The sequence below is a fragment of the Acidithiobacillus sp. TH-A117 genome (assembly GCF_057473465.1).
In genome coordinates this window covers 1-53,189 of sequence record NZ_JBYCKQ010000016.1, presented here as the reverse complement: position 1 = coordinate 53,189, position 53,189 = coordinate 1, and the positions used below count along the sequence as shown (strand labels likewise).

Annotated in this window: 46 protein-coding genes; 25 read left to right on the top strand and 21 right to left on the bottom strand. The window is 58.0% G+C overall.

What is annotated here, in order from left to right; genetic code table 11:
- Positions 1–86: 86 nt before the first annotated feature.
- The 6 genes from purH to AC2VLR_RS03435 all read left to right on the top strand — a co-directional run bounded on the left by purH (position 87) and on the right by AC2VLR_RS03435 (position 5,727).
- Positions 87–1,652, top strand: coding sequence for a bifunctional phosphoribosylaminoimidazolecarboxamide formyltransferase/IMP cyclohydrolase (purH, locus tag AC2VLR_RS03460; protein WP_486880862.1), 1,566 nt, complete (start codon positions 87–89; stop codon positions 1,650–1,652).
- Positions 1,653–1,666: 14 nt separating this feature from the next.
- The gene (gene purD / locus AC2VLR_RS03455) at positions 1,667–2,926 is read left to right on the top strand and encodes a phosphoribosylamine--glycine ligase (RefSeq protein WP_486880861.1); all 1,260 of its coding nucleotides are present in this window, start codon (positions 1,667–1,669) and stop codon (positions 2,924–2,926) included.
- A gap of 15 nt (positions 2,927–2,941) precedes the next feature.
- Positions 2,942–3,502 (top strand): L-threonylcarbamoyladenylate synthase type 1 TsaC, encoded by a 561-nt coding sequence (tsaC, locus tag AC2VLR_RS03450; protein WP_486880860.1) that lies wholly within the window; start codon positions 2,942–2,944, stop codon positions 3,500–3,502.
- A 5-nt stretch (positions 3,503–3,507) separates the two neighbouring features.
- Positions 3,508–4,398, top strand: a complete 891-nt coding sequence (gene hemF / locus AC2VLR_RS03445; RefSeq protein ID WP_486880859.1) for an oxygen-dependent coproporphyrinogen oxidase — start codon at positions 3,508–3,510, stop codon at positions 4,396–4,398.
- The gene (locus AC2VLR_RS03440; protein ID WP_486880858.1) at positions 4,395–5,489 is read left to right on the top strand and encodes a quinone-dependent dihydroorotate dehydrogenase; all 1,095 of its coding nucleotides are present in this window, start codon (positions 4,395–4,397) and stop codon (positions 5,487–5,489) included. Before hemF ends, AC2VLR_RS03440 begins: the two co-directional genes overlap by 4 nt.
- Before the next feature lie 109 nt (positions 5,490–5,598).
- Positions 5,599–5,727 carry a hypothetical protein gene (locus AC2VLR_RS03435; RefSeq protein WP_486880857.1) on the top strand — a complete coding sequence of 43 codons (129 nt, stop codon included), beginning with the start codon at positions 5,599–5,601 and terminating at the stop codon, positions 5,725–5,727.
- A 20-nt stretch (positions 5,728–5,747) separates the two neighbouring features.
- Here AC2VLR_RS03435 and AC2VLR_RS03430 read toward each other — a convergent pair whose 3' ends face one another.
- A complete protein-coding gene (locus AC2VLR_RS03430) occupies positions 5,748–7,142 on the bottom strand; it encodes an MFS transporter (protein ID WP_486880856.1) in 1,395 nt (464 codons plus the stop codon).
- A gap of 72 nt (positions 7,143–7,214) precedes the next feature.
- On the bottom strand, positions 7,215–8,054 hold the full coding sequence (locus tag AC2VLR_RS03425) for a pirin family protein (RefSeq protein WP_486880855.1): 840 nt from the start codon (positions 8,052–8,054) through the stop codon (positions 7,215–7,217).
- A 92-nt stretch (positions 8,055–8,146) separates the two neighbouring features.
- Here AC2VLR_RS03425 and AC2VLR_RS03420 point away from each other — a divergent pair, with 92 nt between their 5' ends.
- The 11 genes from AC2VLR_RS03420 to AC2VLR_RS03370 all read left to right on the top strand — a co-directional run bounded on the left by AC2VLR_RS03420 (position 8,147) and on the right by AC2VLR_RS03370 (position 22,139).
- Complete coding sequence (locus tag AC2VLR_RS03420; RefSeq protein WP_486880854.1) at positions 8,147–8,491, top strand: winged helix-turn-helix transcriptional regulator; 345 nt, start codon at positions 8,147–8,149, stop codon at positions 8,489–8,491.
- Between the two features lie 311 nt (positions 8,492–8,802).
- Positions 8,803–9,474, top strand: a complete 672-nt coding sequence (locus AC2VLR_RS03415) for a tetratricopeptide repeat protein (RefSeq protein WP_486880853.1) — start codon at positions 8,803–8,805, stop codon at positions 9,472–9,474.
- Positions 9,461–11,521, top strand: a complete 2,061-nt coding sequence (locus tag AC2VLR_RS03410; RefSeq protein WP_486880852.1) for a phosphocholine-specific phospholipase C — start codon at positions 9,461–9,463, stop codon at positions 11,519–11,521. Before AC2VLR_RS03415 ends, AC2VLR_RS03410 begins: the two co-directional genes overlap by 14 nt.
- A 93-nt stretch (positions 11,522–11,614) precedes the next feature.
- A complete protein-coding gene (locus AC2VLR_RS03405; RefSeq protein WP_486880851.1) occupies positions 11,615–11,932 on the top strand; it encodes a type II toxin-antitoxin system PrlF family antitoxin in 318 nt (105 codons plus the stop codon).
- Entirely contained in the window at positions 11,932–12,393 is a 462-nt protein-coding gene (locus tag AC2VLR_RS03400) for a type II toxin-antitoxin system YhaV family toxin (RefSeq protein WP_486880850.1), read from the top strand. Before AC2VLR_RS03405 ends, AC2VLR_RS03400 begins: the two co-directional genes overlap by 1 nt.
- A gap of 5 nt (positions 12,394–12,398) precedes the next feature.
- A complete protein-coding gene (locus AC2VLR_RS03395) occupies positions 12,399–13,865 on the top strand; it encodes a TolC family protein (protein WP_486880849.1) in 1,467 nt (488 codons plus the stop codon).
- Positions 13,862–14,959, top strand: a complete 1,098-nt coding sequence (locus AC2VLR_RS03390) for an efflux RND transporter periplasmic adaptor subunit (RefSeq protein WP_486880848.1) — start codon at positions 13,862–13,864, stop codon at positions 14,957–14,959. The genes AC2VLR_RS03395 and AC2VLR_RS03390 overlap by 4 nt, the downstream gene beginning before the upstream one ends.
- Before the next feature lie 199 nt (positions 14,960–15,158).
- Positions 15,159–18,269: an efflux RND transporter permease subunit gene (locus AC2VLR_RS03385; RefSeq protein ID WP_486880847.1), complete on the top strand. Its 3,111-nt coding sequence runs from the start codon at positions 15,159–15,161 to the stop codon at positions 18,267–18,269.
- A 23-nt stretch (positions 18,270–18,292) separates the two neighbouring features.
- Positions 18,293–20,239, top strand: coding sequence for a DUF3857 domain-containing protein (locus tag AC2VLR_RS03380; protein ID WP_486880846.1), 1,947 nt, complete (start codon positions 18,293–18,295; stop codon positions 20,237–20,239).
- A 17-nt stretch (positions 20,240–20,256) separates the two neighbouring features.
- Positions 20,257–20,445, top strand: coding sequence for a hypothetical protein (locus tag AC2VLR_RS03375; RefSeq protein ID WP_486880845.1), 189 nt, complete (start codon positions 20,257–20,259; stop codon positions 20,443–20,445).
- A 2-nt stretch (positions 20,446–20,447) separates the two neighbouring features.
- Complete coding sequence (locus tag AC2VLR_RS03370) at positions 20,448–22,139, top strand: DUF3857 domain-containing protein (protein WP_486880844.1); 1,692 nt, start codon at positions 20,448–20,450, stop codon at positions 22,137–22,139.
- Positions 22,140–22,196: 57 nt separating this feature from the next.
- Here AC2VLR_RS03370 and AC2VLR_RS03365 read toward each other — a convergent pair whose 3' ends face one another.
- Positions 22,197–22,493, bottom strand: a complete 297-nt coding sequence (locus AC2VLR_RS03365; protein WP_486880843.1) for a hypothetical protein — start codon at positions 22,491–22,493, stop codon at positions 22,197–22,199.
- A 690-nt stretch (positions 22,494–23,183) separates the two neighbouring features.
- Between AC2VLR_RS03365 and AC2VLR_RS03360 the strand changes: the two genes are divergently transcribed.
- The 4 genes from AC2VLR_RS03360 to AC2VLR_RS03345 all read left to right on the top strand — a co-directional run bounded on the left by AC2VLR_RS03360 (position 23,184) and on the right by AC2VLR_RS03345 (position 26,652).
- Entirely contained in the window at positions 23,184–25,694 is a 2,511-nt protein-coding gene (locus AC2VLR_RS03360) for a heavy metal translocating P-type ATPase (RefSeq protein WP_248885793.1), read from the top strand.
- 27 nt (positions 25,695–25,721) lie between these two features.
- A complete protein-coding gene (locus AC2VLR_RS03355; RefSeq protein WP_215880204.1) occupies positions 25,722–26,117 on the top strand; it encodes a DUF302 domain-containing protein in 396 nt (131 codons plus the stop codon).
- A 62-nt stretch (positions 26,118–26,179) separates the two neighbouring features.
- Complete coding sequence (locus AC2VLR_RS03350; RefSeq protein WP_064218044.1) at positions 26,180–26,386, top strand: CopZ family metallochaperone; 207 nt, start codon at positions 26,180–26,182, stop codon at positions 26,384–26,386.
- Positions 26,387–26,406: 20 nt separating this feature from the next.
- Positions 26,407–26,652: a glutaredoxin family protein gene (locus AC2VLR_RS03345; protein ID WP_014003716.1), complete on the top strand. Its 246-nt coding sequence runs from the start codon at positions 26,407–26,409 to the stop codon at positions 26,650–26,652.
- Between the two features lie 1,439 nt (positions 26,653–28,091).
- On the opposite strand, the gene AC2VLR_RS03340 is transcribed toward AC2VLR_RS03345, so the two are convergent.
- The 5 genes from AC2VLR_RS03340 to AC2VLR_RS03320 all read right to left on the bottom strand — a co-directional run bounded on the left by AC2VLR_RS03340 (position 28,092) and on the right by AC2VLR_RS03320 (position 33,095).
- The gene (locus tag AC2VLR_RS03340) at positions 28,092–28,919 is read right to left on the bottom strand and encodes a hypothetical protein (protein WP_215861471.1); all 828 of its coding nucleotides are present in this window, start codon (positions 28,917–28,919) and stop codon (positions 28,092–28,094) included.
- A gap of 143 nt (positions 28,920–29,062) precedes the next feature.
- Positions 29,063–29,278: a hypothetical protein gene (locus AC2VLR_RS03335; protein WP_064217748.1), complete on the bottom strand. Its 216-nt coding sequence runs from the start codon at positions 29,276–29,278 to the stop codon at positions 29,063–29,065.
- A 10-nt stretch (positions 29,279–29,288) separates the two neighbouring features.
- A complete protein-coding gene (locus tag AC2VLR_RS03330) occupies positions 29,289–30,665 on the bottom strand; it encodes an NRAMP family divalent metal transporter (protein ID WP_215861472.1) in 1,377 nt (458 codons plus the stop codon).
- A gap of 373 nt (positions 30,666–31,038) precedes the next feature.
- Positions 31,039–31,665, bottom strand: a complete 627-nt coding sequence (locus tag AC2VLR_RS03325) for a cation diffusion facilitator family transporter (protein ID WP_215861473.1) — start codon at positions 31,663–31,665, stop codon at positions 31,039–31,041.
- Between the two features lie 473 nt (positions 31,666–32,138).
- Positions 32,139–33,095, bottom strand: coding sequence for a cation diffusion facilitator family transporter (locus tag AC2VLR_RS03320; protein WP_215861474.1), 957 nt, complete (start codon positions 33,093–33,095; stop codon positions 32,139–32,141).
- Positions 33,096–33,155: 60 nt separating this feature from the next.
- Here AC2VLR_RS03320 and cadR point away from each other — a divergent pair, with 60 nt between their 5' ends.
- A complete protein-coding gene (cadR, locus tag AC2VLR_RS03315; RefSeq protein ID WP_343205851.1) occupies positions 33,156–33,656 on the top strand; it encodes a Cd(II)/Pb(II)-responsive transcriptional regulator in 501 nt (166 codons plus the stop codon).
- 277 nt (positions 33,657–33,933) lie between these two features.
- Here cadR and AC2VLR_RS03310 read toward each other — a convergent pair whose 3' ends face one another.
- From AC2VLR_RS03310 to AC2VLR_RS03270, 9 genes are all read right to left on the bottom strand, one after another.
- Positions 33,934–34,140, bottom strand: a complete 207-nt coding sequence (locus AC2VLR_RS03310) for a cation efflux protein (RefSeq protein ID WP_014003705.1) — start codon at positions 34,138–34,140, stop codon at positions 33,934–33,936.
- A gap of 560 nt (positions 34,141–34,700) precedes the next feature.
- Positions 34,701–35,009 (bottom strand): hypothetical protein, encoded by a 309-nt coding sequence (locus AC2VLR_RS03305; RefSeq protein WP_215861798.1) that lies wholly within the window; start codon positions 35,007–35,009, stop codon positions 34,701–34,703.
- 126 nt (positions 35,010–35,135) lie between these two features.
- On the bottom strand, positions 35,136–35,498 hold the full coding sequence (locus AC2VLR_RS03300; protein WP_215861797.1) for a copper-binding protein: 363 nt from the start codon (positions 35,496–35,498) through the stop codon (positions 35,136–35,138).
- A gap of 214 nt (positions 35,499–35,712) precedes the next feature.
- On the bottom strand, positions 35,713–36,474 hold the full coding sequence (locus AC2VLR_RS03295) for a cytochrome b/b6 domain-containing protein (protein WP_255789834.1): 762 nt from the start codon (positions 36,472–36,474) through the stop codon (positions 35,713–35,715).
- A gap of 58 nt (positions 36,475–36,532) precedes the next feature.
- Positions 36,533–37,228, bottom strand: coding sequence for an AIM24 family protein (locus tag AC2VLR_RS03290; protein ID WP_215880323.1), 696 nt, complete (start codon positions 37,226–37,228; stop codon positions 36,533–36,535).
- Between the two features lie 68 nt (positions 37,229–37,296).
- Entirely contained in the window at positions 37,297–40,407 is a 3,111-nt protein-coding gene (locus tag AC2VLR_RS03285; RefSeq protein ID WP_486880842.1) for an efflux RND transporter permease subunit, read from the bottom strand.
- Positions 40,400–41,842, bottom strand: a complete 1,443-nt coding sequence (locus AC2VLR_RS03280) for an efflux RND transporter periplasmic adaptor subunit (protein ID WP_255789831.1) — start codon at positions 41,840–41,842, stop codon at positions 40,400–40,402. The genes AC2VLR_RS03285 and AC2VLR_RS03280 overlap by 8 nt, the downstream gene beginning before the upstream one ends.
- Entirely contained in the window at positions 41,839–43,149 is a 1,311-nt protein-coding gene (locus AC2VLR_RS03275) for a TolC family protein (RefSeq protein WP_255789830.1), read from the bottom strand. Before AC2VLR_RS03275 ends, AC2VLR_RS03280 begins: the two co-directional genes overlap by 4 nt.
- Positions 43,150–43,691: 542 nt before the next feature.
- Entirely contained in the window at positions 43,692–43,874 is a 183-nt protein-coding gene (locus tag AC2VLR_RS03270) for a hypothetical protein (RefSeq protein WP_255789829.1), read from the bottom strand.
- 46 nt (positions 43,875–43,920) lie between these two features.
- Between AC2VLR_RS03270 and AC2VLR_RS03265 the strand changes: the two genes are divergently transcribed.
- The 3 genes from AC2VLR_RS03265 (at position 43,921) to AC2VLR_RS03255 (ending at position 46,864) form a co-directional block, all read left to right on the top strand.
- Positions 43,921–44,046, top strand: coding sequence for a hypothetical protein (locus AC2VLR_RS03265; RefSeq protein WP_486880841.1), 126 nt, complete (start codon positions 43,921–43,923; stop codon positions 44,044–44,046).
- A gap of 242 nt (positions 44,047–44,288) precedes the next feature.
- Entirely contained in the window at positions 44,289–44,552 is a 264-nt protein-coding gene (locus AC2VLR_RS03260) for an SHOCT domain-containing protein (protein ID WP_255789828.1), read from the top strand.
- A 287-nt stretch (positions 44,553–44,839) separates the two neighbouring features.
- The gene (locus tag AC2VLR_RS03255; RefSeq protein ID WP_255789827.1) at positions 44,840–46,864 is read left to right on the top strand and encodes a heavy metal translocating P-type ATPase; all 2,025 of its coding nucleotides are present in this window, start codon (positions 44,840–44,842) and stop codon (positions 46,862–46,864) included.
- A gap of 34 nt (positions 46,865–46,898) precedes the next feature.
- On the opposite strand, the gene AC2VLR_RS03250 is transcribed toward AC2VLR_RS03255, so the two are convergent.
- From AC2VLR_RS03250 to AC2VLR_RS03235, 4 genes are all read right to left on the bottom strand, one after another.
- Positions 46,899–47,501 (bottom strand): hypothetical protein, encoded by a 603-nt coding sequence (locus AC2VLR_RS03250; RefSeq protein ID WP_325757980.1) that lies wholly within the window; start codon positions 47,499–47,501, stop codon positions 46,899–46,901.
- Between the two features lie 606 nt (positions 47,502–48,107).
- The gene (locus AC2VLR_RS03245; RefSeq protein WP_486880840.1) at positions 48,108–49,730 is read right to left on the bottom strand and encodes a hypothetical protein; all 1,623 of its coding nucleotides are present in this window, start codon (positions 49,728–49,730) and stop codon (positions 48,108–48,110) included.
- 28 nt (positions 49,731–49,758) lie between these two features.
- On the bottom strand, positions 49,759–51,582 hold the full coding sequence (locus AC2VLR_RS03240) for a TnsD family transposase (protein ID WP_486880839.1): 1,824 nt from the start codon (positions 51,580–51,582) through the stop codon (positions 49,759–49,761).
- Positions 51,583–51,592: 10 nt separating this feature from the next.
- Positions 51,593–53,189, bottom strand: a 1,597-nt coding sequence (locus AC2VLR_RS03235) for an ATP-binding protein (RefSeq protein ID WP_486880838.1), incomplete at its 5' end; no start/stop codon positions are given.

The window sequence follows — 53,189 nt, the reverse complement described above, 5'->3', positions numbered from 1 at the left end:
CGCTCCCTCCATCAGGAGGTTTGGGTACGACAGGTCTCCTGATCGTACCTTTTTTAATTTTAGGCTGGCAAAGGTGGCATGGCTTTATGGGTGAAATCACAAGGGCGCTCATCAGCGTTTCTGACAAGCGCGGGGTCGTGGAATTTGCACGACGGTTGCGGGACTTCGGAGTGGAAATCCTGTCCACGGGCGGCACCGCCAAGGTGCTGATGGCTGACGGGATTGCCGTCCAGGAAGTAGGCGATTACACCGGCTTCCCGGAAATGCTGGAGGGACGCCTGAAAACCCTGCATCCCAAAATTCATGGGGGCCTGCTGGCCCGGCGCGGCAACGCCGACCATGACCGGCAGATGGCCGAACACAAAATTCTTCCCATTGATCTGCTCTGCGTCAATTTATACCCCTTTGCCGAAACCGTGGCACGCCCTGATTGCACGCTGGAAGATGCCATTGAAAACATTGACATCGGTGGTCCCACCATGCTCCGGGCCGGGGCCAAAAACTGGGAGAGCGTCACCGTTCTGGTGGACCCCGATGACTACGCCCGAGTCCTCCAGGAAATGGAGCAAAGTCATGGCGGCGTGGGAGCGGCTACCCGCTTTCATCTGTCCACCAAAGTATTCGCCCACACCGCGCAATATGATGGTGCCATTGCCAATTATCTCTCCAGCCGGAGTCTGGAAGGTAACCAGAGCGCATTTCCCCAGACGCTTTCTCTGCAGTTCGAGAAGGTGCAGGAATTACGTTATGGAGAGAATCCGCATCAGGCCGCGGCTTTTTATCGCGATGGTCTGGGTGGTGGGCTGGCCGATGCCCACCAGTTGCAGGGTAAGGAACTGTCTTACAACAATATTGGTGATGGTGATGCGGCAGTTGCGCTGGTCATGGAGTTTCAGGAACCCGCCTGCTGCGTGGTCAAACACGGCAACCCCTGCGGCGTGGCGCTGGGACAGGATCTGCTCAGTGCCTTTCAACGGGCCTGGGCGGGTGATCCGGTGTCGGCCTTTGGCAGCATCATCGCTTTCAATGCGCCATTGGATGCCCAGACTGCTGAACTGATCAGTGCCCAGTTTGTGGAAATGGTGCTGGCCCCCACCATTCTGCCCGATGCCCGCCCGATTCTCGCCAAAAAGAAAAATCTGCGGGTGCTGGCTTTTGAAGATGGCCGGGCCTGGCAACGTCCGGGCTGGGAATACAAGCGGGTACGGGGCGGTTTGCTGGTCCAGGAATTTGATCAGGCCATGGAAATGGAAAATGACTGGACCGTGGTCAGCGAACGGGCACCCACCGCGCAGGAACAGCGTGATCTCGCCTTTGTCTGGCGGGTCGGCAAGTATGTGCGCTCCAATGCCATCGTCTATGGCCGTGAAGGGCAGACGGTTGGTATTGGCGCCGGGCAGATGAGTCGGGTGGATGCCGCCCGTTGCGGAGCTGCCAAGGCTCTGGATCTGGGCTTTGATCTGCACGGCGCGGCGCTGGCTTCCGACGCGTTTTTCCCCTTCCGGGATGGCGTCGATGCAGCAGCGGCGGCGGGAGTAAAAGCCATCATCCAGCCCGGCGGCTCCATTCGCGATGAAGAAGTGATTGCCAGCGCCAATGCCCATGGTATCGCCATGGTATTTACCGGCGTACGCCATTTCCGGCACGGTTGAAAGGAGACATCAGGATGGCACAGGTTTTGGTATTGGGCGGCGGTGGTCGGGAGCACGCCATTGCCTGGAAGCTCGCGCAATCGGCAGAGGTCGAAACCGTTTATTGCGCGCCCGGTAATCCCGGTACGGCTGCCGAAGAAAAGCTGATCAATTTGCCCCTCAACCCCAACCATCCCGAGGCGGTAGTCGCTGCGGCCCACGCCCTCGCTGTGCAGTTGGTGGTGATCGGCCCGGAAGCGCCGCTGGTGGCGGGTGTAGCGGACGCGTTACGGCGCGCCGGCATTCCGGTTTTTGGTCCCAACCAGGCGGGGGCCATGCTGGAAGGCAGCAAGGCCCACGCCAAGGCCTTTATGCTGCGTCATGGTTTACCTACTGCACGCTACGAGCGTTTCAACGATACGCCTGAAGCCCTGGCGTATCTGCGTGCGCACCCACTGCCGGTGGTGGTCAAGGCGGACGGTTTGGCGGCGGGCAAAGGAGTTGTCGTCGCCAGCAGTCTTGCGGAAGCGGAAGCGGCCGCAGAACAGTTTCTGCAATGGGGCCCCATCATCATAGAAGAGTTTCTGGAAGGGGAAGAAGCCAGCTTTATCGCCATCATTGTTGATGGTCAGGTTCTGCCCCTGGCGGGTTCCCAGGATCACAAACGGCTGCTGGATCAGGATCAAGGCCCGAACACGGGCGGCATGGGCACTTACTCCCCCGCCCCGGTGCTGGACATAGCCATGAGCGAAAGGGTGCTGCGGGAAATCATGCAGCCGGCAGCGCAAGGGCTGCTGCGTGATGCCACGCCCTACTGCGGGTTCCTCTATGCCGGGCTGATGATTGGCCGGGATGGCCCCAAGTTGCTGGAGTTCAACTGCCGTCTGGGTGATCCGGAAACCCAGCCGTTGATGATGCGCTTGCGCTCGGACCTCTACACGGTACTGCTGGATGCCGCCCGGGGTGAGCCCTTACCGGCGGCACTTGACTGGGACAACCGCACGGCGCTCTGCGTGGTGATGGCCGCAGAGGGTTATCCTGACTGCCCGCAGACGGGTGAACGCATCAGTGGCCTGGAACAGTCCTTCCCGGATACGGTCAAGGTGTTTCATGCTGGAACCCGAAGCCGGGATGGTCATATCGTCAGTGCCGGGGGACGGGTGCTGGGCGTGACGGCCCTCGGCGAGAGTCTGGCCATTGCCCAGCAGCGGGCTTATGGGGCTGTAGGGCAGATTCACTGGGCAGGCGTCCAATTCCGTCGGGATATCGGCCATCTTGGACTGCAGCGCCCCTGAAGATGGGATGAACTGATGCTCGGACTTTACCCCCGCCGTCAGGAACTACGCCAACTGGTGGCCCATTTGCGTCACGGTGGAGTGATCGCCTACCCCACCGAAGGTGTTTGGGGATTAGGTTGCGACCCACGTCAACGTCAGGCCCTGCATCGTATTCTGCAACTCAAAAAACGTCCGCAACACAAAGGGGTGCTGCTGATTGCGGGACGTTTCTGCGAAACCAGCCGCTACTGGTCGGACGCCGGGGTTCCGGCAGCGCGGCTGGCCGAGTACTGGCCGGGAACTACGCTGGTCCTCCCGGCCCGCCCGCAAGTGCCGGTCTGGATTCGTGGCAGGCATCATAGTGTTGCGGTAAGGGTCAGTCAGCACCCGGGCGTCTGCGCCCTGACCCGGGCTTTTGGCGGTGCCATTGTCTCCACCAGTGCCAATCGTGCCGGTCAGCAACCTGCCCGTGACTTGCGCACTATCCGGCGCTATTTTGGAACCCGTGTCCCGGTGCTCCATGCCCGCCTGGGCGGGCAGCGTCGCCCCAGCCGGATTGTGGATGCCCGTACCGGTCAGATTTTAAGGAGATAAACCCCATGCAGCAGCCTGCCACGGAAGTGATCGAAGCTTTTCTCCTGAACCTGCAGGACCGTATTTGCGCGGCGCTGGAAAATGCTGATGGGCAGGCGCGGTTCCGGGAAGACCTCTGGGAAAGGCCGGGGGGCGGCGGGGGGCGTACCCGCGTGATCAGTGACGGAGCCCTGCTGGAAAAAGGCGGGGTCAATTTTTCCAAGGTCCACGGCGACAAACTGCCGCCCTCCGCTACCGCGCATCGTCCTGAACTCGCAGGCCAGCCCTTCACCGCCGTGGGTGTGTCGCTGGTACTGCATCCCCGTAACCCCTATGTGCCCATTGTCCATATGAATTACCGGTTCTTCAGCGCCGGGCCGGTGTGGTGGTTTGGTGGTGGTGCCGATCTCACCCCTAGTTATGGCTTTGCTGAAGATGCCCGGCATTTTCATCGTACCCTCAAAAATGCCTGCGATCGTCACGGACCGGATTTTTATCCGCGTTTCAAGGCCTGGTGTGATGATTATTTCACCATCAAACATCGTCAGGAAATGCGCGGCGTCGGCGGCATTTTCTTTGATGATCTCAGTGGTGATGCGCAGAGCTTGCAGGCCTTCTGGGAAGACGTGGCCGGTAGTTTTCTGGACAGCTACCTTCCCATTGCCGAACGCCGCCGTCATAACCCTTTTGGCGAGCGAGAAAGACAATTCCAGCTTTTGCGCCGGGGTCGCTATGTGGAATTCAATCTGGTTTACGACCGGGGCACCCTCTTCGGGTTGCAGTCTGGGGGGCGTACCGAAAGCATTCTCATGTCTCTGCCCCCCCTCGCCGCCTGGGAATATGACTGGCAAGCACCAGAAGATGGTCCCGAGGCGCGTTTGAAAACAGATTTTCTGACGCCCCGGGATTGGGCATGATCTATCCGCTGCTGCGCCCCCTGCTTTTCAGTCTGGAGGCGGAACAGGCCCACCAGCTCAGCATTCTCGCCCTGGAAACCCTGGGCCGTATGCCGCGCAGCCTGAATGCCGTGGCCGGGCATTTTTCCGTCAGCCATCCCGCCCTGAAGCAAAGTCTGTGGGGGCTGGAATTTGCCAATCCTCTTGGTCTGGCTGCTGGCTATGACAAGGATGCGCGTGCCGCCGCCGCCCTGCCCGCTTTGGGCTTCGGGTTCCTTGAAATCGGTACGGTTACCCCCCGCCCGCAACCCGGCAATCCCCGGCCCCGGGTATTCCGTTATCCCGACTCCCAAGCGGTCATCAATCGCATGGGTTTTCCTGGAGAAGGAGCCGCTGCTGTCGCCCAACGCTTGGCGGCCCTTCAGCAGCCCCATCCCGTCCCCATCGGCATCAATCTCGGCAAAAACAAGGACACGCCGCTGGAGCGGGCCGCCGAGGACTATGTCAGCGCTCTGGAAAGCCTTTTTCCCTATGGGGATTATCTGACCGTCAACGTCAGCTCCCCCAACACGCCGGGTTTGCGCCTGCTGCAAGCTGCCGACGCCCTGCCGGAATTACTGACGAAGGTGGCCGCAGCCAATCGGCGTCTGGCCACCGCGCATCAGCGCCCGCCACTGCCAGTGCTGCTGAAAATCGCCCCTGATCTGAGCTCTGAGGATATTACCCTCATTGCCAGGCTGGCCTTGGGAGATGCGCCGCTGGTGGATGGATTTATTGCCACCAACACCACCCTCGCCCGCCCCCCGGAACATCCGGAATATGTTGAAACCGGCGGCTTGAGCGGCGCGCCCCTGCGCCAGCTTGCCAATGTCGTGATTGCTCAACTTTATCGGGAATGTAACGGTACTGTGCCCATCATTGGCGCCGGAGGAATCACCAGTGCCGCCGATGCCTATGAAAAAATTCGCGCCGGTGCGAGTTTGCTGCAAATTTACACAGGACTGGTATTTCAGGGGCCTGAACTGGTTCGCGATATTCTGGTGAAATTACCGGAACTCTGCCAACAAGACGGATATAGTCATATTCATGCAGCCTGCGGAACGCGTGCCTGAGATGTATATTGATGAACAGAAGCGCTTCGCGTTCTGATGCGCTATCCTGATGCACAACTGTTTGATTATCATCCGCGCATCACCTGATTATAAAGGAGCACCAGCAACCATGACTTTTTTGACACGATTTCTGGGCCTGATCTGCGTCATTACTTCCCTGGCTGGCTGCGCCACCGTTTCTGACACCGCCTCTGCCGCAGGGGATGTCGTGGGCGCCGGTGCCTCACTGATCCCCTGAGAAAAGTATCCAGCGGGTTCTCAGGCAGCGCGCTGACCGCGTTGGCTGCTCGCCGCATCCAACCGTTCCGGCAAAGCCTGACCAGCCATTTCCGAGCCCAGCCACCAGGTGGTCAGCACACCGATCAGTCCGGCCCCAGCCAGCACCAACAGTAAACCACCATTACCCAATTCCGCCTGCAGAGTCGGCAGGAAAAACACGCTCACTACGCCGCCAAAACGACTGAAGGCGGTGGCAAAACCATGCCCGGTCGCCCGCAACTCCGTGGGATACAACTCGGTGGGAATGATCCAGGTGGTATTTCCGGGTCCGAAGCTGTTGGCGATCTGCCAGATAATCAATCCTGCGGCGACAATGGCAAAAGGCGGCTCGCCGGAAAGCGCGAATAATCCCACCAGGCCGAGGCTGATGGCATCGCCCAGAAAGCCCCAGATCTGGGCACGCCGCCGCCCCACCCGGTCAATCAGCAAGGCCAGTGGAATCCAGCCCAGCACAAAGCTGGCGGTGAAAAAGCTGTTGCCGATGATGGCCTGCTCCGGAGTTTTCAAGCCCATATGCATGAGCATGAAGGGCAGAAAAATCCCCAGGGCATAACCCATGACATCCATCATGAACCATGGTACACAGGCATAGATGGTCCGGCGCAAATAGGGCTTGCTGAAAAGCATAGTCCAAGAGACACTCCGGCTGGCCTGCATGCTGGTGGCCGTTTCCTGAACCAGACGTTCCCGCTCCTGGGCATTGACGTCCGGTACCAGCCAGCGCAATACCTGAGCCGCTTCCTGCAGACGACCCCGATAAATGTACCAGCGCGGCGACTCCGGCAAATTGCGCCGCATCCAGAGGACCAGCACCGCCGGCACCGCACCCGAAGCCAGCATCCAGCGCCACGCTTCAGGACCGGTATGCAGCAAGGCCAGGCCCACCAGGCTGGAAAGCAGCGCGCCGCCCATCCACAACCCGAAAATCCAGGTCATGGCCGAACCGCGCTTGTTTTTGGGCATAAACTCGGCAATGTACGTGGAACTCAGGGGATAATCTGCCCCGACCCCAAGCCCCAGAATGAAACGCAGGATGACCAGGGAGGTAATATCCCAGGCAAAGCCCGAAAGTAGTGCCGCAAAGAAAAAAGCCGCAATGTCGATGAGATAAACGGTTTTGCGCCCATAACGGTCGGCGATGATACCGCCGAAAAGGCCGCCGATGAGCGCCCCTACCAGTGCTGCCGTACCCAGCAAACCCAGCAGAGTCGGCTCCAGATGCCATTGCGGTTTGAGCAGAATCAACACAATAGCCATGATGCTCAAATCATAACCATCCAGAAAAATACCCAGCCCCGAGGCCCAGAGAATCCGGCGATGGCGCTTGTTTACTTTCTGTTCGTCGTCAATGGTACTTAGCAGAGTATTCATCATTTCGTCATCAAGGCCGCTGTAAAGTCGTCACCTTAACACGCAAACATGACACTTTTATGACAACCGTAAAACTCAGGCCAGACGGCCAGCACGAAAATCTTCCAAAGCCGTCCGGATACCCTGCTCGTCGTTCATCACGAAAGGTCCGTGCTGAACGATAGCTTCGTCCAGCACCTTGCCTGCTACCAGGAGAACCCGGCTGGCTTCGGTGCTTTCCAGCGCAACGGCTTCCCCCGGCCCGAGGATGCCCAGCTGCACTGCCGAAAGGCTTTTACCCAAAATCTGAATCTGGCCGGCATAAGGAACCAGGAAGGCATGGCGATCGGCGGGGATTTCCTGCTCGAAGCGTGTCCCGGCGGGCAAATGCAAATCCAGGATCAGAGGCTCGGTGATGGGTCGTTGCACCGCACCGATAACACCCTGACTATCTCCGGCAATGACGATGCCGTTGATGCCGTTGGTCAAAGTAAAGCGTGGCAATTCTGCTGCCGTGAAATCCCGATACCAGGGTTCACAGAGCTTGTTGGCTGCAGGTAGATTCAGCCAGAGCTGAAAACCGGCCATGCGCCCTTCCTGCTGCTCCGGTATCTCGGAATGAATCACCCCGCGTCCAGTGGTCATCCATTGCACTCCGCCTGTTTCCAGAAGGCCTTCATGGCCGGCGCTGTCGCGATGCCGCATGCGGCCCTCCAGCATGTAGGTGATGGTCTCGAAACCACGGTGCGGATGGTCGGGAAAACCGGCGATGTAATCGTCGGGCGTTTCACTGCCGAAAAAATCCAGCATCAGAAAAGGATCAAGACGGCGTTGCAAATCCCGTTCAAAAAGTCGGATCAATCGGACGCCTGCACCGTCACTGGTAGGGCGGCCGCTGACAATGCGTTCGATGGAACGCAGAGAATTTTCTTTCATGGTTCACTCCTTGAAACTTGCTTGGATAACTACCGATGTTGCTATACTATGACCTCTGCTTGTTTAATAAAAGTAGGTACTGATTAGTAACCATGAGAAAGACCCGAGAAGAAAATCCCTGCCCCATGGATACCCTGCTGCGCCTGCTCATGGGGCCCTGGACGACCCAGATCCTGTGGGTGCTTCGTACCCAGGGAGCTTTGCGTTTCGGGGCCTTGCAAAGGCAGCTGGGACAGATTTCGGCGCGGGTCCTCACCCAGCGCCTGCGTTTACTGGAAGAGGCAGGAATCCTTTACCGCGATTATCGTCCCACGGTTCCCCCCGAAGTGAGTTACGGACTCACAGAAAAAGGCCGACAACTGGGCACTGTCCTGGATGATCTCGATACTCTGGCCCGCCAATGGGCTGCCGAGGACGCTCCACAAAGCAATCACTAAGACGCATATCGTTGCTTTTTGCGATAGATACCGTGCTGATAAAAGCACTATTCAAACTGCCCGCGCGCAGAATAGGCTATTACGCAAATTTCACGCCAGAAAATATCATTTTTTTGTCATAAAACCTTCACAATACTGTAACATTTCTATGTTAGATTATTGCTTCTAGACTTTCTTGTGATGAATTTCCATCGAATAGTGGGCTTATGATGCAGATCAAAAAATTTACACTTTGTGCAGCCAGTCTCCTGTTATCTCTCTTCCCCTTTACCTCTAGCCTTGCTTCCGAAAACTCCTCTGCAACGATGGGCATGAGCAATCCCGCCAATCCTGGCGCTCTTGCAGATGCCTATCTGACTCATGCCCGGGCCATTCGCAAAGCAGATGCACCTATCGTGCAATTGCTGAATCACGATGCCTACGCTCAGGCAGTGCCGCTCCTCAAAAAGGCCGCTGCTGACCATAATGATTTCTGGGCGGCGGATACCCTGGGACATCTGTATCAGGCCGGATTAGGAGTACAGGCCAATCCTGATGAGGCCTTTCACTGGTATTTGCAGGCCGCCGAAGCGGGGGACCGCTTTGCCCAGCGGCAGGTGGCCAATGCCTATCTCAATGGCTGGGGCGTGGGCCGCAGCCCGCAACGGGCGGCATTCTGGTTCCGTCAGGGCCTGATGGTACCCCAGGTCGCCAATGCTGATTTCTGGCTGGGAAAGACCTACGCCGAAGGCAAACTCATGCCCAAAAATCTGGAAAAAGCAGCCTGGTATCAGGGTCGTAGCCGAACCATCTTACAACAACTTTATGCAGAGAAGGTGGGCGCAGCCGCCTACGATCTAGGTCTCGCAGCCTGGCATGGCTATGGGCAAGCCAAGAACCCAGCCGGGGCCCGGACTTTTTTCCAGCAGGCCCTGAGCTGGCATTATCCGCCCGCCGCTTCCGCCCTGCAGCACATTGAGGAGAAAACCCATGCGTCGTCGTGATTTTTTGAAAAGTCTGGGGGCCGGCGCCGGTGTCACGGCCTTTCTCGGCAGTTCCGTAGCGCGGGCGGCCATGCTGCCCGCGCTGGGGCGCTCCGGCACCCTGGAAGACGTCGAGCATATTGTGGTCTTCATGCAGGAGAACCGCTCTTTTGATCATTATTTTGGTCATTTGAGCGGGGTGCGCGGTTATAACGATCGCTTTCCCCTGAAACTGCCAGACGGTAAACCCATCTGGTTTCAGGGGCGCATGGAAGATCCAACCCGCACTATTCTGCCCTTTCATTTCAATACCCAAAAGACTTCCGCCCAGTTCCTGCAGGACCTGGACCATAGCTGGGCTTCCCAGCACGGAGCCATTGCCGGTGGTTTGATGAATGCCTGGCCGCTCAACAAAACCAACATGACCATGGGTTATTTTCAGCGTCAGGATATTCCTTTCCATTATGCCCTGGCCGATCATTTCACCATTTGTGATCATTATTTTACCTCTCTCGCCGGGCCGACCTGTCCCAATCGCTGTATGCTTTTTACGGGCTCCATTGATCCCGAGGGAGAGCATGGTGGACCCTACATTGACGACGACACCCATCTCTGGACCAAGGGCGTAAAGCCCTTCACCTGGCCGACCTATGCCGAACGTCTGCAGAAGGCGGGCATCTCCTGGCGGGTCTATCAGGAGGGGCTGCATGAGGTGGACAAAAACCCCATGACCGGCAATTTTGGTGAGAATGCCCTGCTGTATTTTCAGGCTTTCACCGATATTCCCGACAGTTCACCGCTGGCCCAGCGGGCGCGGCGTCCCGGCGGGGTAGCGGCCCTGCGTGACGATGTGCTTCACAATCGCCTGCCCCAGGTATCGTGGATTGTGGTACCGGCCGGTTATTCGGAACATCCCTCCTACCCACCAGCATACGGGGCCATTTACATCGCCCGGGTGTTGGATGCTCTGACCAGCAATCCCGCCGTTTGGGGTAAAACCGCCCTCCTCCTGGATTACGACGAAAATGACGGCTTTTTTGACCATGTGCCGCCGCCGCAGCCGCCCACTCCGGTGCGGCCGGGCAAAAGCACCGTCAGCACTGAAGGGGAGGTCCACAATCGCATCAATCCCAACTGGCCGACACTTTACAGTGCGGACCAACTGCCCTACGGGCTCGGACCGCGTGCACCCATGATGACCATTTCGCCCTGGAGTAAGGGCGGCTATGTGTGCTCGGAAGTCTTCGACCATACTTCGGTGATCCGCTTTATCGAAAAACGCTTCGGGGTCAGTGAACCCAACATCACCCCCTGGCGGCGGGCGGTCTGCGGTGACCTGACTTCAGCGTTTGATTTTTCCCGGCCGGATGAGCGTTTCGTCTCCCTGCCCAGTACTGCCAGCTATGTGGCCACCGTCCACCACGAATCGACCCTGCCCGCGCCGGAAGTGCCCCAGGAGCAGGAACGGGCCATCATTCCCCAGGAAGCGGGGCTGCGCCGCCGCCGCCCCCTGGCCTACGACACCCGCCTGCGTCTGGAAGCCACGGCCACCGGTGTAAAAGTCCAGCTCCACAATCCCGCCCCCATCGGCGTGGCCTGCACGGCCTACTGGGACGGCAGCCACCATCTTCCCCATCACTATACCGCTGGCCCAGCCAGCAACCTGGAAGATGAGATCCTTTTGCCCAAGGGCCAGGATCTGGCCCTGACGGTCATTGGTCCCGACGGTTTCCTGCGGACCCTCAGCGGCACGGGCGCTTCCACCCTGCAAGTGGAGGCTTGGGGCGAAAAGGACGGCAGCCTGCGCTTGCATCTGCACAACGGCAGCAACGAAAGGCAGCGCGTCGAGATTACCGACCAGACTTACGGCCGGGACAAGCAAACCCTGGAACTGGACCCCGCAGAGCGCCAGGAAATTTCCTGGCCCATCACCCGGAGCCATCACTGGTACGACCTGGAAATCCGCAGCGCAAGCCATGCCTGGCGCCTGGCCGGGCATGTGGAAACGGGTGCCGAGAGCTGGTCTGATCCGGCTAATACGGCGCCGGTTTTGACTCAATGGTCATAAAAGATAGCAGACGCCGAATTCCCGCCCAGGCGGATTGATCAGGTAAGGAAAACTCCTTACAATAAGGGTAATTTCATCAGGAGGACTGCTTCCATGCCTGAAATCCATGAAGTCGCCACACTGACCTCCAAAGGCCAGATCACCCTGCCCAAGCCCATCCGGCAGGCGCTGGGCGTGGACGCCGGCGGAAAAGTGGCCTTCGACCTGCGCGAAGGCCAAGTCATTGTGACCCGTGCGGACACCGAACATCAAGACCCGGACATCGAGGCCTTTCTGGGTCTGCTGGAGGCCGACATCCGGGCTGGCCGGCACGTTCGGTCCCTGCCGGACGATCTGGCCCGGGCCATGCTCGCGAATGCCGGCCACGCGATTGATCTCGATGAAGACATCGACGGCGAAGTAGCGCTCTGATGCAGCGGCACGGCTGGACGCTCTTGTTCCACGAGGGCGTGATCGAGCAGTTGCGCAAGCTGCAGACGGCCGCAGAGCGGGCCGAAGAGAACGACCCGCTGGGATTCGAAGGCAATGCCAACGTCAAGCTGTTCCGGGCCTTGAGCCAGTTGATCCTGGAGGTCGTGCCCAGCGACCCCTCGCGGGACGAGTACCGCCAGGGCAACACCCTGGGGCCGGCATATCGCCACTGGCGGCGCGCGAAGATCGGGCGGCGGTTCCGCCTGTTTTTCCGCTACGATGCCAAGGCGAAGGTGATCGTGTTCGCTTGGGTCAACGACGAACAGACGCTGCGGTCGGCGGGTAGCAAATCCAACCCCTATGCGCTGTTCAAGAAGATGCTCGGACGCGGCAACCCGCCCGATGACTGGACATCGCTGGTGGCAGCGAGCCAGACCGAATGGGCAACAAAGGAACGTTGATCGAAATGTGCATCAAGTTGAATAGCGCGGAATTTTGCTTCAGGGCCTTCTCAGTCTGGGCTCTGCTCTGGATACTCCTGGGCAGTGAAGCTGCCTGGGCTGCCCCCCTCGACATGCTGATCCACGACCCCTTCGATACCCAGGGCTGGGTCAAGGCACCGCTGGGACAGCCCTGGCAGGACCGGCATCTGCATTTACCCAAAGCCACCCTGCCGGGAACTCATGCCTTTGCGAAACCTCAGAGCCTGGCGGCATTGACCAATTATGCCCTGGCCCACAACCCCCAAACCCGGGTGGCCTACCTGAATCTACAGGCGTCTGCCGCAGGTTTGGGGGTTGCTGAGTCCGCCTGGCTCCCCAGCATCTCCCTGAGTGACTCTGCGGTGCGCTCCCAGAGCAACACCACGGCCGGATTCAGCATTCCCATTATCAACAGCAACTCCGCCAGCCTCAGCCTGAGTTATGTACTGCTGGATTTTGGCCTGCGTGCCGCGCAAAAGGATGCAGCTCTCGCGCAGTTGTACATTTCCGGTTTTGACAATAACAGCGCTCTGAGCAAAGTTGCCCTGAGCGTTACCCAAAATTACTACCAGCTTATCGGCGAACAGGCACTGGTGCGTGCCTATTTGCAAACCGTTACTGAAGACAAGGCCAATCTGGACGCGGCGCGTTTGAAGCAACATGCCGGCATGGCAACCATCGCCGATGTGTTGCAAGCGCAGTCGGCACTGGCCCAGGCCCGGGCCCAATGGATTTCCGCCTCGGCCACTGTGCGCTCTGATCAGGCGGCACTGGCCTCAAGTTGCGGATTGCCGTCCAATAATCCCATACCGCTGGTGCCTCTGAACACCCACCGGTTGCCCCCTGACATCACTCCTTCGGTGCAATCTCTGGTCCAGCATGCCACTCAGCATAACCCGACCGTCCAGGCTGCGGCTGCCCAAATTCTGTCCAGCAGGGCTACGCTTCGGGAAGATCAGGCACAGGGACTACCAACGCTCAGCGCATCGGTGTCTGCCGGCAAACGCTTTCAGAATGGACTGGAGCCTTCCCAGAACTGGGCTATTGGCTTCAGCCTCAAAGTGCCGTTGTTTACGGGTTTTCATGACAGTTATCAGATTCAACAGGCCCGCCGCCAGGAACGCAGTGCCCGGGCTTCATTGAACCAGGAGACCCAAACCATTGCCTTAACCGTCTATCAGGATTACCAGACCGTCATGGGTGCGCGCTCCGCCGCTGCCGCCGCCCAGTTGGCTGTCACCAGTGCCCAGGCTTCTCTTGCCGCCATACGCGCCCAGTACAAGGTAGGACTTTCGACCATGCTCAATCTGCTCACCGCCCAGGCCACCCTCACCACTGCTGAACAAACTCGCATTCAGGACATTACGACGGCCTATGTGCAACTCGCCAACCTCGCCAATGCCCTGGGCATGATCGGTTTACCGAAAACACTCCCGGGAGGTCCGGCATGATGCGACTCCGTCAGTCCTGGCTGCTGTCGGCGGCAATACTCCTGCTCCTGACGGGTTGTGCCGATCATCATCCGCATGCGGCCAAGGACTCGGCCTTACCCGTCGAAACAGCCGTAGTCCATACCGGTGATCTACCCATAGTGGTCAATACCCTGGGGCAGGCCGTGGCCTCGCATAGTGTCACCATCACCCCCCAGGTCAGCGGCATTTTGCAAAGCGTGGCAGTACACTCAGGGCAAGTCGTGCAAAAAGGACAACTCCTGTTTCAGATCGACCCGGCCACTCCCGCTGCCCAGGTTGCCGAGGATCGCGCCAACCTGCAGGGAGAAGTCGCCCAGGAACAATATGATGAGGCCCAGGCCAAGGCCTATGCCCCCCTGCTCAGCAAGGAGTATGTGACCCGCCAGACCGTGCAGCAGGCCGAGGCCCAAGCCAACACTGCCGCCGCCACGGTAGCGGCCGATCAAGCGGCTCTCCAGGCAGCGCAAATTACCCTGGCGGAAACCCGCATCACCGCGCCCATCAGTGGCAGCGTCGGGATTTTAAGTCTTAAATCCGGCAATCTGGTTACCGCCAACAGCACCCAGCTGGTCACCATCAATCAGATTCAACCCATTTATGTACAGTTCAGCCTGCCCGAAACCTATCTCAATGACTTACATGCGGCCATTAGCCAGCACTCAGGGCAGGTACAGGTCTGGGATGAAAACCACCAGACCCGCATCGGCACCGGTACCGTCACGGTGATAGACAATACGGTCAATACTGCCTCGGCAACCGTCACGGCGCGGGCAACGCTCAGTAACCAACCTTCCCGCCTCTGGCCCGGCGAATATGTGCAGGTGGATTTTACCGCCCGACAGCTTCATGACGCCCTGATTATTCCTGCCAACGCCTTGCAGCAGGGTGTTTCCGGACCTTATGTGTATACCATCAAGGATCACAAAGCAGTCATGCAGCCGGTACGGTTTCTGGGGCAGAACGGCAATCGAGTGGCGATAGCGGGGGCAAAGCATTTATTGGGAGCACAGGTGATCGTGGGGGCACCCACCCGGCTGCATCCCGGCTCGGCGGTGCGGGTGATCAAGCCATGAAAATCAATCAGGCAGTAGGTAGGGATGCTTTGCAGCGACTTTGGTCCGCGCCGTTGTTGTTCTTGGCGAAATCCCGCGCCCGGCTGGCGAACTGTCTGAGCCCACTGGGCGAGTTTTCGCCTGCCAGCGGGATGAGTCATAGAACAACAGGCAAGGACCGTCGGAGCAAAAAGCATCCCTACCTACTGCAGGGCCTCCAATGAACCTCTCAGCCCCCTTCATCCGTCGCCCGGTTGCCACCACGGTACTTGCCTTGGCTGTGGCCCTGCTGGGCTTGTTTGCCTATTTGCAGTTACCCACGGCCCTGCTGCCCAATGTCAGCTTTCCCATGGTGGTGGTTACCGCAGAGCTACCGGGAGCCAGCCCGAAAACCATGTCCAGCGCCGTGGCCACCCCTCTGGAAAGACAGTTCGCGAGCATTCCCGGCCTTAATTCCATGAGTGCCGTCAGTCAAAATGGCGTGACTCAGATTACCCTGCAGTTTGATCTCAGCAAATCTCCCCTGGGTGCTACCCAGGAAGTTTCCAATGCCGTATCTCAGGCCCAGCATTTTTTACCACCGGGCATGCCTGAGCCGCCCGCCGTGCGCCAGATGAACCCTTCGGCACAGCCGGTTTTTTACATCGGCATGTCCGCACCCAACATGCCCCTTTATGCACTGGACAAGTATGCCCAAACCAAGGTGAGTACAGCCTTGTCGGGGATTTCCGGGGTGTCCGATGTACAGATTTATGGTGCCCAGACCTACGCCGTGCGTATTTACGTGAATCCTTTTGCCCTTTCGGCCCGGGGGCTCAGCCTCCAGGCGGTGCAAAGCGCCCTGGGTAACGCCAATGTCAATCTGCCCGGCGGCACCCTGGACGGCGGCGATCAGGCTTTTGCCACCCAGGTGCATGGCCAGTTACATACGGCAAAAGCCTACAATCATCTGGTACTGGCCTATGAAGGCGGTCAGGCTGTACCCCTCAGCGCGGTGGGCAAGGCGGTCAACAGTACCCAGGACAATCAGCAGAAAACCTGGATCAACAAAACGCCCGGCATTGTCCTGGCCGTGGTCCGTCAACCCGGCAGCAACACGGTGGAGATCTCCAATAAAATCCGCGCCATGCTGCCTCAGCTGCAGGCGGCCATGCCCGGTGGTGTCCACCTGACCAATGTATTTGATCTGGCAGACTATATTCGCGCTGCCGTGCATGAAGTACTGATGACCCTGATTCTCGCCAGCATTCTGGTGGCGGGGGTCATGTGGCTGTTTTTGCGCCGCCCTTCGGCCACCCTCATCGGCGCCGTCGCCATTCCCCTGTCCCTGCTCGGCACCTTTCTAGTGATGATGCTCCTCGGCTTCAGCATCAATACCCTGACCTTGCTGGCGCTGACTCTCTCCGTGGGTTTTGTGGTGGATGATGCGGTGGTCATGCTGGAAAACATCAATCGTCATATTGACCGGGGCGAAACCGGCATGACCGCCGCCCTCAATGGCAGCCGCGAAATCAGCTTTACGGTGCTGTCCATGACCCTGTCCCTGTCCATCATTTTTCTGCCCCTGATTTTTCTGGGGGGCTTTGTCGGACACCTGTTCTCGGACTTTGGGGTCAGCATTGCCATGGTCATCCTGATATCCGGAATAGTCGCGCTGACTGTGACCCCCATGCTCTGTAGTCGTTATCTGAAGCCCAATCACCCCCACGCGGTGGCTGATCTGCATGACTCTGGGCACCTACCGGAAAACGGGATTTTTCAGCGTTTTTTTAAGCAAAGTCGGGATTTTTATATCCGTACCCTGAAAATCGCTCTGCATCACAAATACTGGATGCTGGCTCTGGCCGGGCTTTCCTTAGCTGGAAGTGTCTGGTTGCTGATGCTGGTTCCCAAGGCCTTTTTGCCCAGCCAGAATTCGGGAATGATCAATGCCAACATTGAGTATCCCACCGGCATGACCTTTGCCGAAGTCAGCCAGGAGCAATCGGCTATTGCCCGGGTCGTCAAAGCCAACAGCCGCATTCAATCGGTGGTGTCTTCCGCCGGTCAGGGAGCCGGTGGTTTTGGCAGCCGCAACTCCGGGCACATGTTCATTCATATTCGCAATGGCTATGCTCCCCAGACCGAACAGATCATTGTTGACCTGCAAAAGGCCACCCGGCGCTTTCATAATGCTCAGATTGTTTTTCAGGGGCCGCAAAGCGCCCACTCCGGCACCGCCAGTGGTAATGGCAGTTATGTGTATGAACTCATGGGCAGTAACTGGACTGACCTGAACGCGGCCACTCTGAAAATGACTGATGCGCTGCAAAAACTCCCTCAGCTCAATTCCGTCAGTAATAGTCTGGAAAACAACAGCCCCCAGGTGACCGTTCAGATTCAGCGCGCCCGCGCCACGGCTTTAGGAGTCACCCCCGCCGCCATCGAAAACACCCTGGGCCTTGCCTTTGGCGGGCACGAGGTGGGAACCATTTACGGGGCCAGCAATCAATATGAAGTAATCATGGAACTGCAACCGCGCTATCAGAAAAACATCAATGCCCTGTCCACTCTGAGTGTACCGGGTGCGGGTGGGACCTTGGTGCCTCTTTCCGCCGTAGCTGAGTTCCATTATGACGCCGCTCCCCTGAATCTGATGCAACATAATGGTCAGCCCTCGACCACCATCTCCTTCAATCTGGCCCCTGGAGTGCAATTGGGTACAGCTATCAGTGCCCTGCAAAAAACCGCCCATCAAGTATTGCCAGCGGGCATTGTCGGGCACCTGGGTGGAAATGCCGCGCAATTCCAGTCGGCCTTCAAATCTCTACCCTTTTTGCTCCTGGCGACCATCCTGCTGATTTACGTGGTCCTCGCCATTCTCTATGAACATTTCCTGCATCCTCTGACCATTTTGACCGCCCTGCCCCTGGCGGCCTTCGGCGCCCTGCTGTCGTTGCTCATTTTTCACGAGCCTCTCGATTTATACAGTTTTATCGGCATCATCATGCTCCTGGGCCTGGTCAAGAAAAATGGCATCATTCTCGTGGATTTTGCGGTGAGCCGCCGCCGCGAGGGCGCGGATGCCTATGATGCCATTGTCGATGCCTGCAGCATCCGCTATCGCCCCATCATGATGACCACTTTCGCTGCCATTCTCGGGGTCTTGCCCATAGCCATCGGCTTTGGCGCCGGAGCGGGTAGTCGGGTACCCCTGGGGGTGGCCGTGGTGGGCGGGCTGATTTTTTCCCAGTTTTTGACCCTGTACATCACCCCCGCCTTCTATTTATGGTTTGACGGACTGTCCTGGCCGCGCCGCAAACGGGCAAAATCTGTTGCTCTGACCCCATGATTTTTCAAAAAGGTGACCAACCCATGCTTCTGCGCAAAAAAATCCCGTCCGCATTGATTTTTCTGGCTGGTATGGCTTTGGGAACGGGCATGCTCTTGACCAGTATGGCCGAGGCGGATACCGCCTTTACCGGCAGCACCACCCCTTTTGTTCCACTAAATTTGCAACACAGCGGTGCTCCACTACGCATTCTCAAAAATCATGTCACGGTCAGCGTACAACCCAGCGGTCTGTTCACCGAGCGCGATCATCAGGTGCTGGAACTGCTCAATCCTGCCCTCGAAACCATGATCAACCCCTTTCAGATTCAGTATTCTGCAGACATGGCAAAACTGCGGGTGATACGCGCCTGGGTCAGCACACCCAGCGGCCAGAAATATGTGGTGCCCGCCAGTGCCATTTTTGTGCGCCCGGAACCCGTCGCCGCCGGAGCACCTATGTATAGCCACGCCAAGGTGCTGTCCATCGTTCTGCCCAAACTCGGCAAGCACGACCAGTTACACCTCATCACCGAGAAAACCCAGACAACGCCCTACTTCGCCAAACAGTATTCCCAGTTCTGGCAAATTCCGGTCAGCCAGTCAGTCCGGAATTTTCAGGTAAAAATCACCGCACCCCGCAGCATGCACCTCAAGGCTGCTCAAACAGGCGGCTGGAAGATCACCCGGCAGGATCAAGGCAAACTGGTCCAGATCAGCGCCCGCATGTCCGTCCACCATGCCCATTATCCGGGCCCGAGTACTGTTGATGAAAGCCAGTTCAGCCCCTTGTTTGAGGTGAGCACTTTCCCGACCTGGGCCGCGGTCGGCAAGGCCTATTGGTCACGGGCTGCAGACAAGGCCGCTGTCACCCCCTTGGTGCAGAAAACCGCCGCTGACGCCAGCCATGACTTGGAGGGCTGGGATGCGGAAAAGGCCCTCTATTCCTGGGATTCCCACCATATTCGTTATGTCGGCCTGGAATTGGGCGTAGGTGGCTTTGTACCCATCTCTGCCAACAGCACCCTGCAAAACCGCTATGGTGACTGCAAAGCCCACGCCACCCTGCTCCAGGCTCTGTTCAATGCCAAAGGCTTCAAGCTCTACCCGACGCTCATTAATTGGAACAACGTCTTCAACCTGCCGCCCCTACCAACGCCCTTCTGGTTCAACCACGCCATAGACTATGCACCTCAACGCCATCTGTTTCTAGATAGTACCGGCACCTATGAAACCCCGGGGCAACTCGCGGTGGGCGAACGGGACAAGCCGACCATTGTGACCGGACCTCATCCCAGGGTAGTCATGACTCCCGGTGCCGAGCCCGGGGCCAATCAACTGGACTATTCCGCAGATCTCACCCTGCATCGCAATGGGGATCTGAGTGGTACGGCCAAAATGGTCACCCATGGCTGGTGGGCCTGGATGTACCGGGAAACCTTTGCGTCCATCCCCCCCTCGGCCTATCCCCGGGTCATGAATACCCTGTTGCTTCGGGATGGCGGCGGCAGTGGCTCTTTTGTTCCGGGTGATCCCAATGTGCTGGATCAGCCATTTTCGGTCAGTGCCCATTGGCATACGGTGGCTTATACCCATGTCGGCGACCATATCAGTTTTCCCATACCCTCCGGCCCCTATCTCACTCCCGGTCTATCCGGCACAGCAAACCCGATAAGAGCGCTCACCCGGGTCATTGGTCCCCTGCAACGCCAGCATCCCGTCACCACCTATCTTGGTGGTATTCACTGGACCAGCACGATCCACCTACCCGCTGGCTACCGCGTGGAATATCTGCCACCAGATCAACACCTGCATAATTCAGCCGGCAGCTTTGTCTATACCTTGGCCCAGAAAAACCAAAACGTCATCGTTCACTATAAGCTGCGATTAAAGCGCGTCGTGTACGACCCCCGACAATATCCTGCCCTGCGCCAACTGCTGAAACGGGATTATGCCGCCCAGCAAAGTCCACTTATCCTTGTTCGTCAATGAATTCAGGAAACCTGTATATGACCCGCCAAATTCTGCCCAAGACTGTTTTGTTTACTGCCGGCTGCATCCTCATGAGCAGCGCGAACCTGGCGCTGGCCCGCGAACCGGCCCAGGTGAATTATCAGATACTGCTTCTGCGCCAGGAAATCAGCGTCCAGAAAAATGGTGCTTTTACAGACAGCATCGATCGCTTATTCAGCCCCTGACCATGGCCGGCGTACAATCCCAATCCCAGATACGAATTGGCTACCCGGCCAATTTTGCCCAGGTCCACATTCTCGACGCCTACACGGAAACGCCTTCCGGCAGTAAACACCCGGTGCCTGCCAGTGCCATTTATACCCAGTCCAGCCCGGATGCTCTCAGTGCGCCTTTTTTGAGTGATGGCCGCATCCAGAGTGTGGTGTTCCCTGCTGTGGCGCCCGGAGATACACTACACATCCGCTATACCATCCATTATGACCACGGCTATTTACCGGGCATTCATGCCATCAGTACGGTACTGGCTCCCAATGTGCCGGTTAAACAGGCACAAATCATTTTACATGCCCCCGCCGCACAAAAACTTTACGCCGCCCAGCAAGGCAGCGCCTGGCAGTTGGAGCCCGCGCAAAAAGACAAAATTGGTAGCAGCCAGACTTTTCGCAGCAGTCTGACAAAAGTCTCCTACCCACCCCTGGGCAGTCCGGCGCTCACCCAATATGCGCCGCTCGCAGTGATCTCCACTACCAATCAATGGACCGCTGTAGCCCGGGCCTACAATCAACTGGCCGCACCTGCACTGCATATAACCCCGGAGCTGCAAAAAGCGGCCACCCAAATAGCCGGCGGGGCAACGGGCATGGATGCCGTCAAGGCCATTTATCACTGGCTGCAGAAAAACATCCACTCGGTATCCATCAATTACGTCAATGCAGGCTTCACTCCTCCTGCAGCGAGCAGCACCCTGCAGCGTGGGGTCGGCGACAGCAATGCCAATGCCGCACTGCTCTGCGCCCTCCTCCGCGCCGTGCATGTGGAAGCCGTACCCGCACTGATTTCCACCTCTGCGCGCTTCCACCCCTATCCCGGTGTGGACCCTCTGGCCTTTGGACATTTTCTGGTGTATGTCCCGGCTTATGATCTGTTTCTGGACCCCACCTCGCGCTACGCCGGCATCCACAGCTTACCTCTGGAAGATGCGGGCCGGCCGGTGCTCATTACCGGGAAAAATCCGCGTATGACCCAAACCCCGGCCCCTGACCTGAGCCTGCCACTAATCGCCAAACACACCCGGCTCACCCTGAGCGCCGCCGGACAAATGCGCGACCAGACCACAGAACTGCGCCGGGGTTATGCCGCCCAGGATATCCGTTCCGCCTTGATCGGCAGCCAGGGACGGCTCTTGATGAAAGGATTACGCAACGGATTTTATGAACAGGGCGATCTGGGTAAACTGGAGAGCATCGCTTTTCAGAATCGGGACCATCTGGATCAGCCCCTGGGTATCAAAACCCATACCATCAAGGACGGACTTTTCATTCCCGGCCCGCACATGGCGATGATTATGCCCACCGATACGGCCATGGCCAAACCCTTGCAGGCATTTACGGCGGATGCCGAGCGCAACACCCCCAGCCTGATCCATCCCAGTTACATGGAATCTCATATTTCCCTGCGACTACCCCGGGGTTACCACCCGGCTTATCTGCCTAAAAATGTGGATATGCAAACAGCGGTGGGCAGCTACGCTATACACTACGCGCTACAGGGGCAAATCCTTCATATCGACCAACGCCTGAAACTCCCGGAGTTTGTCATCAGTGCCAAAGACTATCCGGATTTGCATCGTTTGGCGTTATTGAGTTCCAGCAGTACCCGCGAGGGGTTACTGCTGGTGAAAAAAAATCCGGCACGATAAAACTCATGCCGGATATCCATGAGGTCCTTCCCGAGAAAGACGGACCTCAAAAAGCCATTAGAACTTAGCGGCTAGACTGGCACCAATAAAGGTAGGCGCTCCCGCTTGGGCGGCAATATAGTTACCACCGTCCTTCGCACTTTGCAGCTGAACATATTCATACGGGTTATAATTTGCATTAAACAAATTATCCACGTAAAAGTCAAAAGTAAGCTTTTTGACTCCCATATCATCAGGCCGCCAAGAATATCCCAGATTAAGATTGGTAATATTATAAGGATGTAAAGCAATTCCTGCAGGAGCACCCTTATTGGTGTTGATGTACTGAGAACCGACCACATTGTTAACGGACAAAAAAGTATCATCCCAGAAAATATGTAACTTATTGATTTATTGCTCTCCGGATTTAACGGGAAAAACAATGTTCCATCCTGAGTCGATGTGTCTCTGAGAGAATAGCGCATTCCTAGAACAATAAAGTTTCATCCTGACGTCTGTCGGCAGGAATCCCTTGTGCTTGCGCTATACCCATGACACATGAGCAGCGCAACCAGATGCCCCATCCTGGGTATGTTTACTCACCACATCCACAAAATTCTGGACAACGTGGCCCTTCTCCAGATGCGAACAGAGTATGGTCATCTGCAGATCGATCTTGGCTTGGTCACTCAACCACTCCTTCGGCATAGCCTCAAACAATCCCGAAATGAGCCCAGATTCCTGGCTGAATTGGCGCGCGCGATCATTCACGGACGGATCAGAGGAATCAGCACAATCATGGGTCGTGCCGCCGGACCTGTGGTCCCGTGGATCAGTTTTGCAGCCTGCGACGCACCTTCAATCGCTGCTCTCTCATCGCTCTCCTGCCCTAGCAGACTGTCGGAGTTTCGTTTGCGAGAGCTAAACGCAATCAAATACTCTTGACATTGTAGCAAGCTTCAAGGTTTATGATGGACGGATAGTGGGTTGCATATAGTTTCTCGGAATCCTTCTTTAAGACGTGATACACTGTACACAGCGGGCATCACCCGAGGAGATATATTCATGGATGACAAAACCCGTGGACACCTTGAGATTGGCATAGACGGGATGACCTGCGCCTCTTGTAGCGCGCGGGTGGAACGGGCGCTGGGCAAACTGCCCGGCGTAACCTCGGCCAATGTGAACCTGGCGACTGAGCGCGCCGAGGTACTTTTCGACCCACAGCAACTCGATGCCGCACGTATCGCCGAGACGATCCGCGAGACCGGCTACGTACCGGTGACCGATGAGATAGATCTTGTGGTAGAGGGCATGACCTGCGCTTCCTGTGTGGGCCGCGTAGAACGTGCACTCAGGCAGCAATCCGGAGTACTGGAGGCTGTGGTTAACCTGGCTACTGAGCGTGCGCATGTGCGCTACATCCCGGCGATGATCAGTACGGACGAATTGGCCAGCACCGTAAGCGAGGCGGGTTACGCCGCGCATCCTGTTCAGGAAGACGGGGAGCAGGATGTCAACGAGGCAGACCAGCGCCGTGTGAGTTTGCGCGCCATGGGTCGTGATGTCATCGTAGCTGCGGTGCTGGCCCTGGCGATTTTGGTGCTGTCCATGGGTGCCACATTCGTCCCAGCCTTTGATCATGCGCTGATGGTCGCGAGTCCCTTTGCGCATTTCTGGGAGTGGGTGCAGTTTGTGCTTGCCAGTATCGTTTTGTTCGGACCCGGTCGGCGGTTTTTCCGGCCAGGCCTGATCGCGTACCGCCACCTGTCGCCAGACATGAACTCCCTGGTGGCCACCGGCACCGGCGCGGCCTGGGCTTACAGTGTGTTGGTGTTGGTGGCGCCCGCATGGTTTCCACTCGATGCACGACATGTGTATTTCGACTCAGCCGCGGTCGTTATCGCAGCCGTACTCGCTGGCAAGTACTTGGAGGGGTTGGCCAAGGGCCGCACCTCATCGGCCATTCGCAAGTTGGCCGGCTTGCAGGCAAAAACCGCGCATAGGCTCGATGCGAATGGTATCGAGCAAGAGGTGCCGGTATCGCGGCTGCGCACTGGCGAGCGCATCGTGGTGCGTCCCGGTGAACGCATTCCAGTGGACGGACGCGTAGTCGAGGGGCGCGCACATGTAGACGAGGCTATGCTGACCGGCGAACCCCTGCCTTCGGCCAAGACCATGGATGACACCGTAGTGGGTGGCACCATCTGCCAGGATGGGCGATTGGTCGTAGAGGCCACCTCCGTCGGGCGCGACACCGTACTGGCACATATCATCCATCTGGTAGAGAGCGCACAGACCGGCAAACTTCCGATTCAGGGGCTGACCGACCGTGCGGTACGGGTGTTTACCCCAGTCGTGCTGGTCATCGCGTTGACAACCTTCGGCGTCTGGATAGCCTTGACGGGCAATGTCAGCATCGCACTGGTCGCGGCAGTCGCCGTGCTGGTGGTGGCGTGCCCCTGTGCCATGGGATTGGCAACGCCAGCGGCGATCATGGTGGGCACCGGACGTGCGGCGGAACTCGGCGTGCTGTTTCGCAAAGGCGAGGCACTGGAGACGCTATCACATGTCGACACCCTACTATTCGACAAGACTGGCACGTTGACCGAAGGCCGTCCCGCCCTCGTTGATCAGGGTGGCCCCGATCCCGCGACAGCACTGGGTCTGGCTGCAGCGTTGGAATCGGCTTCCGAACATCCGCTCGGGCGGGCTATTGTCACTGCGGCCGGCGAGGGCGGCATTCACTTGCCTACAGTCAACAATTTCCGCTCTATTGCCGGCTATGGGATCGAAGGTGAAGTGGAAGGCCGTATGGTGCGTGTCGGCGCCCGACGATTTATGGAGCGCGAAAATGTACTGCTGGGGGATAACGCCGAGACTGCGGCACAAATAGAGAACGACGGGCGCACGGTGGTATTCGTCGCGGTCGACGCAACGCTGATCGGGTGGCTCGCCATTGCCGATCGCATCAAACCGGAAGCGTATATGGTGGTACAGGCATTACGCGCGCGTGGGCTGCAGGTAGCCATGGTCACTGGTGATACGCGAGCTACCGCTCAGTCTGTTGCCAGGCAATTACAGATCGAGCAGGTGCACGCCGAGGTGCTACCCCAGGATAAGGCGAAAGTCGTCACCCAGTTGCAGGAACAGGGCCGACAGGTCGCCTTCGTCGGCGATGGTATCAATGACGCTCCAGCGCTCGCACAGGCTAATGTCGGCATTGCACTCGCCTCAGGCACGGACATCGCCATCGAAGCAGCAGACGTGACCCTCACGCGCGGACAGCTCGGCGAGGTGGTCACGGCACTGACGGCGGCACGGCGCACACTGAGCAATATCCGTGGCAATCTGTTCTGGGCATTTTTCTACAATATTCTGCTGATCCCGGTTGCGGCTGGCGTGGCCGTGCCTATCGGCATCCATCTGAATCCGATGGTGGCTGGTGTAGCCATGGGGCTGTCCTCCGTCTTCGTGCTCAGCAACAGCCTGCGCCTTAAACGGCTCAAGGCTTATGTGCCAACGGTAACGCCGGGCGCGGTACCGAATACCGCACTCGAACCCGCTCATTCCTGAGCAATCGTTCAAACGAGGAGAATCCATATGAGTCAGTTCGTTTTCAGCGTACCCGCCAAGGGCGATTTTGATACCACCGTGGCGCAGGTCACCGAAGCCCTCAAGGTTGAAGGCTTCGGCGTGCTCACCACGATCGACGTGGCCGCCACGCTCAAGGCCAAACTGGGCATTGAGGGACGGCCCTATGTCATTCTTGGCGCTTGCAACCCGCACTACGCCCATCAGGCGTTGGTGGCCGAGCCCGACATCGGCGCCCTGCTGCCTTGCAACGTAGTGGTGCGTGAGGACGACGATGGCAAGGTGAGCGTGGTGTTCATGGATCCTGCCGCTGTACTCGGCATGGTGGACAAGCCGCAAATTACCACGCTCGGCATCGAGGTGCGCGACAAACTCCAGCGTGTAGCTGATGCCGTGCGCGGTTGAATAATACTTATAGGAGCGTATCGAGTAATCCCTTTCACTTCATTTTCAACAGGAGAAAACCCATGAGCGATATCAATCTGAAGATCACCGGCATGACTTGCGGGCATTGCGTGCGGGCCGTGACGAAGGCGCTGGAAGGCGTGCCCGGCGTTGAAAAAGCGGACGTCACTCTCACGCCAGGAGAAGCTGTAGTGCATGGTCAGGCAAGCACCGCCGCATTGATCGCTGCGGTCAAGGAAGAAGGCTATGAGGCGGAGGTGCGGGGCTGAAGCCCCGCACACCGACCGTCATGTCTGATCCGGTACTGCTCTACACCAGTCCCGGCTGCCCCGACTGCGCCGCCGTGCGCCGTTACCTCAAGGAACACGATGTCGCATACGAGGAACGTGACGTGACTGCTCCCGGCGTGGCTGAGGAAGCCAAATCACGCTACGGAGTGCGGGTCGCGCCAATCACGGTGATCGCTGGCGAGGCGTTATGGGGAACATTTGCTCATCAGAAGCCACGGCTTGATGAATTGCTGGCCGGGACCTAAAACTTTACTGAACATGGGGATAAAAGCACATGAATGACTACAAACGGTCATAGGATGGACCGTAGAGCAAGCTGGATGCTTCTCCTCGTTTAATATTGCGCCTTCTGACTCGGGCAAGGTGGTTGGAGATGCTCCAGATCCAGATGTAAGTGCTATCTGTCGGCAACGATCACTTGGGCGTGGCTCAAGGGGATGGGCGCAGGAGGAGGGGAAATGTTTAATGGCGTGATGCTTTTGTGGTTTATCCTTACCGCGTTATCAGTACTGTTTGTTGCGGTTGATATTCGCGCCACACCAGAGTCCAAGGTTCTCAAGTGGGGCTTTGTATTGCTACGGGACCGCTCGGCGCGTTCCTGTACGTATTGGGTTGTCGAGAGCCACTACCTGGGTTGCACGAGGGGTATGTCTCGACACGTTGGAGGCAGGTGCTGGGCTCCACTATGCATTGCGTCGCCGGGGATGGGGTTGGCATTGTGATACTAGACACCTTACGAGGTCTTTTACGCTTCAGGTTTCCTGGGCGCAGAGGGCGGGTGGTTATTATTTGACTTCGCCGACCCCAAAAAACCAACAAGAAAAGAGGGGTAGGCGGCGGCATCGTGCGCCAAGTACCATTTCACGGTATGGCTATCATCCAGATTATTGGAACGCGAACACCCTGCAAGGGCGGTTATTACGAACAGCGCGACGAGGAGCTTATTCATGACGGCGTCCTTTCCAATTATCATGCGATCAGTCGCTCTCACTCTTGGCTCAAGCGCTATCATGTGCAGTGATGGTTAGTTTAACTACCTCGATGGGGCTAACTATCGAGATGGACTGCGATGACGCAAGCTGGCGCATGTCAGATGGCGGCATGGCGTGATGGAGGATAACCGACGCGACGAACACCGCCACCCCCAACGCACTTTGGATATTCACTGCGTGCGCACAGCGCCCCACGGGGAGGGTTCCAGTATTGTCTACACTGTGAACACTGTACATCCAGAATCCTGGCAACTTGGAGCATGGATGTGGGTCCCTTCCCGCCCGCTCCACAGATCCAGCATCGGAAGATGTTACTTGACCGTAAAAGACCAGCGACCATCGGTATGATGCCCATCAGTTGATCGAAAATTCGCTTTGCACACCTGGGTTATTGAAGGAGTTCAGCATATTTGGCCACAGTAGCAGGACCGTCCACCTCCCAGGTTGGATCTGGAATTTAACCTTCACCTCAGCACGATACCAAAGACAGTGTTAAAGTTAGGCCGCGCTGTTTATCGCTGACAGACACCAGATTCCTCGTCCCAGGTAAATTATCTTACAGTTAATACGGATACGGTTACATGCGGCAAATTGTCGCACCCCCATCGCTTTGCAATGCCTTGTTACGGCGAGCGAGGGGCGGCTGCATTGTCAGGACATCTGATACCCTTTTGTTTAAGGACCCTAACGGATCAGAACAGGAAACCCATCCCTGCCCCGAAGTAATGGGTAAATCCACCTAGGTTTCCGCTCAGGCGCACACCTTCTTCGAGGTCTATCTCACAGGAGGGGGTCAGCAGGTACTGCACACCGCCGTCCGCATCAAAACCGGACCACAGGCCCGGCCCCGTGCGGCTTTGTCCGTAGACCTCGCCATAGAACTGCAGATTCCACAAGGGCAACCAGGTAAAGGTGATGTCCGGATTAACGCTGGTGAAGCGACCACCTCCTGCGAGTGCGGGATTGGTCTGAGATGTGACGCCCAATTGCAAGGATATCCCGGTGTCGTCGCTTGGGGCATAGGTAACGATGCCGTTAAAGGCTACTCCTGTCCCCCGGCTGCCAAACGCCGGGCTCCCGGAGGGTAGGGTAAACAAGCTTTCCACGGCCCCCAGCCAGTGTTTGGTATAGCCCAATTCGTGCTTGATGCCGACCGTGGTGGCCGAGAACCCCTGGAGATGTGGGCTGCCTGGGACCTGCTGGAGATTGTCGTTGGGCGGCAGCAGGACGAATTCGTTGTGGCCCGGCAGGCCAAAGCGCAATTCCGCCTCGGGGAAATTATCGGCAGTGCCGCCTCCGGTTCCCGTAAGGTTGGCGTGTTGGTAACCAGCTTCCAGTACGGCTTGGCCGTATTGCACCACGCACGCGCTGTCAGACACCGTGGGCCGATCTAGCAGAGCGAGTAATGCGGATGGTCCGGTGCAGGGATTTTGGACGGCATCATCTGCACGTACGGCTTGGATGCTCATGATAAGCGTTGCCAGCAAGGCGGTAATAGGGAAAAAATTTATTTTATTCATGTTGGTTCCTTTTCAAAATGCCTGCCAGGGCACTCCCACGAATCAGCGGTTATGCTTAGAAACAGACAATTTTCGTATATGAATATAAAATATAACGTTTACTGCCCAATTTGTGGCACCTCCTTAATAAGCCCGCACCCTAATCAATGCATCCCGCGGGTAAAACCAATCGCCACCAGTATCAGCATGGCGACGATGTAGAGCCGCAGCCCCCAAAACGCGGTTTTCACCGCACCTTGAACGGGTGCACGGGATAATGGCGCCAACTCTCCGCCCCCTTCTGCCTGAAGAAAGCTTGCAAAGTCATCAGAGACATCCAATGTTTCCTTGGGGTCAGGATAATAGTCTTTATTTTGCATGTGCCATCTCCTAAAGTGCGTGAGGGAAAACCACCGTAAATCCATAGAGACCGTCGGCGACCATCAGTAAACCCACAATGCTGAATGCCGCCATATTCTGCCAAGGACGATTCACATGCTGACCCATGATTTCAGGGTCGTTCAGCAATAGCAGCAGGAACATCATTGCCGCTGGCATGAAGATGGAGGCGACCACTTGAACGGTGAGGTTCAAAAATCCCAAAGGAGCATGTGGGAGCAGGACGATCAAGGCCGCCAAAGCCGTACCTAGAAGCCCAGACAAATAGAACGGGAGTGCATGTTGAGGCCGTAAATTGATGCTTCGCGGCAGTTTAAGCGCCTCGCCCACGGCCCAGGAAGTGCTTGCGGTAATCGCGATGGCGGCAATCAGACCGGCCTCGACCAGTCCCAGCCCAAAGAGCGCGGTACCGACAGACCCGATTGGGCTATGTGCAAGAGCTGCCATGATACGGTGTATTCCGAAATTTCCCGCGCCGGACAACCCATACACCCAAGATCCTGTCAGGGCAACCAAGGCTATGGCGACCAGCCCCATCAGAATGGTGCCAATGGCGGTGTCGGCCTGGCCAATGGGGATATCCTTTTCTGTCAGGCCTTTGTCTACCACGCTCGATTGCTGGAAAAAGAGCATCCATGGCGCAATCGTCGTGCCCAGGTTTGCGAGAATCACATAAACAAAGCCGCTTACCGCGATACCCGCAGGGATGTGCCAGCTCCCCAAGGCCTTTACCACCTGTCCCCAGTGTGGATGGGAAGCAATGGCCAGCGGGACAAAAATCAAGTTTCCAACAGCAACCCAAAGCGCCACCCGTTCCCAGGTGTGATAACGCAAAAATAAAAGCACTCCTGCAACGATGAAAAATCCGCCCAATGCGCTCCAAACAGCGGGCACGCCAAACATCTTCATCCCTATGGTGATACCGATGAATTCTGTAACGAGGGTGAGGATGTTGGCGACGACCAGATCGAAGAGGGAAAAGGCGCCCCAAAAAGGGCCATAACGACCCCAGATCATTTCGGCATGCCCGCGGTGTGTCACTGCGCCAAGACGGACGGTCATCTCCTGCACCACATAGGCCACCGGGACCATGAGGATGAGAAACGGAATGAAAAATCCGATCCCGTAGGCGGCGCCGGTTTGGGCGTAGGTGATCACCCCACCAGCATCATTATCCGCGATCATAACGAGAATTCCTGGCCCGATGAGGGTGAGAAAGAGCCAGAGCCGTTTCCAAAAGGAAGAGCGCTGAATCAATGCTTCCCGTTGCTGGTGGACCCGCCAGCGGTCAGCCACCCGGTGGCGCTGATCCTCGGGAAGTGATGCCAACAGGTTAGTGATATTTTTGGTTTGTACCTCTGTCGCCATCGTATGCTCCTTTACGGGCATGCGACTGGGACGCACTCACGGCGGCGCGCACAAAACAACGATAATGAATGGAAATATTCCATCACCCGAGGACCGGGTGATGGCAACAGCAACTATGCCAGGATGACCCGATCTACGAACTGCAACGGTGCTTTGTGAAAGCAACTAGGGTCACTGTCCAAGTCGCTGGCCCTCCTGTGTGAAGAATTCAGGGGCCTTTGTACCGGTAGAAAACGGAGATGTCAACCATGGGTTTTTGCTATTGGGGTTTAGGGAGCAACGGAACGTAAAACCGGGTTAACCCCTTGTCCAAAGCTGTTGTCTGATTTCTTTCGGTCACGGCTTGTCCGTGCAAGCCGAACCGCTGCACGGTTTAACGGGATGAAACGGGCGCACGTAGCGCTTGCAAGGATTGCCGCAGGACATTAAGCGCGGAGCTGAGAAACACGCTGGAGATAAGGGCACCGACGATGATGTCCGGCCAGCGCGAGGCAAGCAGGTAAATGCTGCTGGCGGCTAGTAAGACACCGACATTGGCGATCAAGTCATTTCGAGAGCACAGCCAACTGGAACTCATGTTTAGGTTGTGGCCACGGGATCGGTACAGAAGAAAAAAACACGCAAGATTAGCGATGAGTGCCAGCATGCCGACGATTCCCATCGTTTCTATACCCGGCATGACGGGGTGAAACGCCTTGTAGGCCGCAGTCCCCAGCACACCAAGCCCAAAGGCGAGCATGAAGCCGCCCTTTACCAAGACAGCAACTGTCTGTCGGCGCGCCGACCGTGCCAGCGCGAAGAGGCTGAACCCATACACCAAGGCATCGCCCAGCATGTCCAGCGCGTCCGCCAGCAGCGAAATTGAATGGGCGATTAGGCCCGCCGAGCCTTCCACGAAATACATGACAGCGTTGATGGCGAGCACGATCCACAGTACACGCCTGTGACTGTCGCGCATGGCGTCTATCTCGCAGCTTTTGTCTTCACAGCAATTAGCCATTTGTGGGATCCCTTGAGTTTGCTGTACCTAGCGGTAGCGTACGTTAAATATTCTGCTTCCTCGATATTTCTGGTGGGAGCCGAAGCGGGCGAGGCGGTCTTGGGCTTCTTCGGGGGTGGGCCCTCGGGCTCCAGTCGGGTTCATGACCTTTTCCTCAATAGTTTTGATTCAGGCCATAGCCCCCATACCGAAGAAATACTTGTTCAACGATCTGTACTGATTAGGTACAGGTGATGAGGATTTGAAGGGCCGAACATCGGCTTGCATTGGCGATATGATCAGCCGGTCGGCGATATCGCTTGAATACCAAGTACCGGAGTTTATGACAAGCCGATCCTCAAAGGTGTTGATGGCATATCCTGTCTCTTTCCTAATCCCCTGAGGACATTGGTCTTCAGAGTATCTATAATTGTGGAAAAGAAATCTTCTCGAAGCCATATTCTTGGATCCTTGCATAAACCTTCCGGAAAATCTCAAACCCGATGATCCGGCGCCAGTGCGCACGGGTGGGCCGGATCGCCAGCCTCCACCTGCAAGGTGGGGTGGTCGATGCGAAAGCGCCTCTGCAATTCATTGCTGATCCGGTTCAGGAGCGCGTCTCCGGGGTAGCCGTTGGGCATGACCAGATGCACGGTCAGCGCCGTTTCGGTGGTGCTCATGGCCCAAATGTGCAGGTCATGTACCGCCGCCACATCCGGCAGGGCGGCGAGATAGGCGCGTACCGCCTGGGTTTCGATTCCTTCGGGCACGCCGTGCAGGGTCAGGTTGAGGGAGTCCCTCAGCAAGCCCCAGGTGGTGATCACGATCACCGCGCTGATGAGCAGGCTGACCGTGGGATCCAGCCAAAACCAGCCAGTAAACAGCATCCCGATCCCCGCCAGGACCACCCCGAGCGATACAGCGGCATCGCCCGCCATGTGCAGAAATGCCGCCCGGATATTCAGATCGCCCTTGCGCCCCGCCATGAACAGCAGGGCGGTCCCAGTATTGATCGCCACTCCGAAGGCTGCGACGCCAATGACTATGTCGCTTGCCACGGGCGTGGGATGCAGCAGGCGCTGAATCGCTTCCCAGGCGATCCCGCCAGTCACCACCAAAAGGAATACGGCATTGGCCAGAGCCACCAGAATAGACGAGCTGCGCAGCCCGTAGGTAAAGCGCGCCGAGGGCTGGCGGCGAGACAGTGCCGTGGCGCCCCAAGCCATGAGTAAGCCCAGGATGTCACTCATGTTATGTCCGGCATCCGCCAGCAAAGCCAGGGAATGTCCAATCATCCCAAACACGACCTCAGCCAGCACGAAGCTCAGGTTGAGCGCCACCCCGATGGCAAAAGCGCGGCCGTAGTTTGCCGGACCGTGGGCATGGCTATGCGCGTGGGTATGATGGCGACCAGCGGTATGGCCGGCATGGTCATGAGAATCGTGTGCCATACATCATCCTTCTCTGCAAAAATCCGAATGAATTGCCATTAAAAACCTTGTAGTCACTACATGGTCAAGGATTTATACTGCTCTTTTTGGGGGGATGATATGCGAATTGGCGAACTTAGGCAGGCCACGGGCGTGGATCCAGAGACCATCCGTTATTATGAACGGATAGGCCTCTTGCCCGCGCCAGTTCGGCGGGCGAACGGCTATCGAGCTTATGGCCCCGCGCATCTGGAACGGCTTGCCTTTATTCGCCACTGTCGGGCGCTGGACATGCCACTCGCGGACGTGCAGCGACTCTTGCATCTGCTGGATCATCCGCTGGACGATTGCCTGGACGTGGATCGGTTGATCAATACGCATCTGGCTCATGTACAGGGACGGCTCCAATCGCTACAAGCGCTGGCGAGGCAGCTTGAGCAACTGCGCGGATGCTGCCACGGGCGGCATACCACCGCCGAATGCGGTATCCTGCATGAGTTGGTGACCGCTGCCCAAGGGGAAGGGTGTGTGTGCCACGGCGGTTCGGCCCCGAACAGCCCGGAGGTCATAGAAATCTCCTAAGGCCTTCATTCATGCAGATGGTGCATATTGGGAGTGTGAGGGTGGTCGTGGGTTAAGGGTTGGTGACGATGCGGGTGCCAGTGGCGGACACCGGGCGCCATCGGGAACGGGTGCCCATGCCGTCACAAAACCTTGGTTTTCAAGCTGGCTTTTGGAGTTATCGCTATTGGGGTTTGGGGGAGCCCGGAACGTAAAGCCCGGTTAACCCCTTGTCCAAAGCTGTTGTCTGATTTCTTTCGGTCACGGCTTGTCCGAGCAAGCCGAACCGCTGCACGCCTTAACGGGATGAAACGGGCGCACGTAGCGCTTGCAAGGATTGCCGCAGGACATTAAGCGCGGAGCTGAGAAACACGCCGGAGATAAGGGCACCGACGATGATGTCCGGCCAGCGCGAGGCAAGCACAAGCAGGTAAATGCTGCTGGCGGCTAGTAAGACACCGACATTGGCGATCTCGCAGCTTTTGTCTTCACAGCAATTAGCCATTTGTGGTATTCCTTGAGTTTGCTGTACCTGGCGGTAGCGTAACCTCTGTACCGGCTGTTCGACGAATATATACCCGAATACCTCACCAAAATAACTCTAAAATCCGTTATGGTGATTTTGCCTTACGCCAACAAGCGGCAGCGCACTGCTGGCTGTATCCCGCGCAGCCTTTACCCGATGACGGTGGGCTTGCGGTTCTGCAGTAGCACCGCAAGCAGTCCGTGCCCGTCCAAGTGTGTTTCCACCCCCAAAGACCATGAGAAGCAAACCGCCAAGTGGTCAGCCGTTGGGTAACCATCTTCACAACGAAAAACCCATCCTATCAGGTGAATCTCATGATTTCAGCGAAAGGGAACTGCTGTTTTTAGAATTAAGCATGCATTCTTTCCTGAACTTTCGACGGCCAAAATGACGGGAGTTTTACCTTTCAGCGCCACGACCAATTTCCCGTCCGACCGTCCCTCGCCCACAAAGGCATCGTCCCGTTACACCAAGCCATCCGGCTGATAGATGCTAGCGTTCCTGCTCGTCACGAAGGTCTAATGGCGCTGGTGGCCACATCAATAAGTGTTTATTGCCTGTATTCGTTTGCCAATCTCGGCAACCTTTTGGGCGTCCTTAACGACTTCCTTCCAGTGACCATCCTTGATCTGTACAATCATGGTGTACGTTAAATATTCTGCTTTATCTGTCAGTATTTTTGTCTCATACCTCGGATTGGTTGGCGCATGATCTTCGCGTGCATAGGCAGATAATGGTGCGGTCATAAGAATCGTCATCATAAAACCCCGCAGGGCAGCATGGCGAAGTCTGATTGTCATGATCCGTATTTCTTTGCATGTCTCTTGGTGGGGTGTTCCCGGTGTCATGGCGAATCTTCCTGTATTGACTCAGATGAATTTAGTAACGATCCAGTGGATGATATAACTCGATAATATATCAGTGCTATTTCCAGAGGTTCCGACTTGGCTGGATTACAGGGTTACTCCGTATTTTCATTGTTTGACCGGCGTGATCCTGGTGATGACGTACCCCCCGGCGGTATCCTTTGCGAAACTGAAATTCACCATTTCTCCGGCCTTGTAGCCGTTGAGCATGGCCGTGTTCTGGAGCAGGAAATTCATTGACATACTGGGCCAACCAAGGGCCTTGACGGGACCCATGGCAATGTTGACCGTGTTCGCATCAGGATTGATGCTGTTGATTTTACCCTGCCCCATGAAGGTCTGGGCCTTGGTCGCTTGGCCTGATACGGTGCCCATATTGTCCATGCTTGGCATGTTGCCCATGGCCGCATAAGCCGGAAGCGTGACCGCTGCCGAACACGCTAGGATGAGGGTGAAATAAAAACGTTTCATGTTCGTCTCCTTGCTGTTGGTGAACTGTTCGTTTATCAAAGTCTAAGCACCTGGTTATGGCAACAATTTCCAGTTGGCCTTTTTCCACCCACGGCGAAATTGCGCGTCCGTACCACTCGCCTATCCATCACTCATGCCTGATTTTCGTGACATCTCTGTTATGGCACTTCGAAAAACCCTAGTTTTTGCAGGATGCCGAGCTGTAACCATTTGATTATTTTTGGTCGACTTTTCGTTCGGCGGAGTTTTTCGAAGTGCCCGTTTTTGAAGTAATATCGTCCAGATCTTCCGTCCCGCCGCTCGGGTCCGCCTGGATACTGATCCCAGCGTTCCAATCGGTAAGAAGGGCTTGGTGTTCCGACTCGGTGAACCCCTTGTGGCCGTGGATCATGGCCGATATCAAACCGTGGCGGCCCGCGATCTCGTGCGCCATCACGAGCGCCACATGGACAATGACGAAGGCAAGCAACAGAAAGAAACCCCATTCATGCATCACCATCAACGGGGAGTGCATCGCTTCACTATCCGGCATAAGCGAGAGGCTGATTCCCAAGGCGATCTGCGCCACGGCAATCAGGAAAAAGGCGAGGTAGGCAGGACCGGCGAAAGCGTTATGCCCCCGATAGGGAGAAATCGGGCGGCGGAAGCCGCTCAGATAACAGGAGAGGGTTTCCCGCCAGATGCGGCGCTGGGCTGACGTCAGGGGCAGGAGGTCGCGCCAGCGCGCCGTCGGCGGGCCGACAAAGAGCCAGATGATGCGCACCACCAGCCCGGCGGCGAAAGCATAGCCGCCGACATAATGGATGATGTCGATCTTCCCCATCAGGGTGTCAGACATGTCGTTACCCAAGGCCAGGAGGGTAGCGCCTGAGGTGAATTGCGCCATCATGGCAAGCGCCATCCACCAATGCAGTGCCCGCAGCAACGGGTCCCAGACAGGGTGCAGGATATAACGGTTATCCGTTGTCGATTTCATACTTCCTCCAGGATCTGCGTATCATTGACCAGGCCCACAAATATCCGTGGAACAGCCCTCACCATCGCGCAGGGCCGACTCCGCCGCTTTGCATCCAGATGGTCCCGGGGCCCTGTGCGCGGCATATGCCCCAGTTCGCTCCTGCGGCCAGATCCGTAGAAAGCGATCCCAGTCCGATGGGTTCCCATTGGATCGAGGGATCACGAGCGATCCATGCCCCCGGATCCAGGTCCAAAGACTCCCCTTTTGCCAGCGTGAGTTCCCAGACATCACCGTGACCATGCAGCCAAACCAACCCCTCCGCGTCGCCCGCCACGGAAAAGCGATCAACGCTTGGCGTAGCGTCCCCTGTGACCCAAGGTCCGTCGCTTCCGCCGGAGAAGCTCTCGATGTGGACCGCGCCGCTCGCCGCCAGAAAGTGCGGGGCGGGTGCCAACAAGGTATTTCCGTCATGCAGGCTCACCCCGAATATCTTGCCGACGCAATCCCGGCTGAGACTCAGTGACCCGGGTCCGGATGCCATCATCAGCCACGACGGATGGTCCCAGAAACTTCGTGCGGTTTTTGGCGACGTGGCCGAAATGACGGTTTTCGGGTCTTTCCACAATAGGGTGTGATGCTCGAAGAGCACAAAACTCAAAGGGTCCAAGTCCAACGTCAATATCGGGGTTAATTCCCCTTCCAAACGGAAGCGGATCCCAGCATGCCCCCCACCTTCCACCTTCGCCGATGTCAATAATTTCGGTTCCATCATCGATCCTCCACGCCTACGCTTCGTTAGTGTTGCCACGAACTTCTCCTTCTGCACTTCGCGCGCCATCATCACCGCAGGCCCAATCGCCGTTTCTGCCACAGCGCATAAAGGGCAGGAATCACCAGCAGCGCCAGTAACGCGGCGCTAAACATGCCGCCCACCATGGGCGCGGCAATGCGCTTCATCACATCGGCACCGGCGCCATGACTGAACATGATGGGTAAGAGGCCACCCACCACCAGGGTCAAGGTCATGGCCAGAGGCCGCAGGCGCAGCATGGTCCCCTCGATGACGGCAAGCTGAAGGTCATGCCAGGTCCGCAAGGCGTCACGGGCCTGCCGCCGGAGGAGTGCCTGGTCCAGGTAGAGAAGCATCACCACCCCGAATTCTGCCGCCACGCCCGCCAAGGCAATGAAACCCACCGCCACCGCCACCGAGAGCTTGTAATTCAGCCAATAGATGAGCCAGAAACCACCCACCAGAGACAGGGGCAAAGTCAGCAGGATGATGGTCACCTCCACCCAGTTTTTAAAATTGAAGTAGAGGAGCAGGGCGATCAGCAGAATCACCGCAGGAATGACCAGTTCCAGGCGCTTGGCGGCCTGCTCCATGACCTGATACTGGCCTACCCAGGAGACGGTATAACCTCCCGGTAGATTGACGGCTTTCGCAATGGCTGCTTTGGCTCGGGGCACATAGGCACCGATGTTGGTGCCGGGCTTCAGATCGATGTAGACCCAGCTGTTCAGACGACTGTTGTCGCTGGTGAGCATGGCGGGGCCCCCCTCAATGCGGAGATCGGCTACCTGGGCCAGAGGGATCTGGGCACCACTGGGCGTGGCGATGCGGCTTTCCATCAGGGTGGACAGGGATTGGCGCAGTTCCCGGGGGTAACGGAGATCCACCGGGAAGCGTTCCAGCCCTTGTACTGCGGTGGTCAGGACCTTGCCACCGATGGCCGTTTCCACGAGACGGTTCACATCCGCCACCGAAAGGCCATAACGGGCGGCCTTGGCGCGATCGGTGTGGATGACGATGTAGCGGCCGCCGGTGACCCGAGCGGCATAGGCGCTCTGGGTACCGGGTACCTTGCGCAGGACGGTCTGGAGTTCCTGCCCCAGGCGGTTCAGGGTATCGAGATTCGTTCCGCCGATTTTAATGCCTAGTGGTGTCTGCAGACCGGTAGTCAGCATATCCACCCGTCCTTTGAGCGGCTGTGTCCAGATACTCGACAGGCCGGGAATGCTCATGGCTTTGTTCATCTTGCTTTGCAGCTTCTGCATCGTCATCCCGGCTGGCCACTGGTCGGGATTCTTCAAGTTCACCACTGTATCGAACATGGACAGGGGCGATTGGTCTGTCGCCGTCTGGGCCCGTCCCGCCTCGCCAAAAACCGTTTTTACCTCGGGAAAAGTCTTGAGGATGCGGTCCGTCTGCTGCAGGAGCGTGGCCGCCTGGCCGATGGAGACTGCCGGATCCTGGGTGACCGGCATGTAGAGCAGCGTCCCCTCGTTCAGGGGTGGCATAAATTCCGACCCCAGGCGGTTCCAGGGGTAGTAGAGGGTGGCCGCGAGCAGCAGGGCGAGGACCAAAATGATCCAGGGGGCGCGCAGGACACCGTGGATGACTGGTCGGTAGAGGAAAGCCAGGACCCGATTCAGGGGGTTTTTGCTTTCGGGGAGGATGCGACCGCGAATGAACCAAGCCATGAGGATGGGCACCAGGGTTACCGAGAGCATGGCGGCGGCGGCCACGGAAAATGTCTTGGTGAAGGCGAGCGGCGCGAAGAGCTTGCCCTCCTCGCCGCCCAAGGCGAAGACCGGCAGGAAGGAAACAGCGATGATAATCAGCGAGAAAAACAGTGCCGGACCGACCTCCTCCGCCGCCGCCATCGCCGCCGCCCAGGGGTCGCCACCGGGGTTGTGTTCCAAATGCTTGTGCATGTTTTCGATCATGACCACGGGGGCATCCATCATCACGCCGATGGCGATGGCGATGCCGCCCAGGGACATGATGTTGGCGGGGACACCCATGGCCCACATGATAAGGATGGCGGCCAGTATTCCCAGCGGCAGGGCGACGAGGGCCACCAGCGCCGAACGTGCACGCAGCAGAAAGAGCAGGGAGATGAGCGCCACCGCCAGGGATTCTTCCAGCAACTTGCCGGTCAGGGTATGAATGCTGCGCTGGATGAGCGGGGCCTGGCTGTAAGTGGTGACGACCTGCACCCCCTTGGGTAGGGAGGGCTGGATTTCCTTGAGCTTGCGCTCAATCTGGTGGATGAGGGCATAGGCGTTGCCGCCCTGGTTCATCATCACGATACCGCCCACCACCTGGCCGTGGCCGTTGAGTTCGGCGATGCCATTGGGCAACTGCGGGCCCAATTGCACCCGGGCCACCTCCTGCAGCGTAATGGGCACGCCGTCGCGCACCTCCAGCGACGCATCCTCCAGGTCTTTCAGGGAATGGATATAGCCCGAGGTGCGGACGATATAACTGGCATCTCCCATGTCCACCACCGAGCCGCTGGTCTCCCCGTTAGCCGCCCGGATGGCGGCCTCCACCGCCGGCAGGGTCAGGTGGTAGGCGAGAAGTTTTTGTGGATTCACGACCACCTGGTACTCCTGCACCATCCCTCCCACCGTGGCCACCTCCGCGACGCCGGGGATGCCCTGCAATTCGTACTTGAGGAACCAGTTCTGCAAGGTGGTGAGCTGGGCCAGATTCAAGGTCCCGCCGGGGTCGCTGAGGGCATACTCGAAGATCCAGTCCACCCCCGAACTGTTGGGCCCCAGGGCCGGTGTGATCCCCGGCGGCAGCTTGGACTGCACCTGGCTCAGGTATTGGAGTACCAGGTTGCGGGCCTGATAGATGCTGGTACCACTCTTGAAGAGGACGTAGACATAGGAGTCCCCGAACATGGAGTAGCCGCGCACGGCCTGGGCACCGGGTACCTCCTGCAGGGTGGTCTCCAGGGGATAGGTGACCTGGTCCTGAATGATTTGCGGAGCCTGACCCGGGTAGGAGGTCTTGACGATGACCTGGGTGGGCGAGATGTCGGGAAGCGCTTCCAGGGGGATGTTGATCACCGCCAGCGTACCGCCGACGATCAACACCAGGACGGCAATCACGACCAGCAAGCGGTTTTCCATACACCAACGCATGATCGCTCTAATCATGGGATTTGCCCCCCTGACCCATGTTCATCCCGGCCATGGCGCTCGGACCGGATGAGGCCGTTGGCGTTGGCGGGGCACCAGCATTCCCGGCGGGAGCGGCCAGTGCAGAGGATTTCCGGCCCTGAGTCATGTTCTGCGGCTGGGAAACCCCTACGCCCGGCGCGGCACTCGTGGTGGACGCCGTATTGCCCCCTAACATACGGGCCTTGACGGACTGGAACTGGGATTCGGAATAGAGCAGGAACTGGGCACTTTCCACTACCCGGTCCCCCGTCTTAAGTCCCTTGTTGATGGCCACCCAGCCGTCGGCCTCCGGCCCCAGAGCAACCTGGACCGGCAGAAAATGTCCATTATCCTCACCCAGCATCACATAATCCCCCTGAACGGTACGCAGTACGGCGCTGCTGGGGACCGCCAGGGTCTCCTCGGGGCTGGCCAGAATAGTGGCGTCGGCATAGGTGCCGGGGCGCAGGTTTCCCCCGGGATTAGGAAAGCTCAGCCGGGCCGTCACCGTCCGGCTTTTGGGGTCGAGGGTCGGATAGAGGAAGCTCAAACGTCCTTCCCAGGTCTTGCCGGGATAGGCGGGCAGATGCAGGCGCACGGGGTTGCCGATCCGTACCCAGGGCAACTGATAGGAGTAGAGCGCCACATTGACCCATACCCGGTCGAGATTGGCGATTGCATAGACATTCGTCTGCGGCGAGACGTAACCACCCTGGCGCACGTTGAGGGTTTCGACCACCCCGGACGCGGGCGCCATGAGCGGCACGTCCCGCTCCGCCGTGCCGCGCCGGGCGAGCGCCGCGATCTGGCCTTCCGGCATGCCCAGCAGCCGTAATTTCGCCCTGGCTGCCGCCAGCAATGCCGGGTCTTCCGTCGCTCCACCCTGGCGGCGGGCAATGAGATATTCCTGTTGGGCGCTATACAGCTCGGGAGAATATATCTCGGCGAGCACCTGGCCGCGTTGCACGGGGTCACCCACGGCGCGGACATTCAAGCGTGTCACCCAGCCGGAGAAACGCGGAGTGACAGAATAGACCCGATTCTCGTCCACCGCCACGGTGCCCACGGTATGGATGGCATGCCCCATCTGACGGCGCTGCACCGCCACGAGGCGTACCCCCAGGTTTTGCGCCAGGCGCGGATCGATGCTGAGACCGGACTCTTTTTTTGCGTTCGGGCTGGAGGCATAGACCGGGATATAGGCCATCCCCATACTGTCCTTCATCGGATGATTCGAATGGATCTTGGGGTTCATGGGTGCGGCCCAGTAGAGGATGTGCCGTCCCTTGGATGTGCTTTCCTGAGGCCGGGTTGCGGCGACGTTGGCGCTCGGTGCCGCGGCGGGGACCCGCAGCCACCACGCCGCACCCGCCCCAAGGGCTACGCCAAGGACGAGCAGACCCATGCCGATAATCCAGTTGCGTGACTTCATGGTTGCATCTCTCCTTGGGTAGTGAGGAAATCCAGTTCTGCGGCGCTGATGGCCAGGTCGCGGCGGTATTGCAGGCGGGTCAGGGCGTAGTCCAACACATCTTTCTGGGTGCGCAACACCGCGTTCAGTCCGGCGCGCCCCGCCGAGTAGGCGGCGAGCGTTGCGGAAAAGGCATTCCGTGCGGTGGGCAGCAGGCGTTGATCGGTCCGATCCAACTGGGTCTTGAGGGCTATGTAACGGGCGAAGGTGGCGCGCGTCTTCTGGGTCAATGCAAGATGTTGATCGTCGTAGCGGTATTGCGCCTGCAGGGCCTTGGCCCGGGCTGCGGCGACATCCTGGTCCTGGCGGTCTCCCGGAAATATGGGCAGGCTCAGGTCAACACCCGCCGACAGCCAGTTGGGGCTGCCGGGATAGAAATCCTGACCATAATCGACACTGACCGTGACTTCCGGCCAATAGCCACGCTTGGCTACCTGCACGCCAATTTGCGCGGAACGTGTTTGCGCCTGGGCGGCCCGCAGGAGGGGTTGGCCGGAAAGACGGGCTTCCGCCTGAGCCAGGGTGGGCGGGGGTGGCAGGTTCGGCCATTGCTTTTCTATGGACGGCGGTTCCCGCAGATTCAGGATCTGGGCGATTTGCGCCAGATCGCTCGCCCGCTCAGCCTGCAAGCGACTGATGTCATTGGCCAAACTGTCGCGCGCCAGTTGGGCACGGAGTACCTCGGCCTGTGACCCTTGAGCGGACCGGTAGAGCGCCAGCGCCGCTTGCACACTCTCGGCCTGCAACTGTTCCTGATGCCGGACCGCTGCCACGGCATCTTCGGCATAGAGGGCTTGCAGCCAGGCGCGGCGCAACAACAACACCAACTCGGCAGACTGGCCGCGCAGCGTGTCGGCGGCCGCCTGGGCCTCCACCCCCGCCTGCTGTCCTTCCAGCCCCAATTTACCAAAGGAGGGAAAGGTCTGACTCAGGCCCACGCTCAGCATGCTCATCTGCTGCTGGTTCATGGAGAAGCTGTTGAGGGGCACGTTCACGGCGCCGAGGGCGAGATGCGGATCGGGCAACTGGGCAACGGCCACGGCTTTATGCCGTAATTCCGCGATCTTCTGGGTTAGGGCGCCGAGACCGGGGTTTTGCCGCAGGGCAATAGCCTCAGCACCCTGCAGGCTCAATGGGGCGGCACTGGCATAAGGGCTGAACACCATCATCAGCATGGCGGGAAGGGAGAGTGGCCCCGCGCCTCTGCAAATAGCCGCAACCCACTTTAGAAAATATTTATTTCCAGAACTTCTTTGCACATCGCTCATATAGCCTCCACATACGGCCCGAGTTAGGGCCGAATACGCGAATTTCCTGTCCGGCGCGCTTATGCGCGCGGGACTGCGGATTCAGGCGGGAGGCTAAATGAGAAAACGAACTGCGGAGAGTGGGGGAAGACCAGTGTGGGCCGCAACGCGGAGAAAGTGTGGAACGGGCTTAGGAGAAGAGAGAGTAATCCAGGATGCAACGGAAACGGCGAGAGCCGACATGGCGGGGGTGATGTTGTTGGCACTCTCCGCTACCGGCGCCATCATATCGTGGTGGCAGCAAGCAGTCAGGCAAGAGCCTTGCTGCTGAGCCGGAGCACCAAGGGCCTGCTCGCAACGCGGCATTTGTGTGCCGTGTGCGGCCACCCCTGTCATCGACAGGGCGCACAGCGCCGGAGCCGCGTCTACGGGTGCCACTATCCAAGGCAACAGTAGAAGCAAGACCATAAAGGCTATCCGGCGAACGAACGGGCGAAAAACGCGCACAGTACTCCCATCTCGAGACGTTAGTCTAGTCATCAAAACTCAACGGCCATCAAATGTCAATGCTGCCGCGACTGAGTGCCGCGCTTCCCGCCCTTACTGAGGTGCCCCTTATCTACGGTTTTTTTTACCGCCCCAACCGTCGGTGTTTGCAAGTCTTTCCCGACGGCGAGATTCCCCATCTCTGGCGGGTGGTCCTCGAAATGGCCGGCCAGCACCTTGAAATCCTGGACGTGAAACACTTCTGTCCCCCACTACGCCCAAACCCTCACCCACTGGGTCCGGCGCTTGGAGGAACACAAGGAAGAGGCTGTTGCCATGATCGGCGAGAAACGCTATCGCATCTGGGCAATCTATGTGTGGCGCCGTCACCAACATGTGGACCGAAGTTACCGCGAGGCAGAGGTGAGCTGAGGCGATATCTAACGGTCAACCGGGGGAAGGCCATTGGCAGCAAAGGTACGGGTGGCCGAAGATCTTCCGCAGACCATATCCTCAGTCGCCAGGACGCCGATGGCTGGCCCCATCCATTGGATAGCCTGAAAGAAGATGGAATAAGTGGACACTGCCTACTACACTGAAGCCTTAAGTGAGCTGGTTATCGGCGAGGGTTAGTTCTGCGTCCATGGTGTAGCGAGCACGATGAGGAACAGGAAATGTGGCCTTATATGATGGGTGGTTTTTTCAATGGTTACGGCTGGGTCGGGTCGGCATTCATGATCCTGTTTTGGGGTTTGCTTTGCCTCTTGCTGATTTTTGGCATCGTTGCCGGGATCGTGTCGCTGGTGCGGGCCTTCCCAGGTCGCGGGAGTCGGAGTGGCGAGAAAACCACCGCGCTGGATGTACTCCACGAGCGCTATGCTCGTGGGGAAATTGGAAGGGATGAGTACCTGGAAAGGCGCCGCGACCTGGAACGATAGCGCTTTCCCATCCGCCGAAGCTGGTCCGGATGCGCTACCAACAGGTGGGGCAGCGGTGGAAAGCTTATCTCGTTGGTTAAGGATCCAGTCTGGGGCATGGATGTGGATCTCCAGATGCCGAGGCCGTAGCCGTGTATAGGGTGTGACATTCTATTTTTGCTCCGCCGCTCATCGGACGTTTGTCCCATTACCATAGCTAACCTATGGAATCAGGCTCAACGCGCACTAAGGTCGGAAATCGGCAACCGGCGTTGTAAGCTCCTGCGGCGGTAAAAGGAGAGGACTCTATGGACCATTCGGGACATCAGAAACAAGGGATGGGTACCGCTCATTCCAGTGCGCACGGCGGTCACAACCATGCCGCCATGATCGCCGATTTCCGGCGGCGGTTTTGGGTGTCACTGGCACTGACGATCCCTATCCTTTTTTTGTCACCGCTTATCCAGCATCTGCTGGGACTGGAGGCTACTCTTGCCTTTACGGGGTCGTCCTATGTGCTTTTCGCACTATCGAGCGGGGTTTATTTCTACGGCGGCTGGCCCTTCCTGAAAGGACTATTTTCCGAGCTCGAAACCCGCAAGCCAGCCATGATGACGCTGATCGCCCTGGCCATCAGCGTGGCCTATTTTTACTCGAGTGCCGTCGTGTTCGGGGTTCAGGGCGAAGTGTTCTTCTGGGAACTCGCCACGCTGATCGATGTGATGCTGCTCGGCCACTGGATCGAGATGAAATCGGTCATGGGGGCATCCGGCGCACTGGAAAAACTGGTGCAAATGATGCCTTCCGAGGCTCATCTCGTGGCCCCGGACGGTATGAAAGACGTGCCGGTCGCCAATCTGCAGCGCGGTGACCGGGTGCTGGTGAAGCCCGGCGAAAAAATCCCTACAGATGGTCTGATCGTCGAGGGGCGAACCACCGTCAACCAGGCCATGCTCACCGGCGAAAGCCAGCCCGTGGAGAAGGGGCGCGGCGACGAAGTGATCGGCGGTTCGGTCAACGGAGAGTCGAGTATCACCGTCGAGGTCCACAAGACCGGCAGTGAAACCTATCTTTCACAGGTCATCGAGATGGTGCGCCGGGCACAGGAGTCCCGCTCCCGGACCCAGGACCTGGCCGACCGCGCGGCCCTGGTGCTGACCCTTACCGCGTTGAGTGTCGGGGGGCTTACCCTTGCCACTTGGCTGGTCCTTGGCCAGCACTTCGAGTTTGCCCTGGCCCGCATGGTCACAGTCATGGTGATTGCCTGTCCCCATGCCCTGGGCTTGGCGATTCCGCTGGTCGTCGCCGTGTCCACCGCCCTGGCGGCGCAGCATGGGCTGCTTATCCGGGACCGGTCTGCTTTTGAGCGGGCGCGCCAACTGCAGGCGGTGGTGTTCGACAAGACAGGGACTTTGACGGAGGGGCGGTTCGGCGTCACGGATGTGGTCGTGCTGGGCGGATACGCCGAAGACGATGTGGTGCGGCTCGCCGCGGCCCTCGAAAGTCAGTCGGAGCATCCCATCGCCGCCGGCATCGTGACAGATGCCAAAGAGAGGGGCATCAGCTTCGAGCCTCCCAAGGAATTCAGGGCCATCCCCGGGAAGGGCGCGCAAGCCATCGTGGAAGGACGCAACGTGAAAGTCGTAAGTCCCGGCTATCTCAAGGAGCACGGCCTCGATGTCAGCGATGGGCGGATCGGGGCCTTGGCATCCCAGGGCAAAACGGTGGTATACCTGCTCGTCGACGAGAAAGTGGCAGGGGCGATCGCGCTGGCCGATATCATTCGAGCAGAATCGCGGGAAGCCCTCGCGAGGCTAAAGGGAATGGGCGTGCAGGTGATGATGCTGACCGGCGACTCGGCAGCGGTGGCCCGCTGGGTGGCCCAGGAAATGGGGCTTGACGACTATTTCGCCGAAGTGCTCCCTGAGCAGAAGGCGGAGAAGATCAAGGAGGTAAAAGCGCGGGGATTGCGCGTGGCCATGGTCGGTGACGGCGTCAACGACGCCCCCGCCCTGGTGGAGGCGGACGTCGGGATCGCCATCGGGGCGGGTACGGACATCGCCATCGAGTCGGCGGACATCGTGCTGGTCCGTTCCGATCCTCGGGATGTGGCGGCCATCCTCGAACTTTCCCGGGCGACCTATCGCAAGATGATTCAGAACCTGTGGTGGGGTGCCGGCTACAATGTCGTAGCGATCCCGCTTGCGGCCGGGGTGGCCTACAGCATCGGCATAGTGTTGTCCCCAGCCGTGGGGGCGGCCCTGATGTCCGTTTCCACCGTGATCGTTTCCATCAACGCCAAGCTCCTTCAGAAGGTTCGGCTCACCGCCTAGCGCATGGGTCGGGAAGCAGCCAGCATGTCGCTGATCAGAACTTCCCCGAACGCAGGATCGCTGTCACCCACCACAGGCCGAATGCGCTGGCCACCGAGTAGCCGAGGAGGCCCAGGAGCGGAATCCCCAGATAGTGGGGACCGGTGTGGACGGCCATGACTAGGGATGACCCGATGATGACGGCGGCAATGATCAGGCTCAGGCTGAGGCGGTTGCTGGCGCGATCAAGGTGTTGCGGGATCTCTTCCATAGGCGCGTTGGCAACCGTTACAGTCAGTTCACCCTTAGCCAACTGCTGTAACGCACGGGTGAGTGAAACAGGCAACCTTGTCAGGGCCCGGCGCAAAGTGAAGAGCGCCCGATAGGCGCCGGGAAAGGCTTCTGTCATGTCGGGGAGGAATTGCCGCGCAAGCAAGTGCGGCGTAAAGGCCTGTAAGGTGGCAAGCATGTTGAAACGAGCGTCCAGGTCGCGCGCCACCGACTCCACAATGATAAAGGCCCTGAAAGCGAACAAGAACTGGCGCAGTATTCGGAGCTTGTAACGCTGACCCAATCGGCTGAACTGGTTCACGATTTCAGCGAAGGAAGGCGCCTGAGCCGCCGCCACGGCATAGTACTGCTCCAAGGCTTCGCCCATATCCCGTGTGAACGCGGCCCGATCCGCGCCGGGAGCAGCACCGCTGGCGGTCAGCAATGGCGCGGGTGACGCGGGCGGCATGGCGACTGGGATCAAGACTGTCCGGGTCGTTCCAGAGTTGGCGTAAACGCTGGACTACGACGGGATCGCGCAGGTCCTGCAAACGGATACGGTGATGGCCGGGATCGGGATAGGGGACGTAGGTGCCGCCGGAACGAGTGAACTCCGCGTAGAGATCCAGAGATCGCCCTACATCAGTGACGACAATGAAGGGCGGGCGCCACTCGGCGGCGGGCAAAGCGCGCAGGCACGGCCAGAATAAACTCCAGTGACTGCCCGTTGGTCAGCCGAATCACCTGCAAGGCCTCCAGACTCAACAACCCACGATTCGGCGATGAGCACCAGTCGCCGCACCGCCCTTTTCGACTTTGACATCCTTTACCGGGTGCTGAATGCCGAAAGATATAGCTGCCAACCCTCATCAAATGCATCGGGGAGGGAACACAATGGCACCGAGCCTCAGCTAATTGAGGATGGAGAGCTTTTCACGATCCGCCTTCTTCGGTAACCAACGCCTGGGGCACGAAAGCCTCGCGATACTCATCACTACGTGGAAGCGGATGGGCCGGGAGTCTCAAAGATCTTTTTCTTCAGCTTTTCTGCCCAAACGCCATTCTGTTGTTGCTCATTACCTCCCGGATCAGGTCTCATCACCTTCCGCAGCCGCTCATAATGAGCAAGCTGGTCGCCTTCATTCTCCGTAACGTCCCAACGCCCTCCCCGACAATCCAGCCGGTGGAGAATCGACAGGATATGGTTTTCGATATCTCGAAGCCCGATACTACGCTTGAATCGCAGCAGCAGCGTAGACAAAGCCATTTTGTTACTATGCTCCACATCCAGCAACACCACCGGGAACGTCTTGTCCTGGAAAAATACGGCAACCAGGCATAATCTTTGGCGCCTTCCGACCATGGAAAAGGCCTGCCCGGTTTCAAGCCGGCACAGCGCCGTCAAAACACGGACATCTTTTAACCCGTTCGCCATGGTACGGACCACCTGCATCAATCGCCTTAGATCGTCCGTACCTTCACCTTTCTCGACCGCAAGCACCTGAAACTCCATGGGCAGGAGATCGTCGTGCAGAGACTCAGGGGAAACGCTCACTTTAGGCGGTGGCGTTTTTCCACTTCCCCGATATTTTCGGGTCTTCCCCCCATTTTCACTGGTGCCTGCGGCACCCTTGTTTCTACGCCTGATAACACGTATCCGATCTTTTTTATCCACCCGACGCACTTCGATTTCCCGGTCAAAAATGCTGGTTCTGGTCAATATCGGCAGGGCTGGCTGATGAACATCCGTCCTACTACCCGAACCTACCGTGTCTATGACAGGAACGTCACCTGATGACGGACCGCCGTCCGGTCCACGCCTTTTGGGCTGACTTTTTGGCATCCGCACCGTAATCGTTTTCCCCAACGACGGATGAGAGAAATATAAAACGTCACAGGGCACCCTTTTCCCCGTGAACTCGGAGATTTCTAAGATAAGCCACTGATTTCCTTTCCGCACTCCACGAAACTTAATTCCACAGTCATGCAGATCGGGAGGATCAAAGGTCATATACTTTTGTTTGAATGTCCGTTCGTAAACACTGTCCCAGGCGCGTTGCCCCTCAGGATCCACCGCCAGCCAAGAAAATTCCAAGATAAATGACCTCTTGAGTGATCTCACTGGCATTTGCTGGGTATAATCGAGCTGCAGCCGAGGATGAAACCCAGGTTCGACCGGCCTGAAGAGCGTCATGATGCCTCCAGGCTGCATAATATGATTGGCAAGCGTTTTATTATGTAGAAACAGGCTACGGATGAGTTCCATGGTCGGGACCAAATACTCCACCTGATCCACTCGATAACGCAAGAGTCGCTGTACCCCCTGTGATTTGCCTTCAAACGAATATAATTCTGGCGGAATGTCAGACGAGTTGAGTTCCTCTCCTGCCGCCAGATTGGGAATAATCACTTCCGAATATTCGCCGTAGGTTATTGGGAGCAATCTACCGTCGGAGAAGCGATAACCGAGTGCCAGCACCGGGAACAGCCCAATAGGTACGCGCCACATGGCAAATTCGCCTGACGACACGCCGCGGGTGACTATACGGACCTGCCACCCTTTTTTATCGTCTTGTTCGACTCCGGCCAGCCAGTGTAGCGTCAAATCTTCAGGCACTTTGCGCAATACGTCTATTCTGATCAATTTATACCTCAGAGGATCCAGCCATTATTTCCAAGGCGGCCAAGGCGGTTTCTACGCTCGGTGAAGCTATCGAAGGCAGCCCTGCTAAGCGGCGTACCCGCCACGATCGCACAGGCAACGCCTGGCGATGCAATTCTGCAGTAGCCCAGACAATGCGACGCAACCGAAACGCATCGGTAGTTTCCATGACCTCGCCAAGCACGCCGATACTTTTAGGCAGTTTTACCTGTCGTTCTGACATCCGGCGCGGCCGCCCCAACTTGCGCTCCAAAGCCGCCTGGGTAACGCGTTGCGGCGGAACCTCCCGAGTGATTTCCCGCGCGACCTTACGCAGTTGGATCGCCATGCTACGATCCAATGTCTCCCAGTCCACACGCTGATCAGACCATTTCTTGTGCAGTGCCGTCGGTGAGTGTTGCTCCAGCCACTCCCTGTCATGGCGGTACAACCACGAGTGTTCTTTGGGTAGCAGGAGCGCCAGTTGCCGACGTGACAAATCAGCGTAATTCTGCTGCATGTCCAACCACCGTGTTCTTATGGCATCACAGTCTGGCACCAATGTTCGGGAATGTCGTGCGGCTAAGGGCTTCCAGGGCACGTTCAACCCGAGTCGGGAGGCGTGCAACCTCACCGTCCCCGGATCAATGGCAAGATATCCGGCTACCGCCCTGAGTCCCAGGCCCTCCGCCACTTTCTGCCGGATTTGATCATCCAGTAGGGGGCCAAAGTCCAAAATGCGCGGCGAACTCCTTGATCCCACCTCTCGACTGTACACAAATCCGCAGGCGCAGGAAAATCGACCAATCACCCGATCCTGATCATGGCGAACAGCAATCTCGTGGATCACATTCTGCCCATAGTGGTCTGCCAGACGATTGAAGCAGGGCCACGGTCCCTTGCCGAAGGGGGGTGCCGTCCGCCGTTGCGACGACCGTTTGTCCAAAAAAATCGGGAATAGAACATGCCGCAACGGATGAAATGCCTTTCTGTGTTTCCGTACCATGGCCGTAGGCCAATCGCCGCCGAGACCACCGGGGATAAGGTCGATTACTGGTTCAAACAGGCTTAAAATTGCTTCCCTGAGAAGGTTCTGAGCGACATTCTCCTTGCCTTTGTCGAAGCCGCGATCAATCACTGCGCCCCGATAATACGCACCCCAATCACGAAAGCGCACTGGCGGATGATCGAGCAACGCAGCGCTCCGCTTGGCGATCTCTTGCAACAGCGTCACTTGGCGCGGGCTACTCGCCCAAGAAGGGAGTGCCGCCACCGGCGAACAGTTCTTTTGATCCGCGGCGATGAATTCGTGCTGGTTACCGTCACCTTGAGAGACCGCACTGTCCGCCAGGGCCGCGCCATGTTCCGGACAAACCAGAACGCCGGGGAGTTGATGGCTGCGCCTCCAATATCCTTCTCCATAGCGGCTCAACATCTCGCCAAGGCAGATGGGACAATACCGTAAGTATGCCGGAGCCGAAATCGCGCTCGCCGCAATACCCAGACGCACATGCACGGCATCCGCCGGGCCGTCCGCTAAAGACGCCAGTACGGATTGTCCCACTGACTTCGGCTCGAATGCCGTGTAATAAAGGTAGAGGGTAAAATCCTTAGTCAGTCTTTCCGGACCGAGTCCGCGATCGGCCGGTATTCTTTGGCTCAACGCTGCCACGCGGCTTTGCAAATCAACCGTAGCACGCACACCGTTTGCACCAAATAAATCCCGCATGGTTTGTTTCGGGCTTCGGGAACAAACGTGAAGGTGATAGCGCGCGAGCACGCTGTAAAGCAGTTCGTCGGGGTAAATTTCGGGGAAATAGGCGAGCACTTGGGGACCGTCACCCTGCGCGATCCACCATGGGTGGTTTGATCGCTCCAGCCCCCAGCAGCGCTTCGTAGGCGGGCAGCCCATCCTTCTTCCCGGCGGCAATAATAATTCTCAGATCTTGTTTGTCAGACGGGCCTTGCGCCTTGGCGGTTTTGTCGCGCGCCGTCGGCCGCCGCGTCTTGGCGGTCGGTTGCTCCGGTCCTCGTTCGCGCAATCTGGTTGAGATGACTGCCACGAGGTCCAGGGCCGAGAGCCCCTGGTTTTCCGCTTGGACTTCCGCCAACAACACCTTGGCGATATCGCGGGCCAGCCCCAGATCCTCCAGGGCACGCAGGATCGGGCCGTCATCATCGTTCACACGGGTATCGTCTTCCGTCGCGGAAATGGCGGGCGTGCGGGCTGCCGTGGAGGGCAGATCGGATAGACGCGCAAGGGAGTCGCCGAATACTTGCCTAATGTGGTCATGCAGGGGGCGGATGTCATCATACTTGGCGATCGCCTCCCGGTCGTTGCGCTTCAACGCATCGATCATGGGATGGATCAGGCGGAGGTGCTCGCGCGCGACTTGGCGCAGCAAGCCCGCATCGATACGTTCAGCCCTGCCTCGTAGAACTCCGAGTTGGATAGCACGCAACTGCGCCATCATGAAAAGGTTGACCAGCACGTCCACAATGCCCTGACTTTCCTCGTAGAGCGCTTGGCGGATCTCGCCGGTCAGGGGCGAGACTTCCCGCGTCCACTGATAGATCCACATGCGATCGACAAAATGGTTCCAGGTCGCGCCTTCTTCCAGGCGCTCCCAGACCAGACTTCCCAGACCACTGGCGCGGCGCGCCTGGCGGAAGTCCCCTTGCAGCAGCGGCAGTGCGCCCAGCGTGCCGATAACGATCACCGGGATACCGATGGTGTTCACCAACGTCACCAGGAAATTCAGCAAGGCGTCTGCCCCAGTGCCCGGGGCTTCCTTGATATGCTGAATCTCGTCGACGATCAGTACGCCCAGGGCGTGCAGGTTGGCGATTTGCGCCATTTGGACCATCATCTCGTCCAGGGAACTTCGGCTGGCCCCGTACCGGGCGCGGTAGCGGGTGCCCAATAGATTGTCCATCTCCTGGAAAAAGCTGATGCAGAGCTGTTTGGGAGACCCCTTGTAGGGACTATCCAATTTCAGCCAGACCACTTGGTCGAGACTGAAGGGCTCGGCATGGTGGACGACTTGCGGATACAGCTCCAGGACCCTGGCCATGCCGTAGCTCTTGCCGATGCCGGAGCAACCAACCAGAGCAAAGCTGCTCGCCGTCGAACGGATCGGGCGCCGGACAGCGGCAAGATCCTTCCCGACAACCCGCTCGTAGCCGTCCTGGAGACGGCGGATATAATCGGTAGTGTTGGGATTGCGGCTCAGATACCCCTGGCGGAGGAGCATGCCGAACTTCGCTTCCAGTTGTAGATGGTTCTCCAGCGGCTCGAAATAATTCTTCAGGCGCAGGACGCAATGCGCCCGGAGGTGGGCTGCGTATTCTGGCCCATCGTGGGCAGTCATTCTGAATGATCGTGGGCGGTGATTCTGGGCGATGGTGGGCAATGATTCTGGCGGATCGTGGGCA

What these genes read in the sequence shown, in the direction of transcription:
- purD (WP_486880861.1), top strand. Translation starts at nt 1,667, where the DNA reads ATGGCACAGGTTTTGGTATTGGGCGGCGGTGGTCGGGAGCACGCCATT.
- AC2VLR_RS03345 (WP_014003716.1), top strand. Translation starts at nt 26,407, where the DNA reads ATGTCTGATCCGGTACTGCTCTACACCAGTCCCGGCTGCCCCGACTGC.
- purH (WP_486880862.1), top strand. Translation starts at nt 87, where the DNA reads ATGGGTGAAATCACAAGGGCGCTCATCAGCGTTTCTGACAAGCGCGGG.
- AC2VLR_RS03405 (WP_486880851.1), top strand. Translation starts at nt 11,615, where the DNA reads ATGCCTGAAATCCATGAAGTCGCCACACTGACCTCCAAAGGCCAGATC.
- AC2VLR_RS03280 (WP_255789831.1), bottom strand. Translation starts at nt 41,842, where the DNA reads ATGAAGTCACGCAACTGGATTATCGGCATGGGTCTGCTCGTCCTTGGC.
- AC2VLR_RS03320 (WP_215861474.1), bottom strand. Translation starts at nt 33,095, where the DNA reads ATGGCACACGATTCTCATGACCATGCCGGCCATACCGCTGGTCGCCAT.
- AC2VLR_RS03380 (WP_486880846.1), top strand. Translation starts at nt 18,293, where the DNA reads ATGCTTCTGCGCAAAAAAATCCCGTCCGCATTGATTTTTCTGGCTGGT.
- cadR (WP_343205851.1), top strand. Translation starts at nt 33,156, where the DNA reads ATGGTCAAGGATTTATACTGCTCTTTTTGGGGGGATGATATGCGAATT.
- AC2VLR_RS03255 (WP_255789827.1), top strand. Translation starts at nt 44,840, where the DNA reads ATGGACCATTCGGGACATCAGAAACAAGGGATGGGTACCGCTCATTCC.
- AC2VLR_RS03395 (WP_486880849.1), top strand. Translation starts at nt 12,399, where the DNA reads ATGTGCATCAAGTTGAATAGCGCGGAATTTTGCTTCAGGGCCTTCTCA.
- AC2VLR_RS03415 (WP_486880853.1), top strand. Translation starts at nt 8,803, where the DNA reads ATGAGCAATCCCGCCAATCCTGGCGCTCTTGCAGATGCCTATCTGACT.
- AC2VLR_RS03290 (WP_215880323.1), bottom strand. Translation starts at nt 37,228, where the DNA reads ATGATGGAACCGAAATTATTGACATCGGCGAAGGTGGAAGGTGGGGGG.
- AC2VLR_RS03340 (WP_215861471.1), bottom strand. Translation starts at nt 28,919, where the DNA reads ATGAATAAAATAAATTTTTTCCCTATTACCGCCTTGCTGGCAACGCTT.
- AC2VLR_RS03420 (WP_486880854.1), top strand. Translation starts at nt 8,147, where the DNA reads ATGAGAAAGACCCGAGAAGAAAATCCCTGCCCCATGGATACCCTGCTG.
- AC2VLR_RS03335 (WP_064217748.1), bottom strand. Translation starts at nt 29,278, where the DNA reads ATGCAAAATAAAGACTATTATCCTGACCCCAAGGAAACATTGGATGTC.
- AC2VLR_RS03430 (WP_486880856.1), bottom strand. Translation starts at nt 7,142, where the DNA reads ATGATGAATACTCTGCTAAGTACCATTGACGACGAACAGAAAGTAAAC.
- AC2VLR_RS03325 (WP_215861473.1), bottom strand. Translation starts at nt 31,665, where the DNA reads ATGGCTAATTGCTGTGAAGACAAAAGCTGCGAGATAGACGCCATGCGC.
- AC2VLR_RS03385 (WP_486880847.1), top strand. Translation starts at nt 15,159, where the DNA reads ATGAACCTCTCAGCCCCCTTCATCCGTCGCCCGGTTGCCACCACGGTA.
- AC2VLR_RS03370 (WP_486880844.1), top strand. Translation starts at nt 20,448, where the DNA reads ATGGCCGGCGTACAATCCCAATCCCAGATACGAATTGGCTACCCGGCC.
- AC2VLR_RS03410 (WP_486880852.1), top strand. Translation starts at nt 9,461, where the DNA reads ATGCGTCGTCGTGATTTTTTGAAAAGTCTGGGGGCCGGCGCCGGTGTC.
- AC2VLR_RS03300 (WP_215861797.1), bottom strand. Translation starts at nt 35,498, where the DNA reads ATGAAACGTTTTTATTTCACCCTCATCCTAGCGTGTTCGGCAGCGGTC.
- tsaC (WP_486880860.1), top strand. Translation starts at nt 2,942, where the DNA reads ATGCTCGGACTTTACCCCCGCCGTCAGGAACTACGCCAACTGGTGGCC.
- AC2VLR_RS03435 (WP_486880857.1), top strand. Translation starts at nt 5,599, where the DNA reads ATGACTTTTTTGACACGATTTCTGGGCCTGATCTGCGTCATTACTTCC.
- AC2VLR_RS03350 (WP_064218044.1), top strand. Translation starts at nt 26,180, where the DNA reads ATGAGCGATATCAATCTGAAGATCACCGGCATGACTTGCGGGCATTGC.
- AC2VLR_RS03440 (WP_486880858.1), top strand. Translation starts at nt 4,395, where the DNA reads ATGATCTATCCGCTGCTGCGCCCCCTGCTTTTCAGTCTGGAGGCGGAA.
- AC2VLR_RS03355 (WP_215880204.1), top strand. Translation starts at nt 25,722, where the DNA reads ATGAGTCAGTTCGTTTTCAGCGTACCCGCCAAGGGCGATTTTGATACC.
- AC2VLR_RS03260 (WP_255789828.1), top strand. Translation starts at nt 44,289, where the DNA reads ATGTGGCCTTATATGATGGGTGGTTTTTTCAATGGTTACGGCTGGGTC.
- AC2VLR_RS03425 (WP_486880855.1), bottom strand. Translation starts at nt 8,054, where the DNA reads ATGAAAGAAAATTCTCTGCGTTCCATCGAACGCATTGTCAGCGGCCGC.
- AC2VLR_RS03305 (WP_215861798.1), bottom strand. Translation starts at nt 35,009, where the DNA reads ATGACACCGGGAACACCCCACCAAGAGACATGCAAAGAAATACGGATC.
- AC2VLR_RS03375 (WP_486880845.1), top strand. Translation starts at nt 20,257, where the DNA reads ATGACCCGCCAAATTCTGCCCAAGACTGTTTTGTTTACTGCCGGCTGC.
- AC2VLR_RS03285 (WP_486880842.1), bottom strand. Translation starts at nt 40,407, where the DNA reads ATGATTAGAGCGATCATGCGTTGGTGTATGGAAAACCGCTTGCTGGTC.
- AC2VLR_RS03400 (WP_486880850.1), top strand. Translation starts at nt 11,932, where the DNA reads ATGCAGCGGCACGGCTGGACGCTCTTGTTCCACGAGGGCGTGATCGAG.
- AC2VLR_RS03390 (WP_486880848.1), top strand. Translation starts at nt 13,862, where the DNA reads ATGATGCGACTCCGTCAGTCCTGGCTGCTGTCGGCGGCAATACTCCTG.
- AC2VLR_RS03310 (WP_014003705.1), bottom strand. Translation starts at nt 34,140, where the DNA reads ATGGCTAATTGCTGTGAAGACAAAAGCTGCGAGATCGCCAATGTCGGT.
- AC2VLR_RS03250 (WP_325757980.1), bottom strand. Translation starts at nt 47,501, where the DNA reads ATGGGCGAAGCCTTGGAGCAGTACTATGCCGTGGCGGCGGCTCAGGCG.
- hemF (WP_486880859.1), top strand. Translation starts at nt 3,508, where the DNA reads ATGCAGCAGCCTGCCACGGAAGTGATCGAAGCTTTTCTCCTGAACCTG.
- AC2VLR_RS03275 (WP_255789830.1), bottom strand. Translation starts at nt 43,149, where the DNA reads ATGAGCGATGTGCAAAGAAGTTCTGGAAATAAATATTTTCTAAAGTGG.
- AC2VLR_RS03330 (WP_215861472.1), bottom strand. Translation starts at nt 30,665, where the DNA reads ATGGCGACAGAGGTACAAACCAAAAATATCACTAACCTGTTGGCATCA.
- AC2VLR_RS03295 (WP_255789834.1), bottom strand. Translation starts at nt 36,474, where the DNA reads ATGAAATCGACAACGGATAACCGTTATATCCTGCACCCTGTCTGGGAC.
- AC2VLR_RS03360 (WP_248885793.1), top strand. Translation starts at nt 23,184, where the DNA reads ATGGATGACAAAACCCGTGGACACCTTGAGATTGGCATAGACGGGATG.